Source organism: Streptomyces sp. AC558_RSS880 (assembly GCF_019049255.1).
In the GTDB taxonomy this organism is placed as follows: Bacteria; Actinomycetota; Actinomycetes; order Streptomycetales; family Streptomycetaceae; genus Streptomyces.
Window position 1 is genome coordinate 1 of sequence record NZ_JAGMUJ010000191.1, and the last position, 57671, is coordinate 57671.

37 protein-coding genes (1 of these 37 running past the window's edge) are annotated in these 57671 nt (G+C 73.0%); 13 read left to right on the forward strand and 24 right to left on the reverse strand.

The features are described 5' to 3' along the window. The 4 genes from KUM38_RS39880 to KUM38_RS39895 all read right to left on the reverse strand — a co-directional run. Positions 1–7340: type I polyketide synthase (locus KUM38_RS39880; RefSeq protein WP_217137031.1), on the reverse strand; the 7340-nt coding region annotated here is incomplete at its 3' end. Between the two features lie 273 nt (positions 7341–7613). Next, a complete protein-coding gene (locus KUM38_RS39885; RefSeq protein ID WP_217137032.1) occupies positions 7614–7808 on the reverse strand; it encodes a ferredoxin in 195 nt (64 codons plus the stop codon). A gap of 7 nt (positions 7809–7815) precedes the next feature. Further along, the gene (locus tag KUM38_RS39890) at positions 7816–9006 is read right to left on the reverse strand and encodes a cytochrome P450 (RefSeq protein ID WP_217137033.1); all 1191 of its coding nucleotides are present in this window, start codon (positions 9004–9006) and stop codon (positions 7816–7818) included. A 38-nt stretch (positions 9007–9044) separates the two neighbouring features. After that, positions 9045–9434, reverse strand: coding sequence for a nuclear transport factor 2 family protein (locus KUM38_RS39895; RefSeq protein WP_217137034.1), 390 nt, complete (start codon positions 9432–9434; stop codon positions 9045–9047). Positions 9435–10084: 650 nt separating this feature from the next. Between KUM38_RS39895 and KUM38_RS43475 the strand changes: the two genes are divergently transcribed. Further along, positions 10085–12847, forward strand: a complete 2763-nt coding sequence (locus tag KUM38_RS43475) for a LuxR family transcriptional regulator (RefSeq protein ID WP_217137035.1) — start codon at positions 10085–10087, stop codon at positions 12845–12847. Positions 12848–12993: 146 nt separating this feature from the next. Here the strand turns inward: KUM38_RS43475 and KUM38_RS39905 are convergent, their stop codons facing one another. The 3 genes from KUM38_RS39905 to KUM38_RS39915 all read right to left on the reverse strand — a co-directional run bounded on the left by KUM38_RS39905 (position 12994) and on the right by KUM38_RS39915 (position 16440). Next, complete coding sequence (locus KUM38_RS39905; protein ID WP_217137036.1) at positions 12994–13758, reverse strand: thioesterase II family protein; 765 nt, start codon at positions 13756–13758, stop codon at positions 12994–12996. Between the two features lie 190 nt (positions 13759–13948). Then, positions 13949–15547 carry an ABC transporter permease gene (locus KUM38_RS43160; protein ID WP_217137037.1) on the reverse strand — a complete coding sequence of 533 codons (1599 nt, stop codon included), beginning with the start codon at positions 15545–15547 and terminating at the stop codon, positions 13949–13951. Then, positions 15544–16440, reverse strand: a complete 897-nt coding sequence (locus KUM38_RS39915; protein WP_217137038.1) for an ABC transporter ATP-binding protein — start codon at positions 16438–16440, stop codon at positions 15544–15546. Before KUM38_RS39915 ends, KUM38_RS43160 begins: the two co-directional genes overlap by 4 nt. A 116-nt stretch (positions 16441–16556) precedes the next feature. Between KUM38_RS39915 and KUM38_RS39920 the strand changes: the two genes are divergently transcribed. The 3 genes from KUM38_RS39920 (at position 16557) to KUM38_RS39930 (ending at position 20564) form a co-directional block, all read left to right on the forward strand. Further along, complete coding sequence (locus KUM38_RS39920) at positions 16557–17033, forward strand: GbsR/MarR family transcriptional regulator (RefSeq protein WP_217137039.1); 477 nt, start codon at positions 16557–16559, stop codon at positions 17031–17033. Positions 17034–18120: 1087 nt separating this feature from the next. Further along, positions 18121–19062: an oxygenase MpaB family protein gene (locus tag KUM38_RS39925; RefSeq protein WP_217137040.1), complete on the forward strand. Its 942-nt coding sequence runs from the start codon at positions 18121–18123 to the stop codon at positions 19060–19062. Next, complete coding sequence (locus KUM38_RS39930) at positions 19059–20564, forward strand: aldehyde dehydrogenase family protein (RefSeq protein ID WP_217137041.1); 1506 nt, start codon at positions 19059–19061, stop codon at positions 20562–20564. Before KUM38_RS39925 ends, KUM38_RS39930 begins: the two co-directional genes overlap by 4 nt. A gap of 36 nt (positions 20565–20600) precedes the next feature. Here KUM38_RS39930 and KUM38_RS39935 read toward each other — a convergent pair whose 3' ends face one another. Beyond that, the gene (locus KUM38_RS39935) at positions 20601–21227 is read right to left on the reverse strand and encodes a TetR/AcrR family transcriptional regulator (protein ID WP_217137042.1); all 627 of its coding nucleotides are present in this window, start codon (positions 21225–21227) and stop codon (positions 20601–20603) included. A 127-nt stretch (positions 21228–21354) separates the two neighbouring features. Here KUM38_RS39935 and KUM38_RS39940 point away from each other — a divergent pair, with 127 nt between their 5' ends. After that, a complete protein-coding gene (locus tag KUM38_RS39940; protein WP_217137043.1) occupies positions 21355–22494 on the forward strand; it encodes an acyl-CoA dehydrogenase family protein in 1140 nt (379 codons plus the stop codon). Between the two features lie 82 nt (positions 22495–22576). On the opposite strand, the gene KUM38_RS39945 is transcribed toward KUM38_RS39940, so the two are convergent. The 6 genes from KUM38_RS39945 to KUM38_RS39970 form a co-directional block, all read right to left on the reverse strand. Further along, positions 22577–24409: a long-chain fatty acid--CoA ligase gene (locus KUM38_RS39945; RefSeq protein WP_217137044.1), complete on the reverse strand. Its 1833-nt coding sequence runs from the start codon at positions 24407–24409 to the stop codon at positions 22577–22579. Between the two features lie 191 nt (positions 24410–24600). Next, the gene (locus KUM38_RS39950) at positions 24601–26778 is read right to left on the reverse strand and encodes a 3-hydroxyacyl-CoA dehydrogenase NAD-binding domain-containing protein (RefSeq protein WP_217137045.1); all 2178 of its coding nucleotides are present in this window, start codon (positions 26776–26778) and stop codon (positions 24601–24603) included. Positions 26779–26810: 32 nt separating this feature from the next. Continuing rightward, positions 26811–28025 (reverse strand): acetyl-CoA C-acetyltransferase, encoded by a 1215-nt coding sequence (locus KUM38_RS39955; RefSeq protein ID WP_217137046.1) that lies wholly within the window; start codon positions 28023–28025, stop codon positions 26811–26813. A gap of 29 nt (positions 28026–28054) precedes the next feature. Further along, positions 28055–29203 carry an acyl-CoA dehydrogenase family protein gene (locus KUM38_RS39960; protein WP_374227134.1) on the reverse strand — a complete coding sequence of 383 codons (1149 nt, stop codon included), beginning with the start codon at positions 29201–29203 and terminating at the stop codon, positions 28055–28057. After that, on the reverse strand, positions 29200–30225 hold the full coding sequence (locus KUM38_RS39965) for an LLM class F420-dependent oxidoreductase (protein WP_217137047.1): 1026 nt from the start codon (positions 30223–30225) through the stop codon (positions 29200–29202). The genes KUM38_RS39960 and KUM38_RS39965 overlap by 4 nt, the downstream gene beginning before the upstream one ends. After that, positions 30225–31379 (reverse strand): CaiB/BaiF CoA-transferase family protein, encoded by a 1155-nt coding sequence (locus KUM38_RS39970; protein WP_217137048.1) that lies wholly within the window; start codon positions 31377–31379, stop codon positions 30225–30227. Before KUM38_RS39970 ends, KUM38_RS39965 begins: the two co-directional genes overlap by 1 nt. A gap of 260 nt (positions 31380–31639) precedes the next feature. On the opposite strand from KUM38_RS39970, the gene KUM38_RS39975 reads away from it, so the two are divergent. The 4 genes from KUM38_RS39975 to KUM38_RS39990 all read left to right on the forward strand — a co-directional run bounded on the left by KUM38_RS39975 (position 31640) and on the right by KUM38_RS39990 (position 35322). Further along, on the forward strand, positions 31640–32362 hold the full coding sequence (locus tag KUM38_RS39975) for a TetR/AcrR family transcriptional regulator (protein ID WP_217137049.1): 723 nt from the start codon (positions 31640–31642) through the stop codon (positions 32360–32362). Between the two features lie 44 nt (positions 32363–32406). Next, positions 32407–32916: a DUF4334 domain-containing protein gene (locus tag KUM38_RS39980; RefSeq protein WP_217137050.1), complete on the forward strand. Its 510-nt coding sequence runs from the start codon at positions 32407–32409 to the stop codon at positions 32914–32916. After that, positions 32913–34004 carry an NAD(P)-dependent alcohol dehydrogenase gene (locus tag KUM38_RS39985; protein ID WP_217137051.1) on the forward strand — a complete coding sequence of 364 codons (1092 nt, stop codon included), beginning with the start codon at positions 32913–32915 and terminating at the stop codon, positions 34002–34004. Before KUM38_RS39980 ends, KUM38_RS39985 begins: the two co-directional genes overlap by 4 nt. A gap of 121 nt (positions 34005–34125) precedes the next feature. After that, positions 34126–35322, forward strand: a complete 1197-nt coding sequence (locus tag KUM38_RS39990; RefSeq protein WP_217137052.1) for a TetR/AcrR family transcriptional regulator — start codon at positions 34126–34128, stop codon at positions 35320–35322. A gap of 126 nt (positions 35323–35448) precedes the next feature. On the opposite strand, the gene KUM38_RS39995 is transcribed toward KUM38_RS39990, so the two are convergent. Next, the gene (locus KUM38_RS39995; protein WP_217137053.1) at positions 35449–36648 is read right to left on the reverse strand and encodes an oxygenase MpaB family protein; all 1200 of its coding nucleotides are present in this window, start codon (positions 36646–36648) and stop codon (positions 35449–35451) included. 199 nt (positions 36649–36847) lie between these two features. Here KUM38_RS39995 and KUM38_RS43165 point away from each other — a divergent pair, with 199 nt between their 5' ends. Further along, positions 36848–37186, forward strand: a complete 339-nt coding sequence (locus tag KUM38_RS43165; RefSeq protein WP_217137054.1) for a hypothetical protein — start codon at positions 36848–36850, stop codon at positions 37184–37186. 196 nt (positions 37187–37382) lie between these two features. Here the strand turns inward: KUM38_RS43165 and KUM38_RS40005 are convergent, their stop codons facing one another. From KUM38_RS40005 to rpmG, 5 genes are all read right to left on the reverse strand, one after another. Beyond that, complete coding sequence (locus tag KUM38_RS40005; RefSeq protein ID WP_217137055.1) at positions 37383–39302, reverse strand: ABC transporter ATP-binding protein; 1920 nt, start codon at positions 39300–39302, stop codon at positions 37383–37385. Between the two features lie 196 nt (positions 39303–39498). Further along, a complete protein-coding gene (gene rpsR / locus KUM38_RS40010; protein WP_217137056.1) occupies positions 39499–39741 on the reverse strand; it encodes a 30S ribosomal protein S18 in 243 nt (80 codons plus the stop codon). A gap of 120 nt (positions 39742–39861) precedes the next feature. Next, on the reverse strand, positions 39862–41037 hold the full coding sequence (locus KUM38_RS40015) for a GTP-binding protein (protein WP_308409157.1): 1176 nt from the start codon (positions 41035–41037) through the stop codon (positions 39862–39864). Then, a complete protein-coding gene (locus KUM38_RS40020; protein ID WP_217137057.1) occupies positions 41034–41291 on the reverse strand; it encodes a type B 50S ribosomal protein L31 in 258 nt (85 codons plus the stop codon). Before KUM38_RS40020 ends, KUM38_RS40015 begins: the two co-directional genes overlap by 4 nt. Positions 41292–41296: 5 nt before the next feature. Then, positions 41297–41461, reverse strand: a complete 165-nt coding sequence (rpmG, locus tag KUM38_RS40025) for a 50S ribosomal protein L33 (RefSeq protein ID WP_037927404.1) — start codon at positions 41459–41461, stop codon at positions 41297–41299. Between the two features lie 81 nt (positions 41462–41542). On the opposite strand from rpmG, the gene rpmB reads away from it, so the two are divergent. Then, entirely contained in the window at positions 41543–41779 is a 237-nt protein-coding gene (gene rpmB, locus KUM38_RS40030; RefSeq protein WP_217137058.1) for a 50S ribosomal protein L28, read from the forward strand. Continuing rightward, entirely contained in the window at positions 41779–42084 is a 306-nt protein-coding gene (gene rpsN, locus KUM38_RS40035) for a 30S ribosomal protein S14 (protein ID WP_217137059.1), read from the forward strand. Before rpmB ends, rpsN begins: the two co-directional genes overlap by 1 nt. Before the next feature lie 86 nt (positions 42085–42170). Here the strand turns inward: rpsN and KUM38_RS40040 are convergent, their stop codons facing one another. Next, positions 42171–42383, reverse strand: coding sequence for an MbtH family protein (locus tag KUM38_RS40040; protein WP_217137060.1), 213 nt, complete (start codon positions 42381–42383; stop codon positions 42171–42173). A 93-nt stretch (positions 42384–42476) separates the two neighbouring features. On the opposite strand from KUM38_RS40040, the gene KUM38_RS40045 reads away from it, so the two are divergent. After that, the gene (locus KUM38_RS40045) at positions 42477–43598 is read left to right on the forward strand and encodes an alpha/beta hydrolase-fold protein (RefSeq protein WP_217137061.1); all 1122 of its coding nucleotides are present in this window, start codon (positions 42477–42479) and stop codon (positions 43596–43598) included. Positions 43599–43682: 84 nt separating this feature from the next. Here the strand turns inward: KUM38_RS40045 and KUM38_RS40050 are convergent, their stop codons facing one another. The 3 genes in view from KUM38_RS40050 to KUM38_RS40060 are tightly spaced (at most 57 nt apart) and all read right to left on the reverse strand, a layout consistent with a single transcriptional unit that may run on beyond the window. After that, positions 43683–45383: an ABC transporter ATP-binding protein gene (locus KUM38_RS40050; protein ID WP_217137062.1), complete on the reverse strand. Its 1701-nt coding sequence runs from the start codon at positions 45381–45383 to the stop codon at positions 43683–43685. Continuing rightward, a complete protein-coding gene (locus KUM38_RS40055; protein ID WP_217137063.1) occupies positions 45370–56298 on the reverse strand; it encodes a non-ribosomal peptide synthetase in 10929 nt (3642 codons plus the stop codon). Before KUM38_RS40055 ends, KUM38_RS40050 begins: the two co-directional genes overlap by 14 nt. A gap of 57 nt (positions 56299–56355) precedes the next feature. After that, positions 56356–57671, reverse strand: the 3' portion of a protein-coding gene (locus KUM38_RS40060; protein WP_217137064.1) for an ABC transporter ATP-binding protein. Its footprint extends 472 nt past the window's final position; only the last 1316 of its 1788 coding nucleotides appear in the window; its start codon lies beyond the right edge, outside the window; the stop codon is at positions 56356–56358.

Genomic DNA, 57671 nt, shown 5'->3' on the forward strand with positions numbered 1-57671 from the left:
TCGACGAGGTCAGCCGCACCGGCCGCCCGCTCACCCTGACGACTCAGCAACACCAGCTCGCGCACCCCGTACCGGGACACGAGGTGACGGGCGACGAGACCGCCCAGCATCCCCGTGCCCCCGGTGACCAGCACCGCCCCGTCACCGAACGACCCGCTTTCGCCAGCGGACCCGGCTCCATGCCGCACCAGACGCGGCACCAGAACCTCGCCGCCGCGTACCACGACCTCCCGCTCGCCGGTCGCCAGGGCATCCCGCACAGCCGACGACCAGTCGTCCCCATCCACGTCCACCAGCGCGAACCGCCCGGGATGCTCCGTGGCAGCCGACCGCACCAGACCCCACACCGCCGACGACGCGACATCCGGCACACCACCGCCGGCACCCACCGCACCCCGCGTCACCACGACCAACCGCGACCCGACGAACCGCTCGTCACCCAGCCACTCCCGCACCACCGACAACACACCCGCCGCCGTCCGGTGGACCGAGGCGGCGTGGTCGTACTCCGGTACCGGGCCGCTGAGGCAGGGCAGGACGACCGCGTCGGGTACACCGCCCGCGGCAGCCGCGTCCAGGTCGGGAACGTCGGCATCCAGTGCCCAGAGGCGACCGGTGAAGGCAGCCTCGGCCGGTGCGGCCGGGATCCAGTCGACGCGGAGCAAGTCGTCGGACGCGGCCGGGAGCGCGGGAGTGAGCGCCTCGGCGGCGATCGGGCGCAAGGTGAGTGCCTCGACGGACGCCACCGGGCCGCCCGCCGCGTCGTACAGGGTCACCCGGACCTCGTCCGTCCCGGTGGGCGAGAGCCGCACCCGCAGGTGCGTGGCGGCGGCCGCGTGGAGCGTCAGGCCCTTGAAGACGAACGGCAGCCGCACCTGCTCCGCCGCGCCGGTCCGGGGCAGAGCGGCGTGCAGCGCGGCGTCCAGCAGCGCGGGGTGCAGTCCGAAGCCGGCGGCACCCTGCGCCACGTCCTCGGGCAGCGCGACTTCCGCGTACAGGTCGTCGCCCACGCGCCAGGCCGTACGCAGTCCCTGGAAGGCGGGCCCGTACGCGTATCCGGCCGGCACCAGATCCGTGTAGAAGCCGTCTAGGTCCACCGGCTGCGCACCGGGCGGCGGCCAGGCTGCGGCGGCGAGGGTGTCTTCAGGGGCGGCGGCGCGTTCGGACAGGGTTCCGGCGGCGTGCCTGGTCCAGCCGGGGGCCGCCGATTCGTCGTCGGCGTGCTGGGAGAACACGCTCAGCGCACGCGTGCCGTCGGGTTCAGCGGCGCCGACCACGACCTGGATCCGCACGGATCCCTGCTCCGGGATCACCAGCGGTGCTTCCAGGGCGAGTTCGTCGATACGGCCGTGTCCCACCTCGTCCCCGGCCCGTACCGCCAGTTCCACGAAGGCCGCGCCGGGCAGGAGGACGGTCCCGGCCACGGTGTGGTCCCGGAGCCAGGGGTGCGAGGACAGTGACAGCCGTCCCGTCAGCACGACGCCCTGCCCGTCGCCAAGTGCCACAGCCGCACCCAGCAGCGGATGGTCCGCCTCGGCCAGCCCGAGCTGCCGCGCATCCCCGGACGAGGCCGTGCGCTCCAGCCAGTAGCGCTGGTGCTGGAAGGCGTAGGTGGGCAGGTCGACGTAGGCGACGCCGTCGCCGAGGAGCGGTGTCCAGTCCACGGCCAGGCCGTTGGCGAACCCCTCCGCCAGCGCGGCGGTGAAGCGCTCCTGTCCTCCCTCGCCCCGGCGCAGCGTGCCCAGCACCACCGCGTCCGCCCCGGCGGACTCGACCGTGCCCTCCACCGGAGTCGTCAGCACCGGGTGCGCACTCGTCTCGACGAACGCGTCATAACCCTGAGCGAGCAGCAGCCGGACCGTTTCCTCGAAACGAACCGTCTGACGCAGGTTGGTGTACCAGTACTCGGCATCAAGAGCGGCCGTCTCCACCCGCTCGGCGGTCACGGCCGAGAAGAACGGGATTGTGGGAGTCTGCGGTTCGATGCCCGCCAGCTCGGTGAGCAGCCGCTCACGGATCGCCTCGACCTGGACGGAGTGGGAGGCGTAGTCCACCGGCACCCGCCGCGCCCACACGCCCTGTGTCTCGCAGTCGGTGAGGAGTGCGTCCAAAGCGTCCGGTTCACCGGCCACCGTCACCGATGCCGGGCCGTTCACCGCCGCCACCGACACCCGACCGCCGTACACCGCAATCAGCTCAGAAGCACGCTCCACCGGCACACCCAGCGACGCCATACCCCCCGAACCCGCCAGCGCCAGGATCGCCCGGCTCCGCAACGCGACCACCATCGCCGCATCGTCCAACGACAACGCACCCGACACGCACGCCGCCGCGATCTCCCCCTGGGAGTGGCCGACGACAGCTCCCGGCTCCACCCCGAACGACCGCCACAGCTGCGCCAGCGACACCATCACCGCCCACAACACCGGCTGCACCACATCCACCCGGCCCAGCCACTCCTCGGAGTCCGACCGCAGAACCCCGGTGAGCGACCAGTCGACATGAGCCGCCAACGCCGCCTCGCACCGCTCGACCCACTCGGCGAACACCGGCGAGGACTCCAGCAACCCGGCCGCCATCCCCACCCACTGCGACCCCTGCCCCGGGAAAACGAACACCGCCCGGCGCGCCGCAGACACGACACCCGTCACCACACCCGGCGCCTGCTCCCCCGCCGCCAGCGCCGCCAACCCCGCCGTCAACTGCGTACGGTCCGCGGCCAGCACCACACCCCGCTGCTCCAGCACCGACCGCGACCCCACCAACGCCGACGCCAGCACTCCCAGCCCCAGGTCCTCCCGCTCGCCCACGAACCCGGCAAGCCGACCCGCCTGCCCCCGCAACGCCCCCTCCGACCGACCCGACACCACAAACGGCAACACCCCATGCCGACCCGGCACCCCAGCCCTCGCCCCGACAACCTCCGGAGCCTGCTCCACGATCACATGCGCATTCGTCCCACTGATACCGAAGGACGACACCGCAGCCCGACGCGGACGACCCCCCACCTCCGGCCACTCCCGCGCCTCGGTCAGCAACTCCACCGCACCCGCCGACCAGTCCACATGCGGCGTCGGTTCGTCCACGTGCAGCGTCTGCGGCAGCACCCCCTGGCGCATCGCCATCACCATCTTGATCACGCCCGCCACACCCGCAGCGGCCTGCGCATGACCGATGTTCGACTTCAACGACCCCAGATACAGCGGCCGTTCCTCCGCACGGTCCTGCCCGTACGTCGCGATGATCGCCTGCGCCTCGATCGGGTCACCGAGCGTCGTGCCCGTTCCGTGGGCCTCCACCGCGTCCACGTCGGCGGCCGACAGACCCGCGCTCGCCAGCGCCTGCCGGATCACCCGCTGCTGCGAGGGGCCGTTCGGCGCGGTCAGGCCGTTGCTGGCGCCGTCCTGGTTCACCGCCGAGCCACGCACCGTCGCCAGCACCCGGTGGCCGTTGCGCACCGCGTCCGACAACCGCTCCACCAGCAGCACACCCACACCCTCGGACCAGCCCGTCCCGTCCGCGGCGGCCGAGAACGCCTTGCACCGCCCGTCCGCCGACAGCCCCCGCTGACGGCTGAACTCGACGAACATGCCGGGTGTGGACATCACCGTCACACCGCCGGCCAGCGCCAGCGCGCACTCTCCGTTGCGCAGCGCCTGCACGGCCAGGTGCAGACCCACCAGGGACGACGAGCACGCCGTGTCCACGGTGACCGCGGGGCCCTCGAAGCCGAAGGTGTAGGCGAGGCGGCCGGAGACGACGCTGCCGGTGGTGCCGGTGAGCAGGTAGCCTTCGGAGCCGCCCGCGGGCTCGTCGAGCCGCGCGCCGTAGTCCATGTTCATGGCGCCGACGAACACGCCGGTCCGGCTGCCGCGCAGGGCGGCCGGGTCGATGCCCGCCCGCTCGAAGGCCTCCCACGACGTCTCCAGCAGCAACCGCTGCTGCGGATCCATGGCGAGGGCCTCGCGCGGGGAGATGCCGAAGAAGCCCGCGTCGAAGTCGGCGACACCGTGCAGGAAGCCGCCGTGCCGGGCGTAACTGGTGCCCGCCTTGGCGGAGTCGGGGTCGTAGAGGCTCTCCAGGTCCCAGCCCCGGTCCTCGGGGAACGGTGTGATGGCGTCTCCGCCGGTGGCGACGAGCCGCCACAGGTCCTCGGGCGAGCCGATGCCGTCGGGCAGTCGGCAGGCCATGCCGACGATCGCGATCGGGTCGTCGTCGGCCGTCCGGGCGGTGTCGGTCGTCCGGACGGTTTCGGGCGTCGTCGGCCCGGCGACGGTCCGTGCGCGGTCCGGGTGCCGGTCGGCGGTGTCGGCGAGCAGGTCGGTGAGGTGGCGTGCGACGGCGACCGGGGTGGGATGGTCATAGGCGAGCGTCGTCGGCAGTTGGAGGCCGGTGTCGGTGTTGACGCGGTTGCGGAACTCGACGGCGTTCGGCGAGTCCAGGCCCAGGTCCTTGAACGTCTGCTCGGCGTCGGCCGGGCTGAGCACGGTGCGTCCCAGGACCGTCGCGGCGTGCGCGAACGTCATGTCGCGTACGGCCTGGTCCCGGTCCTGCGGGGACAGCCCGGCGAGCCGGGCGGCCCACGCGGACCGGTCGCGGCGGGGGTCGGCGGGAGCGTCGGGCGTGTCGCCCAGCCAGTACCGTTCGCGCTGGAAGGCGTAAGTGGGCAGGTCGACGCGGTGGACGCCGGAGGGCAGCACCGGCTGCCAGTCGACGGTGACGCCGTGGGCGTGGGCCTCGGCGAGTGCGGTGAGGAAGCGCTCGGAGCCGCCCTGGTTGCGGCGCAGTGTGCCGAGTGCGGCGGCGTCCGCTCCGGTGTCCTCGATCGTCTCCAGGACGCCGGTGGTCAGGACGGGGTGGGCGCTGGACTCGACGAAGACGTCGTGGCCCTGGTCGAGGAGGGTCCTGACAGCGTCCTCGAAGCGGACGGTCTGCCGCAGGTTGGTGTACCAGTACTGGGCGCCGAGGGTGGCGGTGTCGAGGAGTTCGCCGGTCACCGACGAGCAGAAGGGGATCCGGGAGGTGCGCGGCCGGATACCGGCCAGGGCGCGCAGCAGGGGTTTGCGGATCCGGGTGACCTGGGTGGAGTGGGAGGCGTAGTCGACGGGGACGCGTCGGGCCCAGGTTCCTTGGGCCTCGCAGATGGCGAGGAGTTCGTCCAGGGCGCCCTGTTCGCCGGAGACGATGACGGACGCCGGGCCGTTGACCGCGGCGACCGACAGCCGCCTCTTGAAGGGGGCGATGAGGTCGGCGACTCGGTCGGCGGAGACGCCGACGGAGGCCATGCCGCCCTTGCCGGACAGGTCGAGGACGGCCTTGCTGCGCAGCGCGACGACCTTCGCGCCGTCCTCCAGGGTCAGCGCGCCGGCGACGCACGCGGCGGCGATCTCGCCCTGCGAGTGACCCACCACGGCGGCGGGCCGCACACCGTGCGCCTGCCACAGCTCAGCCAGCGACACCATCACCGCCCACAGCACCGGTTGCACCACATCGACCCGCTCCAGCCACTCCTCGGAGTCCGAGCGCAGGACGGAGGTCAGCGACCAGTCGACGTACGGCGTGAGGGCGGCCTCGCACGCGGCGATGTGTTCGGCGAAGACGGGGGCGGAGTCGAGCAGGCCCGCGGCCATGCCGGGCCACTGGGATCCCTGGCCGGGGAAGACCAGCACGGTCCGGCCGGCGGGCCGTGCGGCCCCGGTCACCACACCGGGGGCGGGTTCTCCGGCGGCGAGCGCGTTCAGGCCCTCGATCAGGTCGGCGTGGTCGGCGGCGATCACCACGCCGCGGTGGGTGAGCCGGGAGCGTGCGGACAGCAGCGAGTGGGCCAGGTCGGGCAGGCCGAGTTCGGGCCGCTCCGTGACGAAGCGGGCGAGGCGGGTCGCCTGGGAGCGTAGGGCCTGGTCGGTGTGGCCGGAGACGACCAGGGGGAGCGCCCCGGCCGGGGCGGGCGTGCGAGTGTCGGTTCCGGGCGCGGTGTCAGGCGCGGCTTCGAGTGCGGTGTCGGGCGCGGTGTCAGGCGCGGCTTCGGCGACGACGACGTGGCAGTTGGTGCCGCCCATGCCGAAGGAGCTGACGCCGGCGACGCGGGGTCCGGCGGTGTCTTCCGCGGGGTCCGGCCACGGGGTGAGCTCGGTCTGCACCTTCAGGCGCAGTTCGGTCAGCGGGATGTCGGGGTGGGGGTCCTCGAAGTTGAGGCTGGCCGGGATCTGCCGGTGGGAGACGACGAGGGCGGCCTTGACGAGGCCTATCACCCCGGCCGCCGCCTCCAGGTGGCCGACGTTGGTCTTCACGGAGCCCACCGGCAGGGGCCGGTCGGCGTCCCGGGCGGCGCCGAGGACGGCGCCGAGTGCGCCGGCCTCGACCGGGTCCCCGAGCCGGGTGCCGGTGCCGTGGAGTTCGACGTAGCCGACGCGGGCCGGGTCCACGTCCGCCTGTTCGTAGGCCCGGCGCAGCACGTCCTGCTGAGCGGTCGCGCTGGGTGCCGTGAGTGTCTCGCCGCCGCCGTCGTTGTTGACGGCGCTGCCGCGCAGGACGCAGTGGACGCGGTCGCCGTCCGCGAGGGCGCGCCGCAGCGGTTTGAGGACCACCACGGCGCCGCCCTCGCCGCGGACGTAGCCGTTGGCCCTGGCGTCGAAGGTGAAGCAGCGGCCGTCGGGGGACAGGGCGCCGAAGCGTTCCATGCGGGCGGTGGACTGCGGGGTGAGGATCAGGTTGACGCCGCCGGCCAGGGCGGTCTCGGACTCGCCGGAGCGCAGGCTCTCGCAGGCCATGTGCACGGCGACCAGGGAGGAGGACTGGCCGGTGTCCACCGTGAGGCTGGGGCCGCCGGCGCCGAGGAAGTAGGAGACGCGGTTGGCGATGATGCTGCGGTGCAGGCCGGTGGTGCTGTGGGCGGTCACGGCGTCCGGGCCGTCGGCCTGGAGCAGCAGCGAGTAGTCGTCGGAGAAGGCGCCGACGAACACGCCGGTGCGGGTGCCGGCGAGGGCGGCGGGCACGGTGCCGGCGTCCTCCAGCGCCTCCCAGCTGAGCTCCAGCATGAGTCTCTGGTGGGGGTCCATGGCGGCGGCCTCGTGCCCGGAGATGCCGAAGAACGCGGGATCGAAGCCGTCGACCGAGGCGAGGAAGGAGCCCTGTCCCGACACGCCGCCGATGTCGGGGCGGTCGGCGGCGGGTGGCGCCACGGTGTGCTCACCGTCGCGCAGGAGCCGCCAGAAGTCCGCCGGGCCGTTCACTCCGGGCAGTCGGCACGCCATGCCGACGACGGCGATCGGCTCGGGGCGGTCCGGACCGGAAATCCGGTTCGCGGACGTGTCGTTGCCGGAGCGGTCCCCACGTGCCATCTCTAGCCCTTCGGTCCTCAGCTGGTCGCGGCGGTGGCCGCGGCGGAGCCCCCGGGGGCTCCCCGGGGGCGCTTGCCGATCACTTTCCTGACGCGCAGGCGTGCTGTGCCGGGCTCCGGCGGTCCGCCGGTCCGGCCCGCCCCGGGCCGACCCCGAGGTGGCCGGGGCACGTGCCGATCCCGGGGTGGCCGGGGCACGTGCCGATCCCGGGGTGGCCGGGGCACGTGCCGACCCCGGGGTGGCCGGGACACGGGCCGGCCGGGCCGGCCGGGGTCACTCGACGAACTTGACCGCCCCGGACGGGCAGTGCTTGGCCGCCTCGCGGACGACGTCGTGCAGTGCGCTCGGCGGCTCCGCCAGAAGCACGACGACCAGTCCGTCCTCCTCGTCCTGGTCGAACACCGCCGGCGCCTCCAGTGCGCACATCCCGGCGCCGCAGCACCGGTCGCGATCCACGTCGATGCGCATCGGCGGGCTACCAGGCGACCGGCATGGAGCTGACGCCGTAGATCAGCATGCTGTCCCGCATCCGGACCTCGTCCGGCGGTACGGCCAGGTGCAGTCCGGGGAAACGGTCGAAGAGGGCCTGGAAGCCGATACGCATCTCGATGCGGGCCAGTTGCTGGCCGATGCACTGGTGGATGCCGTGTCCGAAGGAGAGCTGGCCGCGGCCGCCGCGGACGAAGTCGAGGCGGTCGGGGTTCGCGAAGTGCTTGGGGTCACGGTTGGCCGCGAACGCCGACAGGGTGATCGTCTCGCCGGCCTTCATCGGGCAGCCCTCGAACTCGAAGTCCTCCAGGACCCCGCGGATGGGACCGTAGTGGTTGACCGTCAGGTAGCGCATCAGTTCCTCGACGGCGCTCTCCATGGTGGTCTCGCCGGAGCGCAGCAGGGCGAGCTGGTCGGGGTTGGTGAGCAGGGCGTAGGTGCCGAGGGACAGCATGTTGGCGGTGGTCTCGTGGCCGGCCGCCAGCAGCAGGAAGCAGATGTTGGTGACCTCTTCGACGGTCAGTTCCTCGTGGGCGGCGAGACCGCCGAGTATGTCGTCGGAGGGTTCGGGACCGCGGCGCCGCTCGACCAGGCCGCTGAGGTACTTCTGCATCGCCTCGAGCGCCGCGTACGCCTGCTCGATGGGTGTGTTGGTGTCCTGGATGACGGTGGAGTTGTGCTGGAAGACGTCGCGGTCCTCGTAGGGGACGCCGAGCAGTTCGCAGATCACCAGGGACGGCAGGGCCAGGGCGAAGGCGGGCACCAGGTCGACCGGCGGGCCGGCCTGCTCCATGGCGTCCAGGGCGTCGTCGGCGATCTCCTGGACGCGTTCGGCGAGTTGGTTCATCCGGCGGAGCGTGAACAGGCCGGTGAGCAGGCGGCGGTACTTGGTGTGCTCCGGCGGGTCGGTGTAGACGAAGAAACCGGGCTTGGCCGGGGTGGGTTCCTGCGGCTGGATCGGCGAGCGCAGCAGGTCCTTCTGCGAGCTGAAGCGGGGGTCGGCCAGGGCCGCGCGGACCTGGTCGTAGCCGGTGATGAGCCAGCCCTCGCTGCCGTCGGGGTAGAGCAGCCGGTCGACCGGGCACTGCCGCTGACGTTCCAGCAGTTCCGGCGGCGGGTCCAGGGCGGTCGTGCGGGTGGTGGGCAACGGCGCGGCCCCAGCCGGAACCTCGGTCATGTCGTGATCCTTCCTGTCAGCGGTGTGTCGTGGTCCGGTCAGCCGAGCACCTTCATGTCCGTGTCGCCCCAGAGCGCGCGCAGCTCCCGGACCAGGCCGTCCTCCCCGACGCGCACGATCCCGATGATCGAGATCTCGATGCGCTTGGGATAGCTGCGGGGGCGCAGTTCGACGGTGGCCGGGAGGACGACGGTCTCGCCGTCGTGCGCGGCCACCGGGGTGCCGGGGCGTTCCCGGGCCCGGTCGTCGACGAGGGCACGGGTGATGTGCGCGCGGAGTGCTTCGAGGCCCACCTGTTCGCCGGAGCCGACCGGGTCCTCGAACACCACGTCGGGGGCGAACAGTTCGAGGACCTTCTCCACGTCGCCGGCGTTCATCCGACGGCAGTACTCGAGTGCCAGGGCCTTGCGGGTCACCTCGTCGGGCACGCCGACTCCTTCCGAGCGGTGCAGCGGTACAGCGGCGGCGGGCAGCGGTACGGCGGTGAAGGTGCGGGCGCGGGGCCCGGGCCGGTCTCACGCACGACCCAGTCTTCGATCGGCTGCCGGGCGGACGCCACCCCTGTTCACACCCCTGCCCACCCCTGGTGGGTGGCTGACCTGCGCGGACGTGGGTGGGGTCGGTGGGGTGCGGGCCGCGGGGCGGGCGCGCGGGAGGGGCGTGCGGGGGCGGTGACCGGAGGTCCGTTTCCGGCTCGTGGATTTGGCCTGGTTGCGTCCTTGAACCATGTTCGATCTTGTGCGAAGGCGCCCCGGACGCCTCCGCGCCCCCTGCTACTGTGATTTGAAAGCGACTTCAACCACCACACGGTGCCGCCTCGCCGCCGAGGCGGCCGGCGGCCCGCTGTGCCTGCCCGCGTCCGTCCCCCGCGGTGCGGTGCGTCACGGCGATGGGCGTTCTCGTCTCCCCCGTCACCAGCGTGAAGGAAGGTTCGAAGGTACATGGAGACCAGCAAGCGCCAGTACTCTCCTGTCGTTCCCTTTTCCAGAATCGCTCCGCTTTCCAGAATCGCTCCGCCGGTGTGCAGACGGCCGGGACATCGCCCCGCGCGGGTCGGCGCCGTCGATGAGTCCGGAACGTGAGCGCGCGGGACCGTTCGGAAGCGACCGCGCTCCTGTCCGTGCTCCTCGACGGCGCGTTGACCGGTCAGAGCGGGATCGCCGTCGTCAGCGGCGCGGTGGCCATGGGGAAGACGACCCTGCTGGCCACGTTCGCCCAGCAGGTGCGGGCGGCCGACGGTCTGGTCCTGACGGCGGTGGCGTCCGAGTCCGAGGAGGGCATCCTGCTGGGCGTGGTCGCCCAACTGTTGCAGGAGGCTTCGCTGTCGGCCCCGGTCGGCGACCAGGTGAGCCAACTGCTCGCGATCGGCAGGGCGCACATGACGGCGGCTCCCGAAGGACCGCCGACGAAGCTGTCCGCGGTGGACGCCCAGATCGTGCAGTCGCTGTGCGCGGTCCTGCTCGGTCTGGCCGGGCCCCGGCCGCTGGCGATCGTGGTCGACGACGTCCACCACGCCGACGCGGCGTCCCTGGCCTGCCTCGCGTATCTCACGCGCCGTATGCACAGCACCCCGCTGCTCGCGGTCTTCAGCCACGGCGACCGTCCCGGTGACCGGTGCGCGAGCTTCGTCGAGCAGCTGCTGCGGCTGCCGCACGCCCACGGGGTGCGGCTGACACCGTTCGACCTGGAGCAGGTGCACGAGACGGCGGCGGCCAGGCTCGGCGCGGACAGCGCGGAGCGGGTCGCGCCCTGGGCGCTGCGGGTCAGCGGCGGCAATCCGCTGCTGCTGGACGGGGTCCTGGACGACGTGCGCAGCGGCGAGCCGCCGTCGACGGGCTACCGGCGGGCGCTGCTGTCGTGTCTGCACCGCAGCCCGGCGCCCACCGCGCGGGTGGCGCAGGCGCTGGCGGTTCTCGGCACGCCGGAGCCGATCCCCCGGCTGCTGGGGCTGGAGGCCGGTGAGGTCGCGCGGTGTCTGGCGGTGCTGGAGGCCGCGGGTCTGCTGGAGCGGGGCGAGTTCCGTCATCCGGGGGCGGCGTCGGCGGTGCTGGCCGACCTCGGTCCGGAGGCCACGGCGGCGCTGCACCGGGACACGGCGGAACTGACCTACGCGCAGGGCGGTTCCGCGTCGACGGTCGCCGAGCACCTGCTGGCGGGGCGTGGGGTGCGGGCGCCCTGGGCGGTGTCGGTGCTCGATGCGGCCGCCTCGTCGGCACTGACCGAGGGCCGGGCCGCCAGGGCCGTCGAATACCTGCGGCTTGCCTGCACGTTGAGCGGCGACACGGCGGAACTCGCGCGGATCGGGGCGGCGTTGCTCCAGACGGAGAGCCGGATGGGCACCGGGATCCCCGAGCACCGGATCACCGCCCTGGTGCAGGCGGTGCGCACCGGCCAGCTGAGCGGCGGGGAGACGCTGGGCGTGGTCAGGGCCCTGCTGTGGGCCGGCCGATTCGAGGCCGCCGTCGAGGCGTTGCGGCATCTGCCCGGCTCGGTGCGGGCAGCCGCTCCCGAGACGGCGATGGAACTGCGGGCCGCCCGGCTGTGGATGCGCTGCTCGTACGCCCCGCTGCTGGAGCTGCTGCCGGAGACCGGGCCGGACGACGAGGAGCCGCGCGGCACGCCCTCCACCACCGAGAGCCGTCGCCGCTACGACGCGGCGACCGTGCTGGAGTCGGTGCTGACCCGGGGTCCTTCGGACCGTGCGGTGCCCAAGGCGGAGCGGATCCTGCACGGGACCCGGCTCCACGGCACCGATCTGGACACGATCGAGTGCGCGTTGCTCGCGTTGACGTACGCGGAGCGGCCCGCGGTGGCGCTGCCGTACTGCGACGAGCTGATCGCCGCGGCGACGGAGCGGGGCGAGCCGGGCAGCGCGGCCCGGTTGCACGCGTTGCGGGCGGAGATCTCTCTGCGGCTGGGCGACCTGCCGGGTGCCGTCGAGCACGCGACCGCCTCGTTCGATGTCGTACCGGCCGGCGAGTGGGGGTTGGCGGTCGGTTCTCCGCTGGCCAGCAAGCTGATCGCGCTCACGTCGATGGGGCGGGAGGACGAGGCGGCGGAGCTGTTGTATCTGCCGATCCCGGAGATGATGTTGCAGAGCCGGCCCGGACTGCACTACCTGCACGCGCGGGGGCGCTACAGCATGGCGGCCGGGGACTGGGACGGCGCGCTGTCGGACTTCCAGGGCTGCGGTGGGCTGATGGCCCGCTGGGGTGTCGACGTGCCGGGGCTGATCGCGTGGCGCAACGACGTCGGCGAGGCGTGGCTGCGGATGGGTGAGCGTGACCGTGCCCGTGCCGTCCTGGAGGAGCAGTTGCAGCGCAGTGAGCACAGTGGGTCGCCGCGTACCCGCGGGGCGACGCTGCGGCTGCTGGCGGCGACGCACGAGCCGCGCAGACGTCTGGCCCTGCTGCGGCAGGCGGTCGACGCGTTACAGGAGAGCGGCGACCGCTATGAACTGGCCCGGGCGCTGGCCGACCTCACCGACACGTACAACACCGTCGGTGAGACGCGGCGGGCCCGGGTCATCGGCTCCCAAGCGAAGATCATCGCGGACAAGTGCCAGGCGGAGCCGTTGAGCAGGCTGCTCCCGGCGGACCGGGAGCGGCCCGACACCGAGTCCAAGGGTCCGGCCGCGGTGCTCACCGACGCGGAGCAGCGGGTGGCCGACCTGGTGGCGCTGGGGCACACGAACAGTGAGATAGCCAAGTTGCTGTACATCACGGTCAGCACGGTGGAGCAGCACCTGACGCGTATGTACCGCAAGGTCGGCGTCAACGACCGGGCGCAGCTGGCGTCGGTGCTGTTCACCGGGCCGCACCCGGAGACGGTCAGGGCGTAGGAGGAGCCGCGGACGGGCGTCCGGCCGGCGGGTCGCGGACGGGCCTCCGGCCGGCGGGTCGCGGACGGACGCCCGTCCGCGTGCGGGTGCGGCCGGGGGTGTCAGGCGGTCGGTGACGGGTTCCGGGCGAGTCCCCGGCAGAGGTGTCAGGCGGTGTCCGGGACGCCCAGCGCGCGGCGTATCGCGTCGGCGACCTCCGTGCGCCGCTCCTCCACGAAGAAGTGGCCGCCGGTGAAGGTCCGCACGTCGCAGTCCCGGGTGGTGTGCCCGGCCCAGGCCGCCGCGTCGTCGGCGGTGGTGTGCGGGTCGTGGGTGCCGGTGAGCACGGTCACGGGGCAGCTCAGGGTGAATCCGGGTGTGTGGACGTACGTCTCGACGGCCCGGTAGTCGCTGCGCATCGGTCCGAAGGTGAGCTGCCGGATCTCGGGGTCGGCGAGCAACCGCTCGTCGGTGCCGCCCAGTTCGCGCAGTTCGGCGAGGAGCCCCTCGTCGTCGCGCAGGTGGACTTCGCCCGGCCGGAAGACGGACGGGGCGCGCCGCCCGGAGGCGATCAGCCGGAACGGGCCGGGCTCGGACGCCTCGTGCAGCCGGCGGGTGAGCTCGTAGGCGACGACGGCGCCCATGCTGTGGCCGAGGAAGGCGTACGGCCGGGTGCGCCAGCCGGCCGAGGCGTCGGCGAGGGAGGTGGCCAGCTCGTCGATCGTGCGGGCGCAGGGCTCGTGCCGGCGGTCCTGACGGCCGGGGTACTGGACCGCCAGGACGTCGACGGCGGGCGAGAGCAGCGCGGAGAGCTTGAAGAAGAAGCTTGCGGAGCCCCCGGCATGCGGGAAGCACACCAGACGCGGGCTGTCGTCCGCGGACGGGTGGTAGCGGCGGATCCAGAGATCCTGGTCGAGGGCGGACGTGGACATGGGCGACTCCGGGGGCGGCGGGTGGCAGCGCTCCCGCACAGCCACTGCGTCAAAGGCGCTGCCCGTGGTGGGCGGTGGAGACAAAAGGTGTGCGGTCGGCCGATCGTACGAGTGGTCCGCCCCCTGTCCGTAACCCCTCACTCCCCCACCCCGTCGCCGGGAGGGGGCGAGGGTGTTCGACCGGCGCCGGTCAGGCGAGCAGGTCGCGGCGGCGGAACGCGACGAGGGTGGCGGCCACGCCCACCAGGGCCAGGGCACCCATCACGACCAGCGGCGTCGCGGACACCGCGTTGCCGGGCAGCTTGGGCACGTGGGTGAAGGGCGAGACGTCCAGCACGTACTGGCTGACCTTCAGCTGGGGTCCGACGAGGGTGAGGAAGCCGAACAGGCCGAGCACGCCCCATCCGGCGGCGGTCCAGCGGGGGACCACGGCGAACAGCAGCACGGCGAGCGCGGTGATCAGCAGCACGGCCGGGAGCTGCGCGGACACGGCGCCGAAGAGGTCGGCGAGGGCCGTCCCCACGTCGTGCGCGCCCAGTCCCTGGGACAGGCCCATGCCGAAGGCCGCGACGGCGAGGATCACGACGGCGCCGGCCACCGCGAACGCCAGGTGGCTCAGCACCCAGCGCGCCCGGCTCGGCGTGCCGGAGAAGATGAGCTCGATCCGCCCCCCGGCCTCCTCGGCGCGGGCCCGCACGATCACGGTGAGGGCGTAGACGGCGGCCAGGATGCCGAACACGCCCACGATGGACGACACGTAGGCGTCGGCCATGTTCTGCGAGCCACCGAGCTGCGCCATGATGTCCTGCACCCGGTCGCTGTCGGTGAGGACGTCGACGTCCCTGACGAAGGAGCCGAACACCAGCGCCGCCGCCAGGACGCCGATCGCCCAGCCGAGCAGGGAACCGCGGTGCAGCCGCCAGGCCAGACCGAGGGTGCCGCGGGTGTCGGAGCCGGCGTAGGCGGGGCCGGGCCGGGCGGGCAGCACCCCGGAGCCGAAGTCCCGCCGGGCCAGCATCCGCAGCGACAGCGCGATCAGTGCGACGGCCGCGGCCACGGGGACGGCCAGCGCCCACCAGCGGTCGCCGGCGTACGGCCGTACCTCCTCGGCCCAGCCGATCGGTGAGGCCCACAGCAGCCACCGGGCGCCCTCGCTCATGTCGCCCGCCGCGCGCACCAGGTAGAAGCCGCCGAGCAGGGCCAGCGAGGCCGCGTTCGCGGTGCGGGACGCCTCGAAGAGCTGGGCGCAGACCGCGGCGATGCCGGCGAAGACGATGCCGCAGGCCGCCATGGACAGGCCGAGGGCGAAGGAACCGGCCGCCGGGAGACCCACGGCGGGCAGCAGGGCGCCGATGATCACGCCGACGGCGAGGTTGGCCGCGATCACCAGCCGGAGCGCGGCGACCAGCGGGGCCCTGCGGTCCACGACGCCCGCCGCGACCAGCTCCTGACGGCCCGTCTGCTCCTCGGCGCGGGTGTGCCGGACGACGAGGAGGACGGACATCACCGAGGCCAGGACGGCACCGAGGACCAGGGAACGCCAGGTGGTGATGGCGCCGAGGGAGGTGTCGGAGACCCGGCCGTAGAGTGCGACCGCGCCCGACGCGGCCTGGATTCCCTCGACGAAGTCACGCCGCGACGCCTCGTCGGGGAAGAGGCCCTTGATGCTGGAGGCGGTCGAGACCGCGCTGCCGATCAGGGCGTACGCCCACAGCGGGAGGATGATCCGGTCCCGGCGGGTGGCCAGCTTGGACAGCTCGCGCAGACCTGCGAGCCCGCCGCTCCTCACTGCTGCTCCCCGGAGTAGTAGCGCATGAAGAGCTCCTCCAGGGTGGGAGGCCGGCTGGTGAGCGACTGCACGCCCGCGTCGGTGAGCAGGCGCAGCACCTTCTCCAGTGCGTCGGGGTCGACCTGGCAGCGCACCGAGTTCCCGTCGGCCTCGAGGTCGTGGACGCCCCCTATGTCGTGCAGTCCCTTCGCCGGGCGGGAGAGGGTCGCGGTGATGGTGGTGCGGGAGAGGTGGCGCAGTTCGTCGAGCGTGCCGGAGTCGACCCGGCGGCCCGAACGGATGATGGAGACCCGGTCGCAGAGGTCCTCGACCTCGCTGAGGATGTGGCTGGACAGCAGGACGGTCGTGCCGCGCTGCTTGGCCTCGGCCACGCACGCGCTGAAGACCGCCTCCATCAGCGGGTCGAGTCCGGAGGTCGGCTCGTCGAGGATGAGCAGTTCGGCGTCGGAGGCGAGCGCCGCGACGAGCGCCACCTTCTGCCGGTTTCCCTTGGAGTAGGCGCGGCCCTTCTTCTTGGTGTCCAGCTCGAACCGCTCCACGAGTTCGTCCCGCCGGGTCCTGTCCAGGCCGCCGCGCATGGAGCCGAGCAGGTCGATCGTCTCGCCGCCGCTCAGGTTGGGCCAGAGGCTGACGTCGCCGGGCACGTAGGCGAGCCTGCGGTGCAGGGTCGTGGCGTCCTGCCACGGGTCACCGCCGAACAGGGTGGCGGTGCCGCCGTCCGCTCGCATCAGGCCCAGCAGGACCCGGATGACGGTGGACTTGCCCGCGCCGTTCGGCCCGAGCAGTCCGTGCACTTCGCCCTGTGCCACTTGCAGGTCCAGGCCGTCGAGTGCCGCGGTCCGGCCGAACTGTTTGCGCAGTTCTAAGGTGTGGATGACGTCGGTTGCGTTCACGATTCAGATGCTACAGTTCCTTCACTCCTTTGTGAAGTTTCGCGATGACATAAACTGACGCTGTGACAGGAGGGTGCGCGCCGGCGCGCACCGGAGCGACGAAAGAGGTGGTGGGGGTGGCTGAGGGCAGGGACGAGCAGGCTGCGCGGCACTTCATCGAACAGATGGCGATGCTGTTCGCCGACTGGGGTTTCCCCAGGATGAGCGCGCGGGTACTGATCACCCTCATGGCGGCGGAGGAACGGGGACTGACCGCCGGAGAGCTGGCCGAACGGCTGGGGGCGAGCCCCGCCGCGATCTCGGGTGCCGTCCGCTACCTCACCCACTCCGGCCTGATCGCCCGCGAGTCGGTGCTGGGGTCGCGCAGCGACCTGTATCTGCTGCCCGACGACGCCTGGTACACCGGCACCGCGACGAAGCAGAGCCTGTTCGCCCAGATCATCGCCACGACCGAGAAAGGCATCGAGCCCCTCGGCGGCCCCGGCACGAAGGCGGGCGCCCGCATGACGGAGATGCGGGACTTCTTCGTCTTCGCCCAGCAGGAGATGGCCGGTGTCCTCGACCGGTGGAAGGCACTGCGCGCGGAACGGTGAGCCGGCCCTCGACGCCGGGCGCCCCGCCGGCACCGGCGACGACCTCGGTGAAGGCGGTGGGTTCGGCCTGGTGGGCATCGGCGAAGCGGTCCGTGGAGAAGCCGTGCGGCGTGCCCGCGGGGAACACGGCTCCCGGCTCGACGGAGCGCAGCGGCGGCAGACCCTCCGGGCCCACGGCGATGCTGTCCTTCCCGCCGCGCGGTTCCAGGCGTACGTCGTGACCGCGGGCGTCGTGCCAGGAGTCGGAGATGACGGTGACGGCGCCGACGCCGAGGGGGGACGGTGAGGACGCGGTGCCCCGCCGCCTGTCAGACCGGCGAGGAGACCGCCGCCCTCGCCTGAGAAGTCCTCGTCGCCCTTGGGCCCGAGGGCGTTGCGCTTGACGCGGAAGCTCTGGGTGCGGCCGTCCGCGGTCACGAACCACTCACTGCGGTCGCGCAGCCCTTGGCACAGGACGGACATTTCCGCGGCGCCGGTCGCGACCGCCCGGGTGACACGCAGGAGGCCCGCCTCGTCCCCCGGGGCCTTGAGGGAGGCGGCCGGTTCGGCTCCGAGACACGGGCCGACGGCCGCCTTCGGCCCGTGCCTCGAGCACCTCTCCGGGCTTTGGATTGACCGAGGCGTGAACATTGCCCGAGGCGCGGGAACTGCCACCTGTTCACACCGCGGGCGAGCCGGCGAACCATCAGACGTTCACCGCGCCGCGTGTTCGCGCTCGCACGACCGTCTCCGGCATCGACCCCGGCGACACCCGACAGCGACGCGGCCCGTCCAGCTCGTCCATGCCGCGCCCCCGGGCGGGGTACCCGCCCCTCGAGCAGTCAACTGCTCTGACCAGCACGGAAGTTGACGGCGCGAACAAAAGCCGGGAGACGACTTCGGACACCTCCGCGCCTCCGTCGCGTCCGGAGTGTTGACGCCTGATGAAACAAGTCAATAGTTTCAGTATCTTCGACTCATCCGAAGCCGGAGGTGACCACGGCCGAGGCCGGCCGGGTACGGGGCGACGCGGAGACCGTCCGCTTCCGCCGCATGGCCACCCGCACCGCGAGCCGATGGCCGCGATTCGGACAGGAGGGAATCACCCATGGACCGCTACAGCCGGCTCCGCCGCGTCCGGCAGATGGATCCGCAGCGGGACTTCGAGCGGATCTACCGGTGGATCACCCACTACGAGTTCCCCCGCGACTATCTCCACGGGACGTCGATCGCGTTCCTGCGCGACTACGGCGTCCCGCGCGTCTCCCGGCTCCTGGACCGCACCCAGGAGTTCGAACGTGCCGGTCAGAAGCGGTACGACGACACGGTGCTGCTCATGTACGAGATGGTCCGCGAGGGGACGGACTCGGAGCACGGCCGGGCGGCCGCCCGCCACCTGAACCGCATCCACGGCCGTTACCGGATCCCCAACGAGGACTTCCTCTACGTCCTGGCCACCACGGTGGTGGGGCCGAAGCGGTGGATCGACCGGTTCGGCTGGCGGCGCCTGTCCGAGCAGGAGACCGAGAGTCTGGCGTTGGTGGGCCGGCGGATGGGCGAGATGATGGGCATCTCCGGCGTACCCGGCACTTATGCCGCGTTCGAGCGGCTCCACGACGACTACGAGCGGGAGATGTTCGCCTACGACCCCGCCAACCGCAGGGTCGCGGCGGCCACCCTGCGGATCATGGCCTCCTGGTACCCGGCCCCGGCGCGGCGGCTGGCCTCCCGGGTCGTGCTCGCCGTCCTGGACGAGCCGCTGCTGAAGGCGCTCGGCTTCCGCCCGCAGCCGCGCCTGCTGCGGGCCGCCGTCCACCGCGCGTTCCGTGTCCGGGCCGCGCTGATCCGCCTGCTGCCCGGGCGGCCCGAGTGGCTCCCGCGCAAGCCCGAGGCGCGCACCTACCCCTTCGGCTGGACCCTGGACGACCTGGGTCCGCACTGGGCGCACTCCCGTCCGCCTTCGCCGCTCCAGGACGGGACGCCGCCGGAAGGGGCCTCCGTTCCGGCGCAGTCGTCCGTCCCCGATGCTCCCCGTCAGGAGACGCCATGACCGACACCACCCCCGACGCCGCACCACGCGCCGCGACCTTCACCACGTACTCCCCCGCGACCGGCGAGCCGATCGCCGAACACCCGGTGCACGGACCGGAGGAAGTCTCCCGCGCCGTGGCCCGGGCGCGGACCGTCCAGGCGGGCTGGGCGGCGCTGTCCGCGTCCCGGCGCCGTGACCATCTGCTGCGGTGGAAGAAGGCCCTCGCCACCGACCTGGACACCGTGGCCCGCACCGTCTCCGAGGAGACCGGCAAACCGGCCGGTGACGCCGCGCTGGAGGTCGTGCTCACGCTGGAGCACCTGGGCTGGGCCGCCCGCAACGCCGGGCGCGTGCTGCGCCGGCGGAAGGTGGGCACCGGACTGTTCACCGTCCACCAGCGGGCCTCGCTGGTGCACCGGCCGCTGGGCGTGGTCGGCGTGATCGGCCCCTGGAACTACCCCCTGTACACCCCGATGGGCTCCATCGGTTACGCCCTGGCCGCGGGGAACGCCGTGGTCTTCAAGCCGTCCGAGCTGACCCCGGGCACCGGGGTCCTGCTGGCCGGGCTCTTCGACGCCGCCGTGCCCGGGCACGCCGGGCTGCTCACCACCGTCACCGGCGCGGCGTCCACCGGGGACGCCCTGGCCCGGTCCGGGGTCGACAAGCTGGCGTTCACCGGTTCGCCGGGGACGGCCCGTACGGTGATGGCGGTGTGCGCCGGGACGCTGACGCCGTTCCTCGCCGAGTGCGGCGGGAAGGACGCGGTGATCGTCACCGCGGACGCGGACCTGGACGCGGCCGCCGACGCGATCGTGTGGGGCGCGCTGAGCAACGCGGGGCAGACCTGCGCCGGCGTGGAGCGCGTCTACGCGGTGCGCGGGATCCACGCGGAGTTGTGCGAACGGGTGGTCGAGCGGGCGGCGGCGCTGCGCCCCGGTGCCGAGGCGGACACCCCCTACGGGCCGATGACACTGCCGGACCAGGTCGCCGTCGTCGAACGGCACGTGAGCGGTGCGGTCTCGGCGGGTGCGCGGGCCCTGCTGGGCGGGCCCGTGTCGGTTCGCGCTCCCTACGTCGCGCCGGTCGTGCTGACCGGCGTACCGGAGGACGCGGCGGCGATGACGGAGGAGACCTTCGGGCCGGTCGTGGCGATCAATCCGGTGGCCGACGTGGACGAGGCGGTGGAGCGGGCCAACGCCTCGCGCTACGCCCTGGGGGCCGCGGTGTTCTGCCGCGACGGGCGCGCCGGCGCGGCGATCGCGGCGCGGCTGCGCGCGGGGGCGGTGTCGGTGAACTCGGTGCTGGGTTTCGCGGCGGTGCCGGCGCTGCCGTTCGGTGGTTCGCAGGACTCCGGCTTCGGGCGGATCCACGGCGAGGAAGGGCTGCGTGCCTTCACCTCCGTGCAGTCGGTGACGGTGCAGCGGTTCACCCCGCCGATCGCGCTGACCTCCTTCGAGGTTCCGGCCGCCACGCGGGAGCGCGCGGTGCGGCTGGCCCGGGCGCTGCACCGGCGCCGCTGAACGGCCGGGCGGCGCCCCGCCGGACGGTGCGGCCGGTCAGGCGTCCAGCAGCGGGGCCAGGTAGCGGCGGGCGAAGGCCCGGGCCTGGTCCTCGTCCTCCATCTCGATGCAGCCGGCGGGGTTGAGCAGGAAGGACACGGCGACCCGCACCATGAGCTCGGCGACCGGACGCGGGTCCTCCTCGGGGCGGCCCTCGACCTGTTGCGCGCGGCGCAGATGGACCGTCAGGTACTCGACGGTGGCGGAGAGCGAGGAGCCGCCCTGCACGGTCAGATAGGGCAGCACCACCTCGGGTTCGAGGCGCAGCAGGCCGCCGAAGAGCGGATGGGCGCGGGTGTGGCGCAGGGCGACCACGAAGCCCTCGACGACCCGCTCCTTCATGGTCGGCAGCGCCGCCACCGCCGAGTCCAGCCGCTGGAAGAACCGGGCGAGCTCGCGCAGCAGGGTGCCCTCGACCAGCTTGTCCTTGGTCTGGAAGCGCCGGTAGACGGTGACCCGGGAGACGCCGGCCCGTTTGGCCACGTCGTCCACGGAGGAGCGGCGCAGCCCCAGCAGGGTGAACTGCTCCAGCGCCGCGTCGAGGATCCGCCGCGCCGTGTCGTCCTCCGGCTCCGGCCGGTCGAGGGCCCGGGCGAGCCACGAGTCGTTCGTGTCAGTTCTCATGGTGCGTCTCACGATACCGGCGAACGACCCCCGTGAGACATTGAAACAACTACCATGTTTTTGTAACCCACCTGCCGGTCCGCACCCGACCGAGCCGCCGACCGGCACCCGGATCCCGGAGGACCTGATGGGCAGTCGACTCACCGAGGAACAGGCCGCTTTCGCCGCGGCCGTACGCGACTTCGCCAAGCGCGAGTGCGGTACCCGAGAACAGCGCGACGCGCTGACGGAGGGCGGCCGTGAGGCCCACCACCCCGGGCTGTACGGACGGCTCGCCGCCCTGGGCTGGCTCGGGGTGTGCGTGCCCGAGGAGTACGGAGGCTCCGGCGGCGGGCTGGCCGACACCTGTCTCTTCCTGGAGGAGACCTCGTACGGGATGGTCCCGTGCGGAGGCTTCGTCACCACCGTCATCACGGCGAAGGCGTACGAGCGGTTCGGCACCGAGCGGCAGCGGCGCGAGGTGCTGGCCGGGGTGGTGCGCGGCGACGTCCTGTCCATCGCCATGTCGGAGCCGGGAGCCGGGTCGGACGTCGGCGCGCTGCGCTGCCGGGCCCGGCGGGAGCGGGACGGCACCTGGGTGATCGACGGGCAGAAGACCTGGATCTCCAACGCGCACTGCGCGAAGAGCATTCTGCTGGTGGCCCGCACCGGCGAGGACAAGCACGGCGGTCTGACCATGTTCCACCTGCCCGCCGACACCCCGGGCGTGGAGGTGCGGGGCATCGAGACCATGCGCGGCCGGGAGGTCAACGACGTCTTCCTCACCGGCGTGCGGCTGCCCGCGGACGCCGTCGTCGGCCAGGTGGACGACGGCTGGCGGCAGTTGATGGCCGGCCTCAACCACGAGCGGCTCTTCCTGGCCGCGAACATGCTGGGCCTGGCGCGCCGCGCCTTCGACGACGCCGTCTCCTACGTCCGCGAACGCGAGCAGTTCGGGCGGCCCGTCGGTTCCTTCCAGGCGCTGCGGCACCGGATCGCCGACCTCGCCACCGAGATCGAGTGCACCCGGCTGCTGGTGCGCGAGGTGGCCCTGGACTGCGACGCGCAGCCGGACAGGCTGTTCCCGCGCGAGGCGTCCATGGCCAAGCTGAAGGCCACCGAGATCGCCAAGCGGACCGCCCTGGAAGGCATGCAGATGATGGGCGGCTACGGCTACACCACGGAGTTCGACATGGAGCGCCATCTGCGGGCCGCGGTCGTCTCCACGGTCTACGGCGGCACCAGCGAGATCCAGCGGGACGTCATCGGCAAGACCTACGGTCTCTGAGACGGCCTCGGCACGGCGGTGGCCCCTCCCCGGGCGGGGAGGGGCCACCGCCGTGCCGTGCGCGGGAGGAACGCGGCCCGGGTCACTCCTGGTAGAGCCCGGACAACTCGTCGGCGTACTTGTCCCGGATGACCCGGCGCCGCATCTTCAGCGACGGCGTCAGCTCGCCGGTCGCCGGACCCCACTCCTCGGCCAGCAGCTCGTACCGCTTGACCTGCTCGGTGCGGTTGAGCCGGGTGTTGGCGGCGGCCACCGCGCGGTCCACCTCCGCCCGGACGGCGGGGTGCCGCGCCAGCCCGGCCGTTCCCCCCTCCGCCTCGACGCCGTGGGCCGCGGCCCAGGCGGGGGCGGCCTCCGCGTCGAGCACCAGCAGGGCGACCAGGTAGGAGCGGTTGTCGCCGTGCACCATCGCCTGGCCGATCAGCGGGTGTTCCTTGAGCGCGTTCTCCACGAGGGCCGGGGAGACGTTCTTGCCGGTGGAGGTGATGATCATCTCCTTCTTCCGGTCGGTGAGCCAGAGGTAGCCGTCCTCGTCGATCCGGCCGATGTCGCCGGTGGCCAGCCAGCCGTCGGCGTCCAGGGCGGACCGCACCGAGCCGTCCGGCTGGAGGTAGCCGGAGAAGACGGACGTGCCCCGCACCAGGATCTCGCCGTCCTCGGCGACGCGGATCTCCACGGACTCCACCGGGCGCCCCACCGAGCCGAGCCGGAAGCCCGTCCTCGGGCTGTTGCTGGTGGCCACGCCGGTGGTCTCGGTGAGCCCCCAGGCGTCCATGACGACGATGCCGAAGCCGGCCCAGAAGCGCACCACGTCGATCGGCATCGGCGCCGACGCACTGGCCGACCAGGTCACCCGGTCCAGACCGCCCGCGGCCAGCAGGGGCAGCAGCACCTCCTCGCGGGCACGGACGTAGCGTTCCTCGAGTTCGGCGGGTGGCGTCTCGCCCCGCTCGCGGTGCCCGACGTGCTCACGGGCGACCTCGAAGGCCCGGTCGATGACCGTCCGCTGCTCGGCCGGCATCAGCGACAGGACGGCCCGCACGGCGGCGGAGAGTTTCTCCCAGATTCTCGGCACCCCGAAGAACTGCGCGGGGCGCACCTTGCGCACCACTGCGCCGACGCGCGTCGGGTCGGCGCAGAGATACACGTGCGAGGCCCGGTGGCAGGGCAGGTAGATGCCCAGCATCCGCTCGGCGATGTGCGCGAACGGCAGGTAGCAGATGTGCTCGACGTGCGGGGGCAGCTCCACCACGGCGTCCAGCGCCAGGGCGTTGGACATCACCTGGCGGTGGGTGAGGACGACGCCCTTGGGCTCGCCGGTGGTGCCGGAGGTGTAGACGACGGTCAGCGGGTCCTCGGGGCGGGCGGTGTCCAGTTCCCCGGCGAACTGCTCCGGCACCGGCGCGCGGAGCAGGGCGGCGTACGGGACGTGGTCCTCCTCCGCCCCCGCCTCGGCCACCACCAGCCGCTCCAGCGGGGTGCCGGCGTCGGCCAGCAGCGGTTCCCACACGGCGACCTGCGCCGCCCCCTCGACGACGGCGAGTCGGGCCCGGCAGTTGCGGGCGATGTGGGTGATCTGCTCGGGGGCGGCGGTGCCGTAGACGCTGACCGGGACCGCGCCGAGGCGGACCAGCGCCAGGTCCGACAGCCAGTGTTCGGGCCGGTTGGACATCATCATCAGCACGTGGTCGCCGCGGCGGACGCCGAGGGCCCGGTAGCCGGCGGCGAGGCTCCGGGTGTGTTCGTGGATCTCCGCCCAGCCGAGCGTCGTCCAGTCGCTGTCCGGGCCCTCCGGCTGCCAGGAGAGGCCGGGGAGTCGCGGGTACTCGTGTGCGTTCCGGGCCAGCAGTCGCGGCAGGGTCCGGTCGGTCGCGGCGTCGGGCAGGTCGCCGGTGGTGCGGGGATCCGATGTCATCGGGGCCTCCTTGCGGGTCGGAAGGGAACGTCTGGGGAGACCGGGGCGGGGAAACCCCTGCGGGCGTGCCCGGTGGAGCCGGGTGCGGCGGGGTGGGCCGCCGGGGGTGAGGGCCCCGGGAGGGACGGTCCTGCCCACGGGAACCCGCCGGTTCCGAGGAGGTGCGGGGCTGCGCGGGTCCTCGGAGCGGATCAGGAGTCGGTGAAGGTCTCGCCCCGCTCGGCCTTGCGCAGCAGCAGCTCGGGCGGGGCGAAGCGCTCGCCGTGCTTCCCGGCCAGCTCACGCGCGCGGGCCACGAAGCCGGGCAGCCCGCCCTCATAAGCGTTGATGTACTGCAGCACCCCGCCCGTCCACGGCGGGAAGCCGATGCCGAGCAGCGAGCCGATGTTGGCGTCCGCCACCGAGACCAGCACGCCCTCCTCCAGGCAGCGCACCGAGTCGAGCGCCTCGACGAAGAGCATCCGCTCCATCAGCTCGGTCAGGTCGGCGGGTTGCCTCGCCGGATCGGTGAAGTGCTCGCGCAGTCCCGGCCAGAGCCCGGCGCGCCTGCCGTCGACGTAGTCGTAGAAGCCCGCGCCGCCCGACCGTCCGGGGCGGCCGAACTCGTCGATCATGCGGTCCACCACCGCGTCCGCCGGGTGCGGCTCCCGGACGCCGCCCGACGCCTCGACCGCGCGGCGGGCCTCCTCGCGGATCCTGCGCGGCAGGGTGAGGGTCAGCTCGTCCATCAGGGAGAGCACCTTGGCCGGGTAGCCGGCCTGCGCGGCGGCCTGCTCGACGGAGGCCGGTTCGATGCCCTCCCCGACCATGGCGACGCCCTCGTCGAGGAAGCGGCCGATGACACGGGAGGTGAAGAAGCCGCGCGAGTCGTTGACCACGATCGGCGTCTTGTGGATCTGCCGCACCAGGTCGAAGGCCCGCGCGAGCGCCTCGTCCCCCGTCTTCTCGCCCTTGACGATCTCCACCAGCGGCATCCTGTCGACCGGTGAGAAGAAGTGCAGGCCGATGAAGTCCCGCGGCCGCTCCACCCCCTTGGCAAGGACGGTGATGGGCAGGGTGGAGGTGTTCGAGCACAGCAGCGCGTCCGGCGCGACGACCTCCTGGACCTCCTGGAACACCGTGTGCTTGAGGCCGGTGTCCTCGAAGACCGCCTCGATCACCGCGTCGCAGCCGGCCAGGTCCCGGACGTCGGCGGTCGGGGTGATGCGGGCCAGCAGGGCGTCGGCCTTCTCCTGCGTGGTGCGGCTGCGGGAGACTGCCTTGGCGCACAGCTTCTCCGAGTGGCCCTTGCCCTTGGCCGCCGCCTCCGCCGACACGTCCTTCAGCACGACGTCGATCCCCGCCAGCGCGCAGGAGTGGGCGATGCCCGCGCCCATCATGCCCGCGCCGAGCACGGCCACCCTGGTCACCCCGCGCGGCTCGACGCCCCGGGGACGGCCGGCGCTGGAGTTCACGGCCTGCAGGTCGAAGAAGTACGCCTGGATCATGTTCTTGGTGATCTGCCCGGTGACCAGTTCCGTCAGGTACCGGGCCTCCACCACGAAGGCCGTGTCCACGTCGACCTGGGAGCTCTCCACGGCCGCCGCGAGGATGTCGCGCGGCGCCGGGCAGGGGGCGCCGCCCGTCTTCTTCCTCAGCATCGCGGGGAGGGCGGGGAGCCGGGCGGCGAGCTTCGGGGTCGAGGGGGTACCGCCGGGGATGCGGTACCCGGGAGCGTCCCAGGGCTGCGCGGACTCGGGGTGGGCGTCGACGAACGCCCGCGCCTTGGCGAGGAGTTCTTCTTGGTCGGCGGCGATCTCGTCGACCAGGCCGGCCTCCAGGGCGCGCGCCGGTCCGTACCGGGTGCCCTCCAGGAGGACCTTCCGCAGGGCGTCCACCACCCCGAACATGCGGACCGTGCGGGTCACTCCGCCGCCGCCGGGCAGCAGGCCCAGGGTGACCTCGGGGAGTCCGACGCGGGCGGTCGGGCGGTCCAGCACCACGCGGTGGTGACAGGCCAGGGCGATCTCGTAACCGCCGCCCAGCGCCGCGCCGTTGATCGCGGCGACGACCGGCTTGTCCAGCGTCTCCAGGACGCGCAGCGAGCGCTTGACGCGCATCCCGGCCTCGAAGGAGGCGTCGGCGGTCCCGGGGGTGACGGAGATCAGGTCGCGCAGGTCGCCACCGGCGAAGAAGCTCTTCTTGGCGGAGGTGACGATGACGCCCCGGACGGCGTCGCGGCGTTCCGCGAGCCGCGCCGCGACGGCGTCCAGCGAGTCGACGAACGCGGCGTTCATGGTGTTGACGGACTGGTCCGGGTCGTCGAGGACGAGGGTGACGACGTGGTCGTCGGACTCTTCCCAGCGGATGGTGGTGGACTCGGTGCTCATGAGGGTGTGCTCCTGGTGATCCGTCGGGAGGGTCAGACGCGTTCGACGACCGTGGCGATGCCCATGCCGCCGCCCGCGCACAGGGTCGCCAGCCCGTACCGCAGGTCGCGGCGGGCCAGTTCGTCCACGAGGGTGCCGAGGATCATCGCGCCGGTGGCGCCGAGGGGATGACCCAGGGCGATGGCGCCGCCGTTGACGTTGACCTTGTCCGGACTCAGCCCCATGTCCTTGACGTAGCGCAGGACGACCGCGGCGAACGCCTCGTTGATCTCGACCAGGTCGATGTCGTCGACGGTCAGGCCGGCCTTCGCGAGCGCCTTGCGGGAGGCGGGCGCGGGCCCGGTCAGCATGATGGTGGGGTCGGCCCCGGACACGGCGGCGGAGACGATCCGGGCACGGGGGGTGAGTCCGTGGCGCTCGCCGACCTCGCGCGAGCCGATCGCGACCAGCGCGGCGCCGTCGACGATGCCGGAGGAGTTGCCCGCGTGGTGGACGTGGTCGATCCGCTCCACCCAGTGGTACTTCTGCAGCGCCACGGCGTCGAAGCCGGCCAGTTCGCCGATGTCCGCGAAGGACGGCTCGAGCTTCGCGAGGGAGTCGGCGGTGGTGCCGGGGCGCAGGTGCTCGTCGTGGTCGAGGACGGTGAGGCCGTTGCGGTCCCGGACGGGGACGACGGAGCGGTCGAAGCGCCCGTCCTTCCAGGCCGCGGCGGCCCGTTCCTGGGAGAGGGCCGCATACTCGTCGACGTCGCGGCGGGAGAAGCCCTCCATCGTGGCGATCAGGTCGGCGCCGATGCCCTGGGGGACGAAATCGGTGGCGAGGTTGGTGCGCGGGTCCTGTGCCCAGGCGCCGCCGTCACTGCCCATCGGGACCCGTGACATGGACTCCACACCGCCCGCGAGGATCAGATCCTCCCAGCCCGAACGGACTTTCGCCGCCGCCAGGTTGACGGCTTCCAGCCCGGACGCGCAGAAGCGGTTCTCCTGCACGCCCGCCACCGTCTCCGGCAGCCCCGCGAGGACGGCGGCGGTGCGCGCGATGTCCGCGCCCTGGTCGCCCAAGGGGCTGACCACACCGAGCACGATGTCGTCGATCGCCGCCGGGTCGAGGCCGGGGAACCGACGGAGGGTCTCGTCGATCAGGCCGACGACCAGGTCGATCGGCTTGGTGCCGTGCAGGGCTCCGCCTGCCTTGCCGCGACCGCGCGGGGTGCGGATCGCGTCGTACACGTACGCTTCGGTGCTCACCTCGGGTGCCTTCCTCGTCAGGGGGGTGTTCAACGGAGCAGCGAGCGGCCGATGATCTCCTTCATGATCTCGGTGGTGCCGCCGTAGATGGTCTGGACACGGCTGTCGAGGAACGCCTTGGCGACCCGGTACTCGGTCATGTAGCCGTACCCGCCGTGGAGTTGCAGACAGCGGTCGACGACGCGCTTCTGCAGTTCGGTGGCCCACCACTTGGCCATCGAGGCGTGCACGGCGTCGAGCCGGCCCCTGCTGTGCTCGGTGACGCAGCGGTCCACGAAGGTCCGGGTGACCGCGGCCTCGGTGGCCATCTCGGCGATCTCGAAGCGGATGTGCTGGAGCCGGGCCAGCGGTCGCCCGAACGCCTCGCGCTCCTTCACGTACCGCAGGGTGACGTCCAGGATCTCCTCGGCCGCGGCGGCGGCGCCGACCGCGATGGCCAGCCGCTCCTGGGCGAGGTTGCCCATGAGGTGGGCGAAGGCCTGGTTCTCCTCGCCGAGCAGGTTCTCCTTGGGCACGCGCACGTCGTCGAAGAACAGTTCGGCGGTGTCCTGGGCCTTCTGGCCGATCTTGTCGAGGTTGCGGCCGCGCGCGAAGCCCTCCGTGCCGCGCTCGACGACGAGCAGGCTCTGCCCGCCGCTCCCGCCCTCGGGGGTGGTGCGGGCGACCACGACGACGAGGTCGGCGAGGATGCCGTTGGAGATGAAGGTCTTCGTGCCGTTGAGCAGGTAGTGGTCGCCCCGGTCGGTGGCGGTGGTGCGGATGCCCTGCAGGTCGGAGCCCGCGCCGGGTTCCGTCATGGCGATGGCGGTGACGAGGTCGCCGGAGACGAATCCGGGGAGCCAGCGCCGCTTCTGTTCCTCGTCGGCGAGCCGGGTCAGGTACGGGCCGACGATGTCGTTGTGCAGGCTCAGGGCGAGCCCGGAGGCGCCGGCGCGGGCGAACTCCTCGATGAGGACGGCGCTGTACCGGAAGTCGTCGGTCCCGCCACCGCCGTACTCCTCGTCGACGGCCATGCCCAGCAGGCCCTGGCGGCCCGCCGAGCGCCACACCTCGCGGTCGACGACGCCGTCCCTCTCCCACCGTTCGTGGTGCGGGGCCACCTCCTTGGCGAGGAAGGCCCGCACCGTCTCCCGGAAGGCCTCGTGGTCGGGGCCGTACAGGTCGCGTTCCAGGGTCACAGCCAGCTCCTCACGCGCTCGATCAGCCGGGCGGGATCGGGACCGACGGGGGTGACGTCGAGCATCGTCACGCCCGCCTCGCGGAAGACCTCGACGCGGTCGCGGACGTAGCCCTCGGAGCCGGCCAGGCAGAGCCGTTCCAGCAGTTCGGCCGGTACGGCGGCCTCCGCGTCCTTCTTGCGGCCCGCGAGGTAGTGCTCCTGGACGGCGGCCGCGGCGGACTCGTATCCGTAGGAGCAGACGAGGTCGTGGTAGAAGTTGCGGCCGGGTGCGCCCATGCCGCCGACGTAGAGGGCGACGGTGGGGCGCATCAGGTCACGGGCGGCCTCGGCGTCGTCGCCGATGGCCAGCGGGCCGCCCGCCACGACCTGGAGCGGGCCGAGCGCGGGGTCGCGCCGGGCGCCGCCCTCGGCCAGGGAGCGGCCCCAGACCTTGTCGGCGTGCTCGGGGACGTAGAGGAACGGCAGCCATCCGTCGGCGATCTCGGCGGTCATCCTGACGTTGGCCGGGCCCAGCGCCGCGACGTAGACGGGGACGGTGTCGCGGACCGGGTGGTTCAGCAGCTTCAACGGTTTGCCGAGGGTGCCGCCCTTCTCGGGCGGCAGGGGCAGGTCGGTGATGCCGTGGTGCTCGATCACCTCGCGCCGCCAGATCCGCCGGGACAGCTCGATCACCTCGCGGGTGCGGCCCAGCGGGCGGTCGTAGCGGCGGCCGTGCCAGCCCTCCACGACCTGGGGTCCGGAGGCGCCGACGCCGAGGAGGGCCCGGCCGCCGGTGAGGGCGTCGAGTCCGGCGGCGGTCTGGGCGATCAGCGCGGGGGTGCGCGAGTAGACGTTGAGGACGGCCGAGCCGATCCGCATCCGCTCGGTCCTCGCGGCGAGGTACCCCAGGAGCGTCGGGGAGTCGAAGCCGTAGGCCTCGGCCACCCAGACGGCGTCGAGGCCGGCGGACTCCAGCGCGGCGGCCCGGTCCGCGGCGGCGCGCGGATCGCCGGCGTACGCCAGGGGTGAGGACAGTTCCATCAGCGGTGGTCCTTCAGCAGTTCGGGCACGCCCCAGTCGCGGGCCACGTCGGGGGTGTGCGCGCCGGGGACGGCCGGCGGCAGCCGGAGCGTGCCGGGGGTGGCGGAGAAGCGGGGGGCGGGTGCGGGCTGGGTGATGCCGTACGCCTCGGTGTAGGTGCCGCGTCCGGCCAGGTGCGGGTGACCGGACGCCTCGTGCAGCGAGAGCACGGGGGCGACGCAGGCGTCGGTGCCTTCGAAACGGGCCGTCCACTCCGCACGGGTGGCGGTCTTGAACCGGGCGGCGAACACGGCCCGCAGTTCGGGCCAGTTGCGCGGGTCGGCGCGGTCCGGCAGGTCTTCGGCATCCAGGCCCAGCAGGGAGACGTACACCGCGTAGAACTGCGGTTCCAGGGCGCCGACCGCCATCCAGCCGCCGTCGGCGGTCTCGTAGACGCCGTAGTGGGGGCAGCCGCCGTCGAGCAGGTTGCGGCCCCGGGCGTCCTGCCAGGTGCCCTCGGCGAGCATGCCCCAGAACATGGCGGTGAGGTGTGCGGTGCCGTCCACGATCGCGGCGTCCACCACCTGGCCGCGGCCGGTGGCGCGGGCGGTGAGCAGTGCGGCGAGGACGCCGGTGGCCAGGTAGAGGGAGCCGCCCGCGTAGTCGCCGAGCAGGTTGACCGGGACGGCGGGCGGCCCGTCCGGCGGGCCGATCATGGACAGGGCGCCGGCGGTGGCGATGTAGCCGATGTCGTGTCCGGCCAGGGACGCGAGGGGTCCTCGCTGGCCCCAGCCGGTCATCCGGCCGTACACCAGCGCGGGGTTGACGGCCAGGCACTCCTCGGGGCCGACCCCGAGCCGTTCCGCGACACCGGGCCGGTACCCCTCCACCAGGATCTCGGCGCGCGCCGCCAGCGCCCGCACCGTTCCCGGTCCTTCGGGCGACTTGAGGTCGACCACGACGGAACGCTTGTTGCGGTTGGTCACGTCGTGGGCGGGATCGCCGCCGAGCGGCGAGGTGCCGGGCCGGTCCACGCGCACCACGTCGGCGCCCAGGTCGGCGAGGAGCATGGCGGCGAACGGGCCGGGGCCGATCCCCGCCAGTTCGACCACGCGCACGCCGTCCAGCGGGCCCGCCACGTCGTGGCCCGGAAGGTCGGTGGAGTACGGGCTCATGGGTTCCTCTCTCGGTGCACGGCGGACCCGCCGCCGTCGACCGGGGACTTACTGAGCGTTCGCTAAAACGTAGGAGTGCGATGCGGGTCGGTCAACTCCCCCTGCGGTACTTGTTTTTGTGGATCGACACGAGGAAAGTGAACACAGGCCGACCGTCGGCCGCCGGGATTTCCTGATCGATCGCTAAGCAACTGGAGGGAGGTGTGCCGGACTCACGGCCGTACGATGTCGCCGATCGCCGCCCGTCCCGAGGAGAGTCGTTGAACACCGCGCCGAGCCAGGACCCCACACCACCGGCGGAGCACTGGCGCTCCTACGGACCGCTCGACCTGCACCCGATCCTGGTGCGCGCCATGGAGGCCTTCAACGAACAGGGCTACCACGGCACTTCGGTCCGGGACATCGCCGGCCGGGTCGGCGTCACCGTGCCCGCGCTGTACTACCACTACGAGAACAAGCAGGCGCTGCTGGCCACGCTCCTCGAGACGTCCATCAAGGACGTCCTGGACCGCTGCCGGGCCGCGGCCGGGGAGGCCGGGGACGATCCGCTGGCGCGCTTCTGCGGCATGGTCGAGTCGATCGTGCTGCACATGACCCACCGGCAGCAACTGGCCTTCCTGGACACCGAGATACGCAGCCTGGAGCCCGCGAACCGGGCACGCTACGTCGCCCTGCGCGACTATCTCGAGCACATGCTCCTTGACACCGTCGAGGCGGGCCGCGCCCAGGGCGTGTTCACCACGCCGATCCCGGCCGACGCGGTGCGTTCGGTGCTCGTCATGTGCCAGGGGGTCGCCAACTGGTTCCGCGAGGACGGCCCGCTCACCGCGGAGGAGGTCGCCGAACGCCACGTGCTGCTGAGTCTCGGCACGGTGGGCCACCCCGGCGCGGTCACCGGCGACCTTCCGCTGCCGTTCCCGCGGCGCTCCTCCCGGCGGCCGGGGCGGCCGTCTCCCGCGCACCCCGCACCGGCACCCTCCTGACGTTCCGCTTCCACCGTGTCAGCACCGACGAGAGGACACCCGCCATGGACGTGCTCGACGCCCGCGCCCGGTTCGAGGAGCTCCGGGAGAAGGACGGCCCGGTCGACCCCTGCGAACTCGACGAGATCTGGGCGGCGCTGGACACCGTCCGCCCCGAGGACATCCTCGGTGAGTGGAAGGGCGGCGAGTTCGACACCGGTCACCCCCTCAACGGCGAGCTGGCGAAGGCCGGCTGGTACGGCAAGACGTTCGCCGCCGTGCACGACGCCAAGCCGCTGATCTGCCGTGCCGAGTCGGGTGAGCTGTACTCCCACGTGGAGCTCGGCAAGGGCGAGGCCAGCCTGTGGACCGTCGAGTTCCGCGGCGAGTCGACGGCCACCATGGTCTATGACGGCCGGCCGGTCTTCGACCACTTCAAGCAGGTGGACGACACCACGCTGATGGGGATCATGAACGCCAAGGGGGTCCCCGCCGAGGGCCCCTTCTACTACTTCTTCCTCGAGCGCGTCTCCGGGACCCCGCACGGGGGCCCGCGGGCCGGCGAGGGCTCGTGAGGCGCGTCCGCGCCGCGGTCACCGAGGCGCCGGGCGCCCCGTTCACCATGCGGGACGCGGACCTCGAGGACCCACGGCCGTACGAGGTGCTGGTGCGGACGACCGCGGTCGGCGTCTGCCACACCGACCTGGCGATGCGGGACACCTGGCCCCGGCGGCTCACCCCGATGGTCTTCGGCCACGAGGGCGCCGGCCGCGTCGAGGCGGTGGGCGAAGAGGTGACCGGCGTCGCGCCCGGAGACCACGTCTGCCTCACCTTCGCCAGGTGCGGCGCCTGCGAGCAGTGCGCGGCGGGCCACCCGGCCTACTGCCACGCCGCGCGGGACCTGAACTTCTCCGGTGGACGCGCCGACGGCACCACTCCGCTCTCCGTCGACGGCACGCCGCTCCACGCCGGCTTCTTCGGCCAGTCCAGCTTCGCCACGCACGCCGTCGTGCACGAACGCGGCGTGGTCAAGGTGCCCTCCGACCTGCCGGCCGTGGTCGCCGCGCCGCTGGGCTGCAGCGGCCAGACGGGCGCGGGCACCGTGCTCAACCGGCTGCGCCCCAGACCGGGCTCCTCACTGGTCGTCCTGGGCGCCGGCGGGGTCGGCCTGAGCGCGCTGATGGCCGCGGTGGCCGTGGGCTGCGACCCGGTGGTGGCCGTCGACCCGGTCGCCTCCCGCCGCGCCCTGGCCACCGGACTCGGCGCCGAGGCGGCCCTGGCCCCCGGGGACGGTCTGGTGGCGGCGCTGCGCGACCTCACCGACGGCGGCGCGCACCACGTCGTCGAGACCACCGGCCGTCCGGAGATGGCCCGCCGGGCCGTCGGCGTCCTGCGCCCGCGCGGCCGGCTCGCCCTCCTCGGCCTCGGCGACGAGGTGACGTTCGACGTGAGGGGCCTGCTCGCCAAGGGCGTCCGCGTCCACGGGGTGATCGAGGGGGACTCCGACCCCGGCCGCTTCATCCCGGAGCTGATCGGCCTGCACAGGCGCGGCCTCTTCCCGCTCGACCGGCTGGTCACCACGTTCCCGTTCGAGGACATCGGCGCGGCCGTGGCCGCCATGGGGGACGGCAGCGCGGTCAAGCCGGTCCTCACCTTCGCCTGACGGGCCGCTCCGGCACCGGGGACGGCGGTGCCGGACGGTGTGCCCCCGCCGGGATGCCACCGGGCCGCCTGCCGCACCGAGGGAGCCGGGCCTCCTGACGGTGTGTGATTGACTGATTCGCATGGCTCCCGCCTCCCCGTCCGCACGTCCGGCCGCGACCGCCCGACCGGCCGCGGCCACGCGGCCCCGCAACCGCAAGCAGCTGATCGTCGACGCGGCCGGGCGGGTCTTCAGCGAGCGCGGCTACCACAAGGCGTCCATGGAGGAGGTCGCCGCCGGCGTGGGCATCAGCGCGGCCGCCCTGTACCGGCACTTCCCGAACAAGTACGCGCTGTTCGCCGAGTGCGCCCACGTCATGGTGGACGGACTGGTCGCCGCGCTCGACGAGGTGCCGTCCGGGGCGGCCCTGACGGAGGTGCTCGCCGCCGTCACCCGGGTCACGATCGCTCATCGCGCGTCGGGCGGCGTGTACCGGTGGGAGGCCCGGTACCTCGACCGGGAGGACCGCCGGCGTCTCGCGGTGAAGTTCGGCCGCCTCGTCGAGCGGGTCGACGAGGCGGTGCAGCGCGAGCACCCGCTGCCCGACGGGCGGCTGCGGGCCATGGCGGCGCTCGGTGCGATCGGGTCCCTCACGATGCACCGCACCTCCATCGCCGGGCGCCGGGCCGAGGACCTGCTGCTGGCGTCCGCGCTGCGCGTGGCGGCGACCGATCCGGCGGCGGGCCGGCCGGGCGCGCACCCCGTCGAGTTGCCCGCCCGGCCGGTGCCGCGCACGCGACGCGCGGAGATCCTCGCGGCCTCCGTCCCGCTGTTCGCCCGGAACGGATTCGCCAACGTCACGAACGGACAGATCGCTCGGGCGGTCGGGCTGACCCCGTCCGCGCTCTACCGCCACTACCCCGGCAAGGTCGACATCCTGGCGGCGGCGTGCCTCCAGGCGGCGGGACTGCTGGCCCAGGGGGTGGAGCGGAGCCTGCACGGGGTGACCGGCCCGCGCGACGCCGTCGTCGCGCTGGCAGCCACGTATGTGGCCTACAGCTTCGAGTACACCGAGCTCAACAGCGTCGCCGAGGCCGAGCTCGCCGGATTGCCGGACGGCCTGCGGCGGCCCGTGGTCCTCGCGCAGCGGGAACACATCGCCGTCTGGGAACAGCAGTTGCGGCTGGCCCGTCCGGAGCTGGACCCGCGCCAGGCCCGGGTGCTGGTGCACGCGGGGTTCGGTGTGGTGGTCGAGGCGGGACGCAGACTGCGGTGGCGGGACGGCCCCGACCACCGTGAGGCCGTGACCGCTCTGGTCCTGGGCACTCTGGGTCTTTGAACGGCCGTCGGAACCCGGCGGCGACGAGGCGCCGCGTCGTGAGGCGCCCCGGGCGGGACTCACCCCGATGCCCGCCCCTCGGCCCGTCTGCCGCGGGGCGGGTACGGGTGTGACCGGTCCGACGGCTCAGCCCGGCCTGTTGCCGGTGGGGATCGTGATGGGGGTGGTGGTCCCGGAGGAACCCTTGTTGAGGAACAGCATGGCCAGGGCGCGCACGAACTGGTCGAACATGTAGAAGGTGCCGGGCATGACGGGCGACAGCCCCTCACGGAACAGGATGAACGCCGGCCATGCGGTGCGGACCAGGGCCGCCGACGCGTAGTCGCGTTTCAGCCCCAGCCAGTCGCCGACCTCGTCGCTGAGGACGTAGCGCACGAACTCGTTCAGGAACCCGCGCGTGACGCCGAGGTCGATCTGCGCGGTCAGGCCGAGCAGTTCCTCGGCCAGCGCGATGCCCTCGGTCGACGGGGTGAGGATCGGGGTGAGCACCTGCGCCGACTGCCTCTCGGCGGCCGCCCAGGTGCGGGGGATGTGCTCGTACGGCACCCCGAGCAGGTGGACGGCGACCTGCCACGAGTGCAGGAACGCCTCCTGGTCCGCGGCCGGGTACGGGATCCTCCAGTCGAGCAGCTTTCTGTGTACGTAGGTGCCCAGGCTGTGGAAGGTGACCAGGATGTCGGCGGCGCTGATCGGGATGGTCTCGTCGGCGACCGCCCGCCAGTGCGGCGACTGCGGCAGCAGATGACGCACCGCCGCGTGCACCACGCGCGTCTTGTTGGCGGTGACGACGAACTGTCCCGTCGGCCCGAAGGCCCCCAGCTCGGACAGGTCGTAGCCGAACGTGAACGTCTTGGCCGCGCGGTCCTGCATGTCGGCGCCGCCCGCGGACCAGTAGACGCTCTTGGCCTCGCGCGGAATCACGGTGCTCATGATTCCGCTGCCGAGGCCGTACAGCATGAAGAGGTACGTGTCCCTGCGCCGGTTGAAGTCGGCGGCACGGGCCAGCTTGGCGGGGTCCGCCCAGGAGGGCAGCCGGTTGACCTGCCGCAGATATGCGGCGAACTCGGCCGGCAGGCCGCTGGGCAGCGGGTCGTTGTTGTTCACCCACGACGCCCACGCGGTGTTGATCGCCGGCACGTGTCCTTTCTCGAGCATCGAAACCATCAGTGGGTCCGCCGCGTCGTCCCAGATCCACTCCGGACCGGTCCCCGCGGCGGCTCCGGTCGCCGAGCCCGTGGACGCCCACGCCTGGACGGGGTTCGCCACGCCCACGAGGCCGAGTGCGACACCGAGTGACAGGGCCTTTCGCCTGCTGAGGTTCTCCATTGACTTACCTGCTTCCCTGATGGGCCAGATGGTGCCAGGTTCCTTCGCAGACTTGCCGTTTACGCGACCGATACGTGACGGACCGTGCCGCGCCGATGTGATTTTCGATTAACATAGCGAGGTGCGTTGCTGTCGGCAATGGTGGTGACCGAGAGCCCGTCTCCCGCCCCTCCACGGCCCTACGGCGCCGGAACAGCCGGTGCCGGGCCGCACCGGCGCCGTCCTCGCCGCCCGCCTCCCCACCGATGCGACCGCCGACGGGGCCGGCGGAACCCCCGAGGACTTCCTCACCGACCTGCGGCGCTTCTACTTCGACACCGCCATCTCCACCGGCCCCGCCACCCTGCCCTCGCTGCTCGCCTTCGCCGCGCCGGAGCGCATCCTGTACGGCAGCGACTTCCCCATGCTCCCCGAGGGCTGGGGCACCGGCTTCGACACCGCGCTGGACGAGTACCCGCACGGGGAGCCCGGCCGGTTGCACGTCGTCGACCGCGGCAACGCAGAACTCCTCGTTCCGCGCCTCGGCCGGCATCCGTAGGGCCGGCCGGCGGCCACCCGGTCCCCGCGGAGGAGCCCGTCCCGCGCCCCGCTGACATCAGGCTCGCCGGAGACGTCCTGCGGGCGTGCCCCGACTTCGTCGACGACGGGCGGCCCGGAGATGGCCGGGACCGGCTCGGTCAGGCGGGACCGGCTCGGTCAGGCGGGACCGGCTCGGTCAGGCGGGACCGGCTCGGTCAGGCGGGTCCGGTGCTCGTGCGAGCCTGCGGGGACGTCTTCCAGTCCCGGTCCGGCGCCGGTTCGGGTGGTCCCGGCAGCCCGGTGAGACCGGCTGCCGGTGGATCGTCACCGGGGGCCGGGCCGGTGCTCTCGCCGAGGAAGCCGCCCGACTGGTGCTGCCACAGCTTGGCGTAGGCGCCGTCCGCCGCGAGCAGTTCCTCGTGGGTGCCCTGCTCGACGACGCGTCCGCGGTCGAGGACGACGAGACGGTCCATGCCGGCGACGGTGCTCAGACGGTGGGCGACCACGAGGGCCGTACGTCCGTCCATCAACCGCCACAGGGCGTCCTGGACGAGGAGCTCGCTCTCCGAGTCCAGCGCGCTGGTCGCCTCGTCCAGCAGCAGGACCGGGGCGTCGCGCAGGATGGCCCTGGCGAGGGCGACGCGCTGGCGCTGGCCGCCCGAGAGTTTCACTCCCCGCTCCCCCACCAGGGTGGCGAAGCCGTCGGGGAGTTGGTCGGCGAACTCCGTGACGTGTGCGGCCGCGGCCGCCGCGTGGATCTCCTCGTCGGTGGCGCCGGGCCGGGCGAAGGCGATGTTGTCCCGCAGGCTGCGGTGGAACATGGCGGGTTCCTGCGGGACGTAGGCGATCAGTGAGCGCAGGTCGTTCTGGCGCAACAGGCTGATGTCCTGACCACCGATCAGGACGCGTCCGCCGTGGATGTCCGACATCCGCAGCAGGAGCCGGGTGAGCGTGGTCTTGCCGCCGCCGGACCTGCCGACCAGGCCGATCCGTGCGCCTGCGGGCACCTCCAGGTCGAGTCCCCGGAAGATCGGCTTCGCACCCGCGTGGGCGAAGGTCACCGCTTCGAAGCGGATGCCGGTGTCCCGCGGTGCGAGCGGCTCGGGTTCCGCCGGGTCCAGCACGGTGGGCGGATCCAGCAGCAGTTCCGTGAACTGCGCGGCCTCGGTCATCGAGCTCTCCAGACGCCGGTAGATCTGGTTGAACTCGAACATGATCTGGGTCGCGTTGGAGTAGTAGGTGAAAGCGACGACGATCTCCTCCACTCCCTGCCCCGGGCCCCCGAGGGCGACGGCGACCAGCAGACCCAGCACGTTGGTCAGCACGGACATGGGGGCGATCAGGGTGTCGACGCGCAGATTGCCGTAGTCCCACGACTTCAGCGTCAGGCGCCGGGAGTCCGCGACGCGGCTGCGGTGTTCGTCGGCCTCCCGCCGCTCGGCCGCGAACGCCCGGATGGTCTCCATGTTGGCGAGGCTGTCGGCGACGTGGCCGGAGACCCGGGCGATCGCCGCCTCACGGTCGTTGACCAGCCTCTGCCGGCGACGGATCAGCGGTGTCGCGGCCACCACGGTCAGCGCGATCATCACGAGGAGGCCGGCGACGAGCACGGGTTCGTAGTGCCAGAGCACCACGGCACCGAACACGAGGGGGACGAGGCTGCCCACGATCCGGTACGTCAGTGTGTCGACGAAGTCCTCGAAGCGTTTGCCGAAACTCAGCACCCGTTTGGTCAGGGAGCCGGCGAAGTTGTCGTGGAAGAACGCGGCGTCCTGGGCGAGGAGTTCGTCCATGCCGCTCACGTAGAGGTGTTCCATGCCGAGGGCGTCCACGCGGTTCAGGCAGTGCAGCCCGATCCGCCACACGATCTCGGCGAGCAGCAGCACCGCGCCGAAGCCCAGCACGTACGGCAGCGCCGAAGTGAGGGTGAGACCGCCCTCGTCGGCGGCCTGCCCCGCCAGTTTGGCGATCAGCAGGGGGGCGATGTAGCGGATTCCGATGTTGCCCACGGCCGGCAGCAGCAGCGCGGGCAGGGCCAGCCGTCGCAGTCTCAGCAGTTCCCGGCCGTAGCGGCGCAGCGCGAGAACGACCGCGCTCCTGCCCGGCGCCGGCCCCTGCGTATCTGTTGTCGCCATCACACTCCTGGAGGTCGGAGCTCGGAAGTCTTCCGTTGGAAGACGGCTCCGGTCCAGGCATTTACCACGTACGGGTGAGAACCGGACACCGTGAGCGGGGCCGTGCGGCCGTTCCCCGCCCGGCGGGTTCTCGGGAGCGCGAAACGGTGTTCGCCCCGTCTCGCGGACGGGGCGAACACCGTTTCAGCGACGGGCTTCAGCCCTGTCGGGAGCCGTACGGCAGCAAGGCCATCTCGCGCGCGTTCTTGACGGCCCGCGCTATCTGCCGCTGCTGCCGACGTGTCACATGGGTCACCCGGCGGCTGCGGATCTTCCCCCGGTCGGAGATGAACCTGCGCAGCAGATCGGTGTCCTTGTAGTCGACGTAGGTGATGCCGGCGGCATCCAGCGGGTTGGCGCGTTTCGCGGTGCGCCGGTCGGCGCCTGTACGTCGGGGCATGGTGGGGGCGTTCCTTTCTTCGCACACGATGCGGTGCGTGCGCGGCCGGGACACGGCGCCGCCCGGAGGGCGAGGGAGCCCCTCTCCTCGGACGGACCGCCGTCGGGGCGGGAGGGGGCTTCAGGTCACCGGGTCGAGCAAGTCGTCGAAGGCGTGCGGAAGTTGTTCCCAACGACTCCTTCCCGCCGCGTACTCGTCATCGGTGAGCAGGCACGAGTCGAGGAGGGTGAGCAGGCCGTCGCGGTCCAGGCCGGGTGCGGTGAAGGTGAGGTACTGGCGGCGGTCGCCGTGCTCCGGGTGCCAGTCCACCGAGGCGGCGACGCGGCGTTCCGCGGGCACCATCTCCCAGGCGGCGTCGGGCAGGGCCGCCAGCCAGGGCCCGGCCGACTCCACGCACAGCGCGCCGCCCGCGGCGTCCCAGGACAGCAGGGTGTCGGGGCGGTCCGCCAGCCAGAACCGCCCACGGCTGCGCGCGGCGGCGCAGGTCAGGTCCTCCAGCGCCGCGTAGAGGCGCTGCGGGTGGAAGGGCCGCTCGCGCCGCCAGACGAAGGTGCTCACACCGTGCTCGTCGCATTCCTGCGGCAGCAGCGCGCACGCGGGATGCACGCGGGCGGTGGCCGCTTCGGGGTCGAAGCCCGCCAGCAGGGCGGCGCCCAGGGCCCCGCTCCCCACCGGCACCTTGCGCGCGCCGGGCGTGAGCTGGGCGAGCAGCGCGTGGTCGCCGGCGTCGGCGGCCTCGCGGTCCTCCCCGTGGGGGCCGTCCTCGACGACGGCGATCACCGTGGGGTACTCCAGTTGCCGGGCGAAGGTGTCGGCGATCGTGCGCCGGTCGGCCGGGGCGGCGGCGAGGCCCGCCTCGGCGAGGTCGTCGCCGTTGGACAGGTACGGCAGGACCAGGGCCGGGTCGACCACGGTGGCCACCCCGGTCAGTGCGAGCGGCGCGCCCTCGGACGCGATGACCGGGGCCATGCCGTGGGGCTCGACGGAGTCCCACAGTTCCACGACGGCCAGCCGGTGGCCGCCCGCTTCCGCGAGCCGCGTCAGTTCCGGGACGAGGTCCTCACGCAGCGCGCAGCACGCGCAGTCGTTCACCAGGGGCGCGTCGCCGCTGCCGAGCAGGCCGTCGGCGTCGCGTACGGTCCGACGCACCGAACCGTCGACGGCGGACGTCAGGTCGTGGTGCAGGGCGACCGAACCGGGAACCGTGCGCAGGATCTCGTCGACGGCGGCCCGGCGGGCGTCGGCGTGCAGTCCGGCGACGATCGCGACCGGCAGCCGGGTCCGGCCCCCGCTCACCGTCCGCTCCGGTCGCGTCCGTAGCGCCGCTCGAAGCGCTCGACCCGTCCCGCGGTGTCCAGGACGCGCTGGGTTCCGGTGTAGAAGGGGTGGCTCGCCGAGGAGATCTCGACGTCGATGACGGGGTAGGTGTTGCCGTCCTCCCATTCGACGGTCCGGTCGCTGGTGGCCGTCGACCGGGTGAGGAAGGCGAAGTCGGCGGCCCGGTCGCGGAAGACGACGGGGCCGTACGGGGGGTGGATTCCGGGCTTCACGGTGGTCAGCGCTCCTCACGGAAGTCGACGTGGCGCCCGGCGATCGGGTCGTACTTGCGCAGCGTCAGACGGTCGGGGTCGTTACGGCGGTTCTTGCGGGTCACGTAGGTGTAGCCGGTGCCGGCGGTGGACCTCAGTTTGATGATCGGACGCAGTTCGTTGCGGGCCATGGACCGCACTGTACACGGTATTGAATTTCATTTTCATCTAGCTGCTAGTGTGCTGCCACTGACCGACCTCGAGGAGGAACTTTGTCCGCCCACTGCCAACTCACCGGCCGGAAGCCCGGCTTCGGGCATCAGATCTCGCACTCCCACCGGCGGAGCAAGCGCCGCTTCGACCCGAACGTCCAGCGCAAGCGCTACTGGCTGCCGAGCGAAGGCCGCCACGTCCGGCTCACCCTGTCCGCCAAGGGCATCAAGACGGTCGACACGATCGGCGTGGAGGCCGCGGTCGCGCGCATCCGCGCCCGGGGAGGGAAGGTCTGATGGCGAAGAAGAGCAAGATCGCGAAGAATGAACGGCGGCGACTCGTCGTGGCCCGCCACGCCGAGCGCCGCGCCGAACTGAAGGCGGTCATCGCGTCCGTCCGGACGTCCGACGAGGAACGCGCCGCCGCCCAGCGGGAGCTGCGCCGGCAGCCCCGCGACGCCAGCGCCACCCGCGTGCGCAACCGCGACTCCGTGGACGGCCGCCCCCGCGGTCATCTGCGCGCCTTCGGCCTGTCCCGCATCCGCCTGCGCGAGATGGCCCACGCGGGCGAACTGCCGGGGGTCACCAAGAGCAGTTGGTGACGCGCGCCCGGTCCGCGCCCGGCGTGACGTCCGGGTGACCGCCCGCCGTCACCGGCCGGTCCGGTCCCGGACCGGCCGGTGGCGGGTCAGCCGTCGGCGGACGCCGAGAGGGAGCGGGGGCGCAGGTCGGTCCAGTGGGCCTCGACGAACTCCAGGCACGCCTCCCGGGAGTTCTCCTCCAAGGCGACCGTCCACCCGCCGGGCACCGCCGCGAAGGACGGCCAGAGGGAGTGCTGGCCCTCGTCGTTCACCAGGACCAGGAACCGGCCTTCGGTGTCGTCGAAGGGGTTGGTGCTCATGCTGAGTGCCTCCCGGTCAAGCCACGATTAGGTTAGCCTCGCCTAATTGGCATGAGCCTAGCTTTTCCCCTCCCCCCTCACAAGGAGACGTTCATGCGGGGCCTCGCGGCCGGTACGAAGGGCGACTTCGACGAGTTCGGACTGCCCGGCACACCCGGCACCGACGCGTTCTGGGCCGCGGTGCGGACACCCGTGTCGGTGCCCGCCGGCGACGGCGGCTGGGTGACCTTGTTCCTGTGGCGCGGCCCCGGGGCGGCGAGCATCGACTTCGAGAGCTGGTCGGAGCCGGTGCGCCTGGACCGATGGGGCGACACGGACTGCTGGTACGCCGAGGTGCGCATGCCCGCGCGGCTCCGGGTGACCTACCGGTTCCTCGTGGACGGCGCGGCCTTCGCCGACCCGTTCAACCCGGCCGGTGCGGGCGGCGACCGGTCCGTCGCGGCGACGCCGGACGCCCCGGCCCAGCCGCACTGGCCCGACCTCGGCGCCGAGGACGTCCTCCCCGTGCCGCGCACCCGGATCCGCTGGAACAGCGAGCGGCTCGGCGGGCGGCGCACCGTGCGGGTCCATCCGGTGGACGGCGGCGGGCCGGTGGTCCTGCTGCTCGACGGGGACGACTGGCTGTACCTGCACCCGGCGACGACCGCGTTCGAGTCGGCCGTGGCCGCCGGCGCGATGCCTCCGGTCACGCTCGTCTTCCTGCCGGCCAAGGACCGCACGGCCGAGTTCGGGTGCCGGCCCGAACTGTGGGAGGCGGTCCGGGACGAACTGCTGCCGCTGGTGGCGGAGACCGGCGTGCCCGCCGACCGGGACCGGCTGGTGGTCGCGGGGCAGAGCCTCGGCGGGCTGAGCGCGCTGTACGCGGCCCTGGAGTTCCCGGACCTGGTCTCCCGCGTGGCCTGCCAGTCGGGGGCGTTCTGGTGGACGCCCGATGCCGCCGGCCTGGCGGACCCGTTGGGCGGCCCGGCCGGCGGCGCCGTCGCCGCACGCCTGCGGGGGCGGTCCGGCCTGTCCGGTCTGCGGGTCGCGTTCGACGTGGGGGAACACGAGACGCGGATGCTCCCCCACTGCGCCCTGGTGGAGGACCTGGCCGAACGGGCCGGTGCGACCGTACGGGTCTCCCGCTCGGCGTCGCACCACGACCGGGCGGGCTGGCGCCACGCCCTGCTGCGCGACGTCGCCTGGGCGCTCGGGGCACCGCCGGGAGAGGGATGAGTCAGCCGGGGGCCGGTGGGGGCCGGTCGCGCCCCGCGGCGGGGCCGCACGGGCGACGCGGCCCCGCCGGCCCTCCGGGGAACGTCAGCGTGCCACCGCCGCACAGTAGTCCTCGTCGGTGGCCAGCAGGTTCCGGTGGGTGTCCTCGGCGGTGACGATCCCGTCGTCCAGGACGAGCACACGGTCGGCGGCGTCCAGCAGGGCCGGGCTGCTGGTGATCACGACGGTGGTACGGCCCCGGCGCAGCTCGGCGATGCCCCGCGCGACGAGCTGCTCGGTGACGGCGTCGACGGCCGTCGTCGGGTCGTGCAGGACGAGGACGTCGGCGTCCGCGGCCAGGGCGCGGGCCAGGGACAGCCGCTGGCGCTGTCCCCCGGACAGGTTCGCGCCGCGGTCGCGGACGGCGTAGTCGAGTCCTTCGCGGTGCAGGGCCACGACGTCGGTCAGCATGGACGCCTCGACGGCCTCGGGGACCAGCCGGCTGGTCCCCGACGGGTCGATGTTCGTGCGGAGCGTACCGGCGAAGATCTCCCCGTCGTACGGGTTCACCAGCATGTGCTCGCGGACCGCCTCGACCGACAGCTCCGCGAGTTCCCGCCCGCCGACCCGCACCACTCCCTCGTAGGCGTGGGGCGGCACGTTGACGGCCAAGATCGACGCGAGGTCGGCCGCCGCGCGCGGCCGGTAGGCGGCGATCGCCACGAACTCGCCCGCGGCCACCTGGAACTTCAGCTTGTTCAGGGATCCGTACCGTACGCAGTCGACCTCGAGGCCGCCGCCCGCGGCCGGCCGCTCCGGTCCCGGTTCGGTCACCGGCGGCGCGGTCAGCACCAGCGCCATCCGCTCGGCCGACGCGCGCGCCACCATCACGTACTTCGGCATCTCCGAGAACAGTTTCAGCGGTTCGATGATGAACTGCGCCAGTCCCACGGCCATGACGAGCTCCCCGATGCTGATCCGGCCGTCGAACGCCAGCCATCCCGCCGTCAGGGTCACGGCGGCGGCGAGGACCGCGTTGAGGGCCAGCGCGGTGCCCGCGTACACGCCGTTCACCTTGGCGACGGTGACGGCCTGGAGCCTCGCCTCCGTGCTGACCTTCCGGTAGGACCGGAAGGCCGCGTGGTTGCCGCCGAAGCCGTGCAGCGGGCGCAGGCCGGTGATCAGGTCGGCGACCTTCGCCCCCGCCCGCGCCACCCGGGCCTGCTGCTCCCGGGTGCTGCCGCCGATCCGCCGGGACATCACGCTCAGGACCGTCAGGATCGCGGCGGTGCCCGCGATCACCAGCAGGCCGAGCCGGATGTCGGCGACACCCAGCGCGACCGCCGCGACGAGCACGGCCACCAGCGAGCTGATCAGCAGCGGCACCACCTCGATGATGTCGGCGGTCTGGTCGGCGTCCTCGGTGGCGATGGTCAGCACCTCGCCGGACTTGAGGTCGACGTCCCTGGCCACCGGCTGGAGTCCGCAGGCCGCGACCTTCACCCGCCAGCGGTGTGCCTCCGTGGTGTTGGCCTTCTGCAGGATGCGCATCCCGAACCGCCACGACAGCGACACCGTCGTGATGATCACGGCGAGCGCGGCGATCGACAGGGCGAGCAGGCCGGGGCTCCGGTCCCGCATCGTGTGCTCGACGATCAGGCCGAGCGCGATGGGGAAGGCGGTCTCACCGGCCTGGTACAGGCCCATGAGGACGGTGCCACCGGCCATCGCGCCGATGTTGCGGCGCAGGGCGGTGCGCAGGATGTCGGACCCCGGGCGGGGCCTCTGTGCGTCAGGAGTGGTCATCGATGTGGCGGGCAATCGCTTCCGGGGTGCGCAGGGTGAACAGGTCGCGGATCGTGACGACAGGACCGTACTCCCGGCGGAGCAGCCCGATCAGCCGCACCGCCAGCATGGAGTGCCCTCCGAGGGACACGAAGTCGCTCACCGCGCTCACCTCGTCGTCGTCCAGGTCCAGTGCCTCGGCGAAGAACTCGCACACCACGGTCTCCGTCTCGGTCTCCGGTCCCCGCTCCCCCGCCGTGGTCAGCGCGCCCAGCGGCTTGGCCTCCGGCAGCGCCCTGGTGTCGGCCTTCCCGTTCACCGTCAGCGGGATGGCGTCGACCCGCGCGTAGTGCGTCGGGCGCAGGAAGTCCGGCAGTCCGGCGCCCACTTCGGCGGCCACGGCCGCCAACTCCGCCCCTTCCAGCACGAGGTAGGCGGCCAGCCGGTACGCGCCGTCGACCCCCGGGTCGGGCTGGGCGACCGCGGCGGCGAACCGCACCGCCGGATGGGCCGCGAACGCGGCCTCGACCTCGCCGGGTTCGACCCGGTGGCCGCGTATCTTGACCTGCTGGTCGGTGCGGCCCAGGTACATCAGGTTGCCGTCCGGCCGGCGGGCCACGAGGTCCCCGGTGCGGTACATGCGCTCACCCGGCGCACCGAACGGGCACGCGACGAACCGGTGCGCGGTCTGGGCGGGCTGGCCGAGGTAGCCGCGCGCGATGCCGACGCCCGACACGTACAGCTCACCGGGCACCCCGTCCGGCAGCGGCCGCAGCCACGGATCCAGTACGTACACGTCCGTGTTGTCGATCGCCACGCCCACCACCGGGTCCTGGCACTCGAAGGTGCCGACGCCGAGGGTGTTGATGGTGTACTCGGTGGGTCCGTAGAGGTTGTAGCCGACCGTTCCCTCGGTCTCGGCGAGCCGCCGCCACAGCGTCGGGGTGACGGCCTCGCCGCCCAGCAGCACCAGCGCCGGGCGCCGCTCCGGGTCGTCGAGCAGGCCCTCCGCCACGAGCTGCTGCGCGTAGGTGGGGGTCACGTTGACGACGTCGATCCCGTGCTCCAGGCAGTACGCGACCAGGCGTGGCGCGTCACGGCGCAACTCCTCGTCGCAGATGTGGACCTCGTGTCCGTCGGCGAGCCACAACAGCTCCTCCCACGACATGTCGAAGGCGAACGACACGGTGTGCGCGATCCGGAAGACCCGGTGGCCGTGCTCCGCCAGCACCGGCTCGAAGATGCGGCGCTGATGGTTGACCAGCATGTTGGTGAGCCCGGCGTACTCGGTCACCACGCCCTTCGGCTTCCCGGTCGATCCGGAGGTGTAGATCGTGTACGCGGGATGCCGCAGACGGTCCGGGTCGTCCGGCGCGAACGTCAGGTACGGCTCGGCCTCGGGCAGGGGACGGTCCAGCTCGATCAGGTCACCGGTGAGCCCGGTCAGCCGGGGCGCGACGGAGCCGACGGTGAGGATCACGTCCGGGCGGGCGTCCGCGACGATCGCCGCGATCCGCTCGTCCGGGTGGTCCAGCTCCAGCGGCACGTACGCGGCGCCGGTGCGCAGTACGGCGAACAGGGCGACGATCGAGTCGAGGGAGCGCGGGATCGCGAGACCCACGGTCGTCTCGGGTCCGAGGCCGCGCCCGGCGAGCACGCCCGCCACCGCGCGGCTGCGGTCCCGGAGTTCGGCGAAGGTCATGGACGAGCCGTGGGCGACGAGCGCGGTCCGCTCCGGGGCGCGGTCCGCCGCCCGGTCGAACCGGTCGACGACGGTGTCCGTGCCGACGTCCGTGCGTTCACCCGGCGACGGCTGCGCGCCGAGGCCCGGCAGTGCGCCCACCGGTCCGGTGGCCCGGGCCAGGTCGTCGAGCACGCGCAGGTAGTCGTCGAGGAGACGGCGGGCCCTCCCGGTGTCACCGACGCGGTGCTCCAGCTTGACCGTGAGCCGGTCGCCGGGGGTGACCACCCAGGTGTACGGGTAGTGCGTGGAGTCGTCGGCCTTCACCGAGGTGATGCCGTGCGTGGCGTTCATCTCGGCGAACGCGTCCATGTCCAGGAAGTTCTGCAGCACGAACAGGTTGTCGAACAGGGTGTCGTGCCCGGCGGCCCGCTGGATCTCGCCGAGCCCCAGGTGCTCGTGCTCCATCGCCTCGACCCTGGTCGCCTGTACGGCCGACAGGTACTCCCGGACGGTGTGGTCGGGCCGTGCCCGGGTCCACAGGGGCACGGTGTTGAGCAGCACGCCGACGATGCCGGACAGTCCCTCGCCCTCGCGGCCGGAGACGGTCACGCCGAACACCGCGTCGCCGCGGCCGGTGTGCGCGCCCAGCAGCAGGCCGAACGCGCCGGTGAGGAGCGAGTTCAGCGTGACACCGTGTGCCCTGGCCGCCTCCCGCACCAGGTCGGACCGTTCGGCGGACAGGGTGTGCACGAGGGCGTGCGGGAGGTCGTCCGAGAGGGCCGGCGCCGGTCCGGCGAGCAGGGTCGGGCCGGGGAGCCCCGCCAGGTGCTCCGCCCAGAAGCGTTCCGACGCGGCGGTGTCCCTGGCGGCGAGCGCCCGGGCGTGGTCCTCGAAGCTCGGCGTCGCCGGGACCGGATCGGCCACATCGCCCGCGACGGCGGCACGGTAGGCGTCGAAGAGGTCCCGCAGCACGATCTCGCGGGACCAGCCGTCCCACAGCAGCAGGTGGTAGCTGAGCAGCAGGCCGTCCCGGTCGTCGGGCAGGCGCACCACGGTCAGCCGGATCAGCGGCGGCTCACCCGGATCGAACCCCGTGTCCCGGTCCCGGGCACGCAACTCCTCGACCTCCGCGTCCGTCGACAGGGAGACCGTGCGGACGCCGACCCGCCGGCCCGCCTTGAGCACCTGGACCGGGTTGCCGTCGTCGTCGGTGGTGAAGCCGGCGCCCACGACCGGGTGCCGCCCGATGACGTGGGCCATCGCCTCGGCCAGCGCGTCGGTGTCGAGGCGCCGGTCGAAGGTGAACCAGTTCTGCGCCACGTAGTGCCCGGCCGGGCCCGCCAGCTGGGCCTGGAAGAACAGGCCCCGCTGGAGCGGGGTGACCGGCGCGGTGCGCTCGGCCGTGACGGAGGCGTCCGCGATGTGCTCCAGTGCGCTCAGCCAGTGCCCGGTGATCTCGTCGGGGACGCCCTCGGCGAGGGTGAAGGCCGCGCGCAGGGACCCGGTGGTCTCGTCGAGCCACGCGTTGACCTCGACGGCGTACGGGCTGCCCGGTTCGCCCCCGGTGAGGTGCAGCGCCCGGGACTCGCTGCCCCGGCCGAGGTAGTTGAACAGCACCTGCGGGCGGGCCGTGAGCAGCGGTGCCGTCTGCGGGTTGAGGTACCTGAGCCGGCCGTACGCGACGTGCGCGTGCTCGTCCGGCTGGCGCTCGGCCACCTCGCGCGCCGCCGCCACGGGGTCGGTGTGGGCCGTGAGGCGTACGGGCGCGATGGAGGTGAACCAGCCGACCGTGCGGGTGTAGTCGTGGTGCTCGAGGGCCGGGACCCGGCCGTGCCGCTCCAGTTCGATCGCGAGATCGGTGGGTGACGGCTGGATCCGTGTCAGCGCGGTGCGCAGGGCGCCGCACAGCAGCTCGGTGAGGCCGACGCCGAGCGCGGCGGGTGCCGTGCGCGTGAGGCGGTCGCTCACCTCGGGGGCGAGCACGACGGTGGTCTCGCGCGGCTCCCCGGGCGCCGGCAGCAGTGCGGGTGCCCGGAGCGTGGTGACCCAGTGGCCGAGGTCGTCGACGGCCTGTCCCGACCGGAGCGTCAGGGCTTCGGCGTACTCGGCGTACGACGTCGTCGCCGGGGCCGGGGTTCCCCCGCGCAGGGCGGTGGCCAGGTCGTCGAGCAGGATCAGCCAGGACACCGAGTCGACGGCGAGGTGGTGCACGGTGACCACGAGGGTCCGGGGCGCCTCCAGCCACGCGAACGCGACGACGTCCCCGGACTCGGGGTCGAGCCGCCCGGCCGCCTCGTTCGCGACGGCCGTCGCGTCGGTGGTGTCCGGCCGTGCGACGGCGACGTCGCGGGCGGGCTCGGTGCGCAGGGTCCACACGCCGTGCTCGGTGCGCAGCCGCAGCCGGAGGACCGGGTGCGCGGCGACCACGGCGTTCGCGGCGCGCCGGACGTCCGTGAAGCGGGCGCCTTCGGGGACGTCGAGGGTCCTGGCCTGGGCGAACCGGGTGAGGGAGCCGCCCAGTTCGCGTTGGCGGAGGATGATCGGGGTCGGCGTCAGGGGCCCGTCCTCGCGGCGGGCGGGAGCGGGCGCGGCACCGGCCCGGGGGGTCTGCGTCCCCAGGTGCTCCGCGAGCGCCCGCGGTGTCCTGAGCAGGAACACGTCCCGGGGTGCGATCGGCAGGCCGAGTGCCCTGGCCCGGTTGACCACGGTGATGGCGACGATGCTGTCGCCCCCGGCACGGAAGAAGTCGGTGTCGGCGTCCACGGCCGCGCCGGGCAGCGCCCGGGTGAAGACGTCCACGAGTGCGGCGGTGGCCGCGTGTCCGTCCGCGGGTGCCTCGTGGCCGGCCGTGCCGTTCCCCGTGCTCCTGCGGGCGTGTTCGGTCAGGGCCTTGCGGTCGAGTTTGCCGTTGACCGTCAGCGGCAGGGCGTCGATCGTGAGGACCCGGCCCGGAACCATGTGCGCGGGCAGTTTCCCGGCCAGCGGGGCGGTGAGGTCGCCGGGGGTGCGGCCCACCACGTGCGCGACCAGGTGGTCTCCGGTGTCCGCCACCGTGACGGCGGCGTCGACCACGCCGTCGAGCTCCCGGATCGCGGACTCCACCTCGCCCAACTCGACGCGGAAGCCCTTGAGTTGCACTTGGTCGTCGGCACGCCCGATGAACTCCAGCTCGCCGTCGAGGGTGCGGCGGGCCAGGTCGCCCGTGTGGTACATGCGGGAGCCGTCGCCCGCGAACGGGTTCGCCACGAACCGGCCCGCGGTGAGGCCGGGCCTGCCCAGGTAGCCGAGCGACACCTGGTCGCCGGCGACGTAGATGGCGCCCACCCGGCCGGGCGGCACCGGCCGGAGCCGGTCGTCGAGGAGGTGGGTGACCAGGCCGGGAAGGGGGCCGCCGATCGGGCTGACGTCATCGCCGGGGCCGAAGTCCTCGTCGGTCAGCACCCGGTGGGTGACGTGGACGGTGGTCTCGGTGATGCCGTACATGTTGACCAGTTCGGGCGACGCGGTGCCGTGCCGCTCGACCCAGCCGCGCAGCCGGCCGAGGTCCAGCGCCTCCCCGCCGAAGACGATCCGGCGCAGCGCGGGCAGCGGCTCGCCGGCCAGCCGGTCCGCCTCGGCGAACTGGTAGAACGCCGACGGGGTCTGGTTGAGCACGGTCACTCCGCGCTCGCGGACCAGGCGGTGGAAGTCGACCGGGGAGCGGGTCAGCCCGTACTCGGGCACCAGCAGCTCACCGCCGTGCGCCAGCGCGCCCCACAGCTCCCAGACCGCGAAGTCGAAGGAGAAGGAGTGGAACTGGACCCACACGTCGTCCGGGCCGAAGCCCATGTCCGGCTGTGTACGGGCGAGCAGGGTCACCACGCCGGCGTGCGGGACGACGACGCCCTTGGGCCGGCCGGTCGATCCGGAGGTGTAGATGACGTACGCGGGGTCGTGCCAGTCGGCCCCGGGTGCGGGCCCGGCGGCATCCGCCGGTGGCGGTTCCTCTCCCTGGACGAGCACGCGGGCCGCGACACCGGCCCGGCTGAGGAGCTCTGTGAAGCGGTCGCGCTGCTCGCGGTCCACGAGGACCACTTGCGGGGCCGCGTCGGCGAGGACGTACTCCAGCCGTTCGTCCGGGTACGCCAGGTCGAGCGGTACGTACGCGCCGCCCGCGCCGACGATCGCGACCAGCGCGACGACCTGCTCGACGGAGCGCGGGACGGCGACGGCCACCAGCTTGCCCGGACCGACCCCGGCCGCGCGCAGGGAGGCGGCCAACTCGTCCTTCGCCTGCGCCAGTTCACCGTAGGTCAGGGACCGGGTGGTGCCGTCGAGGCCGCACTGGGTGACGGCGGTGGCGGCGGGGTCGCGGCGCGCGGCGGCGTCGAAGAGTCCGCCCAGGGTCGTCGGGGTGACGGGGGCGGGGCGTCGACCGCTCTCCGGCTCCAGGTCCGCGACCGGGGTGTCCGGGCGGGTGAGCAGGCGGGTCAGCGTGCCGGTGAACGTGCGCAGGATCGCCCGGGCGGTCGTCTCCCGCAGCAGTTCACCGTCGTGGATGAGGTTGAAGCGCGGGCGGCCGTCGGGGGCGCGCTCGACGACGAGCGTCAACGGATAGTGCGGGGCGCCCTCGTTGACGATGCCGGTGATGGCCAGGGTGTCGCCGGGCCGCCGCAGGGAGGCCGCGTCGGTGGTCACGTCGAACACCACGAGGGTGTCGAAGAGGGGCCCGGAACCGGCCTGCCGGCCGATCCTCGCCAGTGACACGTGCTGGTGCGGCAGGACCGCGCTCTGGTGGTCGCGCACCGAGGACAGCAGGTCGCCCGCCGTGGTGCCGGAGGACCAACGGGCGCGTACGGGGATGGTGTTGATGAACAGGCCCACCATGTCCCCGATGCCGGGCACCTCGGCGTCGCGGCCGGACACCGTGGAGCCGAACACCACGTCGTCGCTCCGCAGGATGCCGCCGAGGGTCAGGGCCCAGGCGCTGTGCACGGCCACGCTCAGCGGCACGCCCGCCTCGCGGGCGACGGCGTCGATGTCGTCCTCGGGCTCCACGGCGGTGTCGGCGAACCGGTCGGACGGGGTGTGGTCCTCGGCGACCAGCGACGGGCCGGGCAGGCCGGCGAGTTGCTCGCGCCACACCCGGTCGCTCTCGTCGGCGTCGCGTCCGGCGAGCCAGTGCACGTAGTCGGCGAAGCTGTCGGCCGGGTGCACGGTTCCCGGTGCGTGGTACTCGGCCAGCAGCGCGCGGAGCATCGGCGGGACGGACCAGCCGTCGGCGATGATGTGGTGCACGGTCTGCACCAGGACGCTGTGGCCGGGGCCGCCGCGGACGAGGGTGCAGCGCATCAGCGGGCCGGTGGCCAGGTCGAAGCCGGCGCGGCGGTCGCGTTCGGCGAGGTCGCGCAGGTCCTCGTCGGTGATGCCGGGGCGGTCGGTCACGGTGAAGGGGACTTCGACGCCGTTCTCCAGCACGGAGACCACGCGGCCGTCGGCGAGGGCCGTGAAGCGGGCGGCCAGGTTGGGGAAGAGCGTGAGCAGCCGGGTGGCCGCCGCCGCGAGCCGGCCGGCGTCCACCTCGCCGTCCAGGGTGAGGAGTTGCTGCTCGACGTAGGCGCCCGCCGAGTCGTCGTCGAAGACGGAGTGGAAGTACAGGCCCTCCTGCAGCGGGGTCAGCGGCAGGATGTCGCGCAGTGCCGGGCCGTCCAGGGCGTCGACGTCGCTCTGTGTGAGCGGTACCAGGGGGAAGTCGCTGGGCGAGTGGCCGCCCCGGTCGAGTGCGGCGAGTCCGGCGAGGGCGGTGCGGAAGTATTCGCCGAGGGTGGTGATGTCCTCGTCGGTGAACATCCCGTCGGGCCAGGAGATCGTGGTGACCAGTTCGTACGCGCCGTCGGCGGCGGGTTCGGCGATCGCGTTGAACTCCAGGGCGCGCGGCAGGCGCATCCGGGGGTCGCGCCTCTCGCCCAGCCGGCCGGTGGTGCCCGCCAGTTGCCAGTCGCCGGGGGCGCCGGCGGCGAAACGGCCGAGGTAGTTGAAGAGCACCTGGGGTGCGGGGGCGTCGAACTCCGTGCCGGTCAGGTACCGCAGGGCACCGTAGGAGACGCCGTTGTCCGGTACCCGGGCGAGGTCCTCCTTGACGGCCTTGAGGGCGGCGGTCAGGTACGCGGACGCGGTGAGGTCGGGCGCCGTTCCGGGGTCCACCGTCACCGGGAAGAGGGTGGTGAACCAGCCCACGGTCCGGGACAGTTCCGGCTCGAAGCCGGCGGAGTCCGCCACGAACCCCGCCTCGCGGCCGTGGCCCTCGAGCTCGATGTGCGCGAAGGTCTGGTCCTGGCCGAGGTCGCGGCGCCGGCGGGCGAGGGCGACGGCGAGCGCGGTGAGCAGGACGTCGTTGACGCCGGCGTGGAACTTCGCGGGGATCTCGCCCAGCAGCGCGGCCGTGACCTCGGGACCGACCGTGACGGTCCGCAGGCGCTCGCCCGCGACGGTGTCGTCCTCGGACAGGGCGCGCCGGCCCAGCGGCAGGTCCCGGCCCGGCAGGGGACGCCGGTGGTAGGAGCTGTCCGCGTCGAAGGCGGCGCGTTCCAGCAGCTGCGTCCAGCGCCGGAACGACGTGCCCACCGGGGGCAGTTCGACGGGCGTGCCGGAGGTGAGCTGTCGCCAGGCGGTGGCCAGGTCCTCCATCAGGACGCGCCAGGACACCCCGTCGATCACCACGTGGTGCGCCACGAGGACGAGTTGGCGTGCCGCACGGCGCCAGACGGCCCGCAGCATCACGCCGGCCGCGGGGTCCAGCCCGTCGGTGGCGAGGGCGACGCACTCGTCGAGCGGGCGGTCGCTCTCCTGCCATCCGGCCGCGGCCCCGTCCGCCTCCGGGATGTCGAAGCTCCAGGGTTCGCCGCGCACCAGCCTGGCGCGCAGCATGTCGTGGTGCCGGACCACGGCGGTGAGGATCTCGTCGAGGGCGTCGGCGGTCAGGTCCGCCGGGGTGTTCAGCACCACCGACTGCACGAAGCCGTCGATCGCGTCGGTGGTCTCGCCGAGCCACTGGACGACGGGCGATCCGACGACGGAGCCGGTCGGGACGTCGCGGTGGTCCACGGCAAAGACGTCCTCACGGCTCGCCACCGCCGCCAGCGCCCCCACGGTGGTGTGGGTGAAGACCTGCCGCGCCGTGACGTGGAGACCGGCGGCACGCAGCGCGCTCAGCAGCGAGATCGCCAGGATGCTGTCCCCGCCGAGCTGGAAGAAGTCCTGGTCGGCCCCGACCTCCTCGAGCCGCAGCACCGCCGCGACCGCCGCGCACACCGCGCGCTCGTTCTCGGTGGCGGGCGGCACGAGCGTGCCCGTCGGGACCGCGGGTTCCGGCAGGGCGTTCCGGTCGAGCTTGCCGTTCGCGGTGAGCGGGAACTCCGTCAGGACGACGATGTGGGCGGGCACCATGTACTCGACCATGTGCTCGCGGGCCCACGCCTTGACCTCGTCGGCCCGCAGGTCCTCGCTTCCGGCGGCCGGGATGACGTACCCGACCAGGTAGGTGCCGCCCGCCGTGTTCTTCTTCGGGACGACGCAGGTGTGCCGTACCCCGGGGTGCTCGGCGAGTCCGACCTCGACGTCCTCGATCTCCAGCCGCATGCCGCGGATCTTGACCTGGTTGTCGGCGCGGCCGAGGAAGTCCAGTGATCCGTCCGGGTTGTACCGTGCGAGGTCACCGGTGCGGTACAGCCGGGACCCGTCGTCGGCGAAGGGGTTCGCCACGAACCGGGAGGCGGTCAGGCCGGGCGCGTTGACGTAGCCGCGCCCCAGGAGGAAGCCGCCCACGTACAGTTCGCCGCCGGCCCCGAACGGGACCGGGCGCAGTTCGTCGTCCAGGACGTACAGCCGGGTGTTGGGGTTGGCCCTGCCGATCGACGTGGACAGGCGTTCCGCCGCGCCCCGGTAGATGACGTGCGAGACGCCGATGGTCGTCTCGGCGGGGCCGTAGCCGTGGTACATGGGGATGTCGAGTGTGGCGCGGAACCGCTCGTACAGCTCCGGGGTCAGCACCTCGCCGCCGCACCACACGTGCCGCAGGCTGTCCAGCCGGCCGGAGTCGCCGGCGATCTCCAGCAGCACGTCCAGCATGGACGACACCAGGTAGGTGAAGGTGACGCGCTGCTCTTCGATCACGCTCAGCAGGTGGTGCGGGTCGCGTTCGCCGCCGGGCCGCAGGACGACCAGCCGGCCGCCGGAGACCAGCGGCAGGAATATCTCGTTGATGGAGATGTCGAAGGACAGCGGAGCCTTGAACAGGGACGCGTCGTCGTGGCCGAAGCGCAGGATCTCGTCGACCTGCCACAGCAGGCGCTCGCTGATCGCCTCGTGCCGGATCATCGCGCCCTTGGGCCGCCCGGTCGAGCCGGATGTGAAGATCACGTAGGCGAGGGCGTCACCGGGGAGGGGGACGCCGGTCTCCCCGGTGGGGTGGGAACCGTACCGCCAGTCGGCGAGGTCGACGGCGACGGCCTCCGGTTCGGCCGGGTCGTGCCCGCCCGAGTCGTTGAGCTGGAGGACGACCCGGGCGTCCTCGATGACGACGGCCCGGCGGGCGGCGGGCCACTGCGGGTCGAGGGGGACGAACGCGCATCCGGCCTGGAGCACGGCGAGCAGGCCGATCACCATGTCGGCGGAGCGGCCCAGTGAGATGCCGACGACCTGTTCGGCGGTGAGTCCGCGTGCGACGAGGTGGTGGGCCAGCTGGCTGGACAGCTCGGCGGTCTGACGGTAGGTCAGCGAGCGGTGTTCGTCGACGACGGCGACGGCGTCCGGCCTGGTGCGCGCCTGCTCGCGGAACATCTCCACGATGGTCGGCCGGGCCCGGTCGGCGTCGGTGTCGTTCCACTCGGCCAGCGTCGCGAGCCGCGCCGCCACGCTGGACGGGCCGATGGTGCCGAGCGGCCGGTCCGGGAAGTCGGCGAGGTCGTCCAGGGCGAGCTGGGCGCCGGCCGGCAGGACGCCTTCCGGGGCGGTGATGCTCAGGCCGTCCGCGCCGTCCGCGCCGACCCGCCAGCCGGCGGGCGCCGTCCCGCCGTTGTCGACCCAGCCGAGGACGTCGGCGAACAGGGTGCCGGGGGTCAGGTCGATGCCGTCGGGGCTCAGGCCGGTAGCCCAGTACGACAGCCCGATGGCACTCGCCTCGGCGATGGTCCTGTCGGAGTAGTCGCCGGTGCGCCGACGTACGTCGGCCAGGCGTGCGGGAGAAAGCAGTACGACACGAGCGTTCGGTTCCATCGACGACTCAACGCCCTTTCTCGGCATGAAAGTCAGTCCCACCCAACTTAGGCTTACCTAACCACCTTCTCGCCAGGCCCGCCACAACCGCGCGTACCGGCCGCCCAGCTCCACCAGTTCCTCGTGCGTGCCCAGTTCGACCACGCGCCCCGCGTCCAGGACGGCGATCCGGTCCGCCGCCATCGCCTGGGTCAGCCGGTGCGCCACGAACAGGGTGGTCCGGCCGGCGCACGCGGCCAGCACGGCCCGCTCCAGCTCGGCGGCGCCCTCGCTGCCCGCCTCGGCGGTCGACTCGTCGAGCACCACCACCGGCGACCGGGCCAGCACCAGCCGGGCCAGGGCGAGCTGGGCGACCTTGGTGACGTCCAGGCGTTCACCGCCCTCGCCGACCGGGGTGGCCAGACCGTCGGGCAGCGCCTCGGCCCACTCGCCCGCGCCGACCGTGCGCAACGCGTCCATCAGCTCGGTGTCGGTCGCCGTCGGCGCGGACAGCCGCAGGTCGTCGGCGAGCGGACCGGAGAAGACGTGCGTCTCCTGGGTCAGGATGCTCACCAGGGCCCGCGCCCCGGCCTCGTCCAGTCCGGCGAGGTCGGTCGGCCCGATGCGCACCGACCCCGCCTGCGGGGTCCCGATGCCCGCGATCAGCGCGGCCAGGGTCGTCTTCCCGGCGCCCGTCGCCCCCACCAGCGCGAGCGAACCGCCGGCCGGAATGCTCAGGTCGACGTCCTTCAGGACCGGCTCGTCGGCGCCGGGGTAACGGAACGTCAGTCCCTCCACCGTCACCGGCAGCGGCGCGGGGTCCGCCGGCGTGACCGCCGGGTCGCCCACCAGCCTGCCCTCGGCGGCCTCCCCCAGCACCCCGACCAGCCGGGTCAGGCTGGCGCCCGACTTCTGCGCCTCGTCGAAGGTGAACATGATGAGGCCCAGCGGACCGAACAGCCGGTGGAACAGCAGCGGGGCCGCCGCCACCTCGCCCAGGCTGGCGGCGTCGGCCTCCAGCAGGGCGTACCCCACCAGGAGGATCAGCACCAGCCCGATGAACTCGGCGCGGTTCTCCCGGCCGACGAACCGGCCGAAGAACCGGAACACGTCGATCCCGAGGTTGCGGACCCGCCACGACTCCTCGGTGACCTTCTCGCGGAAGGCGCCCTCAAGGCGGTAGGCCCGGACCGTGTCGATCCCGTTCAGACCGCTGATCAACGCCTGCGCCCGGTCGGCCTGGGCCGCCCGCTGCTTCTGGTACAGCGGGGCGGAGCGCGGGAGGTACCAGCGCAGCGCCAGTGCGTACGCGGGCAGCGCGCCGGCGCCCGCCAGGCCGAGCCGCCAGTCCAGTCCGAACATGCCGAACGTGGCGATGGCGACCAGCACGCCCG

Coding starts and splice junctions, on each gene's coding strand:
- KUM38_RS39885 (WP_217137032.1), bottom strand. CDS start 7,808: ATGCGCATCGACGTGGATCGCGACCGGTGCTGCGGCGCCGGGATGTGC.
- KUM38_RS39890 (WP_217137033.1), bottom strand. CDS start 9,006: ATGACCGAGGTTCCGGCTGGGGCCGCGCCGTTGCCCACCACCCGCACG.
- KUM38_RS39905 (WP_217137036.1), bottom strand. CDS start 13,758: ATGTCCACGTCCGCCCTCGACCAGGATCTCTGGATCCGCCGCTACCAC.
- KUM38_RS39925 (WP_217137040.1), top strand. CDS start 18,121: ATGGACCGCTACAGCCGGCTCCGCCGCGTCCGGCAGATGGATCCGCAG.
- KUM38_RS39930 (WP_217137041.1), top strand. CDS start 19,059: ATGACCGACACCACCCCCGACGCCGCACCACGCGCCGCGACCTTCACC.
- KUM38_RS39935 (WP_217137042.1), bottom strand. CDS start 21,227: ATGAGAACTGACACGAACGACTCGTGGCTCGCCCGGGCCCTCGACCGG.
- KUM38_RS39940 (WP_217137043.1), top strand. CDS start 21,355: ATGGGCAGTCGACTCACCGAGGAACAGGCCGCTTTCGCCGCGGCCGTA.
- KUM38_RS39945 (WP_217137044.1), bottom strand. CDS start 24,409: ATGACATCGGATCCCCGCACCACCGGCGACCTGCCCGACGCCGCGACC.
- KUM38_RS39950 (WP_217137045.1), bottom strand. CDS start 26,778: ATGAGCACCGAGTCCACCACCATCCGCTGGGAAGAGTCCGACGACCAC.
- KUM38_RS39965 (WP_217137047.1), bottom strand. CDS start 30,225: ATGGAACTGTCCTCACCCCTGGCGTACGCCGGCGATCCGCGCGCCGCC.
- KUM38_RS39970 (WP_217137048.1), bottom strand. CDS start 31,379: ATGAGCCCGTACTCCACCGACCTTCCGGGCCACGACGTGGCGGGCCCG.
- KUM38_RS39980 (WP_217137050.1), top strand. CDS start 32,407: ATGGACGTGCTCGACGCCCGCGCCCGGTTCGAGGAGCTCCGGGAGAAG.
- KUM38_RS39990 (WP_217137052.1), top strand. CDS start 34,126: ATGGCTCCCGCCTCCCCGTCCGCACGTCCGGCCGCGACCGCCCGACCG.
- KUM38_RS39995 (WP_217137053.1), bottom strand. CDS start 36,648: ATGGAGAACCTCAGCAGGCGAAAGGCCCTGTCACTCGGTGTCGCACTC.
- KUM38_RS40005 (WP_217137055.1), bottom strand. CDS start 39,302: ATGGCGACAACAGATACGCAGGGGCCGGCGCCGGGCAGGAGCGCGGTC.
- rpsR (WP_217137056.1), bottom strand. CDS start 39,741: ATGCCCCGACGTACAGGCGCCGACCGGCGCACCGCGAAACGCGCCAAC.
- rpmG (WP_037927404.1), bottom strand. CDS start 41,461: ATGGCCCGCAACGAACTGCGTCCGATCATCAAACTGAGGTCCACCGCC.
- rpsN (WP_217137059.1), top strand. CDS start 41,779: ATGGCGAAGAAGAGCAAGATCGCGAAGAATGAACGGCGGCGACTCGTC.
- KUM38_RS40040 (WP_217137060.1), bottom strand. CDS start 42,383: ATGAGCACCAACCCCTTCGACGACACCGAAGGCCGGTTCCTGGTCCTG.
- KUM38_RS40045 (WP_217137061.1), top strand. CDS start 42,477: ATGCGGGGCCTCGCGGCCGGTACGAAGGGCGACTTCGACGAGTTCGGA.
- KUM38_RS40050 (WP_217137062.1), bottom strand. CDS start 45,383: ATGACCACTCCTGACGCACAGAGGCCCCGCCCGGGGTCCGACATCCTG.
- KUM38_RS40055 (WP_217137063.1), bottom strand. CDS start 56,298: ATGGAACCGAACGCTCGTGTCGTACTGCTTTCTCCCGCACGCCTGGCC.